Source organism: Micromonospora sp. NBC_00860 (assembly GCF_045207375.1).
Taxonomy (GTDB): Bacteria; Actinomycetota; Actinomycetes; order Mycobacteriales; family Micromonosporaceae; genus Micromonospora; species Micromonospora vinacea.
The window spans coordinates 2,469,031-2,522,951 of record NZ_CP108825.1; the positions used below are offsets into that span (position 1 = coordinate 2,469,031).

Consider the following 53,921-nt stretch of genomic DNA (forward strand, 5'->3'; position numbering starts at 1 on the left):
GATGAAGAGTCGGCAAATTACAAAACTTTGCTCGAATCTTGCAGGGCGCTGTTCGTGTTCGTAAACTGCCGTGGTGAGCGAGCACTCTTTGGTTCAGGCGAGCAATCTGACAAAGGTCTATCCAGCACGTGGTTCCACTGCGGAGTTCCGCGCGGTCGACGGCATCGACTTCGCGCTTGAGCGAGGGGAGTCGTTCGGGCTTCTCGGCCCCAACGGCGCCGGCAAGTCGACCACCATGCGGATGATCGCCGCCACGTCGCCGATCAGCGGCGGCAGCCTGCGCGTGCTGGGCATGGACCCGATGACACAGGGGCCGGAGATCCGCGCCCGGCTCGGCGTCGTCACCCAGGACGACCACCTGGACAACGAGCTCACCGTGCGGGAGAACCTGCACATCTACGGGCGATACTTCGGCCTGCCGCGGGCCGTCATCCGGGACCGCGCGACCCGGCTGCTCGACTTCGCCCAGCTCCAGGAGAAGGCCGGCGACCAGGTCGAGACGCTGTCCGGCGGCATGCGACGGCGGCTCACCATCGCCCGCTCCCTGATCAACGAACCGGACATCCTGCTACTCGACGAGCCGACCACCGGCCTCGACCCGCAGGCCCGACACATCCTGTGGGACCGGCTCTTCCAGCTCAAACAGCAGGGCGTCACGCTCATCCTCACCACGCACTACATGGACGAGGCCGAGCAGCTCTGCGACCGGCTCATCGTGGTGGACCACGGTCGCATCGTCGCGCAGGGCTCACCCCGGGAACTGATCACCAGGTACGCCACCCGGGAGGTTCTGGAACTCCGCTTCCGCCTCGACGAACGCGACACCGCTGCGGAGAAACTGCGCACGTCGGCGCTGGCCACCGGCGGCACCGACGCCGACGGCCGCGTCGAACTGCTCCCCGACCGGGTGCTCGTCTACACCGCCGACGGCGAGGCCGCCCTCACCACTGTGCACGCCATGTCGCTCACGCCGCTCACCGCACTGGTCCGCCGCGCGACGTTGGAGGACGTGTTCCTCAAGCTCACCGGCCGATCGCTCATCGAGTAACAGGGAGAGAGCACCGGTGTTTCGTGTATTCGGCTACTGGGTCACGCTCTACCGGCGTACCTGGCGTGGCTCGATCGTGCTCAACGTGCTGAACCCGTTGCTGTTCCTCATCGGTATCGGGGCCGGGCTGGGCGCCCTCGTCGACGACAATGCGCCGGCCCAGATCGCCGGCGTCTCCTACGCGGCGTTCTTCGCCCCGGGCATGCTGGCCGCCGCCGCCATGCAGAACGCCTTCCTGGAAGGGTCCGCGGGCGTCGCCCGAGCTGCGGGCTTCGGGGCGTACCGCAGCGCCACACCGACGCCGCTGACGCCGCAGCAGCTCGCCGCTGGGCACCTGCTCTTCATCACCTTCCGGGTGCTCATCGCCAGCGGCGCCTTCATCGTGGTGATGGCCGCGTTCGGGTTGATCGGGGGATGGTGGGCCCTCGGCGCCCTACTCGGCGCGACGCTGACCGGGGTCGCGTTCGCGGCACCCGCCGCCGCGTGGGCGGTCGGCGTCCGCAAGCTGCGCCAGATCGACACGGTGTTCCGCTTCGTCATCATGCCGCTCTACATGTTCTCCGGCACGTTCTTCGCGGTCTCGCAGCTACCCGAGTGGATCCGACCGGTGTCCTACCTGCTGCCGCTCTGGCACGGGGTGGAGCTGTGCCGCACGCTCAGCCTCGGCACAGCGACCATCACCGGCAGCTCCGTCCACATCGGCTACCTGCTGGTGCTCGCCATCGGCGGTTTCCTGGTCGCCCGGGTCACCTACCGCCGACGGCTGCACCCGTGACGGCCCACGCCCAACGCCTCGGGGAGACACCATGACCACAGTCGCCGTACCCGACTGGACCAGCCGCCGGGCCCTGGCGCTCATCGAACGCAACTTCATGATCTACCGCCGGTCGGTCACACCGCTGCTCAACGCGCTCGTCGAACCGATCCTGTACCTGCTGTCGATCGGCGTCGGCGTCGGAATGCTCGTCGGCACGGTCCCCGGTGTCGACGTCCCGTACGCCGCCTACGTGGCCCCGGCGATCCTGGCGACCACGGCGATGAACACGGCGTTCAACCAGACGAGCTTCGGTGTGTTCATCCGCATGAGGGTCGAGAGGACCTACGAGGCGATCCTGCCGACACCGCTCTCCGTCACCGACATCGCCGTCGGCGAGGTGATCAGCGCGATGATCAACGGGCTGCTGACGTCGATCGGATTCCTCACCCTCATGGCCGTCGGCGGGCTGGTCACGTCGGCTTGGGTGCTGCTGGCCCTACCGGCGTCGGTGCTGATCTCGTACGCGTTCGCGGCCGGCGGACTGGCCGTCACGACGTACCTGCGCGACTTCCCCGACTTCCAGTACATCCAGCTCTTCATGCTGCCGATGTACCTGTTCGCGACGACGTTCTATCCCCTGTCGGTCTACCCGGAGGCGGTGCGGCCCCTGATCCAGGCGCTGCCGCTCTACCACAGCATCGAGCTGGTCAGGGAACCCGCGTTGGGCCATCTCGGCTGGGAGTTACTGATCCCGGTGGCCTACCTCGTCGCGTTCGGCTCGATCGCGATGTACGTCGCCACCCGTCGGATGACCCGGGCGATGCTGCGCTGACACCACAGTGTGTGGCCGGACGCCGCTGATCTCGTCTTACAGCGCGGTGCGGGTGCCCCCCGGATGGCGTCGCCGATGCGTGGGACTCGACCCGGTCGAGGGTCACCTCGCCGTGGCGGGTACGGCGGCGGCAAGCCCGACGAGGTGTCCTTCCGGGTCGGTGAAGAAGCCGACCTGCAACGTACCGTCGGGGTTGGGGTGTGGCCCCGACACCCGGGCGCCGCCGAGGCGTTCGGCCTGCCGCAACGCCGCCTCCACATCGGGTACGCCGACGTAGAACAGCGTCCGGTGGGGATAGTCGGCGCCGCCACCGACGCCGCCTGGGATTCCGCCGCCGTCGGGCTGGACGAACCCGTAGTGCCCCGGCGCCGAAACCGCCTCGGCGGCGTCGCTGGTGACATCGAACCGCCAGTCGAAGAGGTCGCCGTAGTAGCTGCGCAACCGCTGCGGGTCGGTGCCGATGATCTCGAAGTGCACCACTGGCATTCCCATGACCGTGCTCCCTCCGGCGTCAACCTGTCTGCCGAGACGGTAACCCCCGTGGTTGTTTATAACAACCACGGGAAGGTGATTAACATGTAACTGAGCAGTGGGGAGGGAGCGCCGACATGCCGACCAGTCGTACCTACGGCGACGCCTGCGGGATCGCCCGAGCCCTCGACGTCGTCGGGGAACGCTGGGCGCTGCTCGTCGTCCGCGAACTCCTCCTCGGCCCGCAGCGCTTCTCCGACCTGCGCCGGGCACTGCCCGGGGTCAGCTCCAACCTGCTCACCGACCGGCTGCGCGAACTGGAAGGCCACGGGGTGCTGCGCCAACGCCGGCTGCCACCCCCCGCAGCCTCGGTGGTGTACGACCTCACCGAGGGCGGACGTGAGCTGGAACCGATCGTGCTGGCTCTTGGCGGCTGGGGTCTTCGTGTACCCCTGCCGTCGGCTCCCGTCCACCTCAGCGTGACCTCGGTGCTGCTGTTTCTGCGCGGTTCACTACGGCCGAGCCCACAGGAGCCGCCGGCCACCTACCGGTTTGAGCTCGCCGACCAGGTGTGGACCATCCGCACCCAGGACGGTCGGGTGCACATCGAACCTGGCGAGCCAGCCCATTCGCACGCCGGCCTGCGCAGCGACCCCGCGACGCTCAACGCCCTGCTGAACGGCTCGACCTCGCTGGCCGCCGCTCGCGCCACCGGTGCGACCGTCGTCACCGGGGACGAGGCCGCGTTGCGCCGCCTCCTGGATTCCGGCCGACGGCGAGAATCCTGAGGTCGCCGCGCTGTCGACGAGCACGGCTCATCGGGCGGCGACGATGGCCTCGAGCACCGAGCGGGCGGAGGTCGGGCGGCGACCGATGAGGGCCTGCAACGTCGGGTCGGTGACGGCGAACTCTCCGCGTCGCGCCGCGCGGTACAGGCCGAGGGTGAAGTCGGCGGCTGCTGCGGGCATGCCACCCGCGACGGCTTCGGCCTTCCACTCCTCGTCGCCGACTACCACTCGGGTAACGGTGCGGCCCGTGATGTCGGCGAGAATCCCGGCCACCGCTTCGAGGTCGAGTGCCTCCGCTGCGGTCAACGCCGGCGTGATGCCATCGAGCAGGCCCTCCTCGGTCAGGGCGACGGCTGCGGCCTCGGCCAGGTCGGCGTGCGCGGTCCAGGACACCGGGCCGTCCGCCGGTGCGACGAGTCGACCGGTCTCCAGCGCCGTACCGATGGAGAAGCTGAGCGTGCTCGCGTAGAACCCGTTGCGCAGGGCGGTGAAGGGAACCCCCAGCCCGGCGAGGTGCTCCTCGGTGACGGCGTGCGTGGGCTGGGCGGCGAAGAGCGAGTCCCGGGAGGCGGCCTGGTGGCTGGTGTACAGGATCCGCTTGGCTCCCACGGCGCGGGCGGCGTCGATGGCGGCGCGGTTGGCGACGAGCGCGCCGGGGCCGCGGATGGCGGCGGAGACGACGAGGACCTTGTCGGCACCCTCGAAGGCGTGCCCCAGCGTCGCCGGGTCGGTGAAGTCTCCGGCGCGTACCCGCACCCCACGCTCGGCGAGGCCCGCGGCCCTGTCGACGTCGCGCACGCTCACCCCGACGGCGTCGGGTGGCAGCCGGTCGAGCAGCCGGTCGACGATCTGGGACCCCAGCTGGCCGGTGGCACCGGTGACGACGATCATGATGAACACTCCTTGTTATCGGCGTTACGTCGCGAACGTTAACACCGATAATTCACAGATAACAAGGCGCTGTTAGCATCGGTTCATGGTGACGACGCAGGACGCCCGTGACGACGTCCGTGCGGGCATCGTCGCGGCAGCGACCCAACTGCTGCGGGAGAAGGGCGCGAACGCGGTGACCACGCGCGCCGTCGCCCAGGCCGCGGGCGTACAGGCACCGACCATCTATCGCCTGTTCGGCGACAAGGACGGCCTCATCGACGCGGTCGCCGAACACGTCATGGCCACCTACGTCAGCGGCAAATCGGCCGCAGCGGACGTCGCGACGGGCGACCCCGTCGCGGACCTGCGCTCCGGATGGCGCGCGCACGTGGAGTTCGGCCTGACAAACCCCGAGCTGTACGCGCTGCTCGCCGCACGGGGGAGCGCAGCGCCCTCGCCGGCAACGGTCGCCGGCCTCGACGTGCTCCGTCGCCGCGCCCGGCGACTCGCCGAAGCCGGCCTCCTCCGGGTCGACGAGCAGCGTGCGCTCCTGATGATCCACTCTGCGGGCAACGGAACCATCCTCACCCTGCTGGGAATGCCCGCCGACCAGCGCGACATCGGCCTGGGCGAGGCCATGCTCGAGGCCGTGCTCACCAGCATTCTGGCGACAGCTCCGGCGACACCCGACACGACCACGAACGCGGTCGCGGTGACCTTCGCGACGGTGCTGCCCGACCTCCCGGGGCTCACCGATGCCGAACGCGCGCTGATGGCCGAGTGGCTGCACCGATCCCTGGCCCACCCGACGCCGTGATCACCTGACCGGGAAACCAGTCGACGGGAGCAGGCCGGGGGAGATAGCTTGCAGCTGACCGCGACACCGCCCGAGGAGGTGAGACCCATGAACGTTGTAGCGATGTGGGTGCTCCCCCTGCCGTCACGGTCGGGCGATTGACGTAGGTGTCGCCGGGAGCGCCTTGCCAACACGGCACTCCCGAGAGGCAACACCTATGCACCCTCCGCAATTCACCGCCGAGCCGCCGTCGACCGACCCGGTCGAGACCGATTCCACCGTCAGCGGCCGCCCATCGTCGTCGACTTCCGGCACCGACAGCGCGTCCCCCGCGTACGACGTGATCATCGCCGGGTGCGGGCCGACCGGCGCGATGCTCGCCGCCGAGCTGCGGCTGCACGATGTCCGGGTACTCGTTCTGGAGAAGGAGACCGAGCCGCCGTCGGCCGCCCGCATCGTCGGCCTGCACATTCGCAGTCTGGAGCTGATGGCGATGCGTGGGCTGCTGGAACGCATCCTCCCGCACGGGCGGCAGCGTCCGGCCAGCGCCTTCTTCGCCGCCATCCCCAAGCCCGCGCCCAAGGGCCTGGACTCCCGGTACGCCTACCTCTTGGGTGTCCGGCAGCCGGTCATCGAACGTCTACTCGAACAACACGCCACCGAACTGGGCGCGCAGGTCCGGCGCGGCCGTGCGGTCGCCGGTTTCGAGCAGGACGACGAGGGTGTGACAGTCGAGCTGGCCGACGGGGAACGGCTGCGGTCGCGCTACCTCGTCGGCTGCGACGGCGGGCGCAGCACGGTGCGCAAACTCCTCGGTGTCGGCTTCCCCGGCGAGGCCGCGCGGACCGAGAGCCTGATGGGCGAGATGGAAGTGGGCGTGCCCCAGGAGGAGATCGCCGTCAAGGTGGCCGAGATCCGCGAGACCCATCAGCGATTCTGGCTCCGGCCGGTTGGCGTTGGGGTCTACAGCGTCCTCGTGCCCGCCGCCGGCATCAGTGACCGCGCCGAACCGCCCACCCTCGAGGATTTCAAGCGCCAGTTGCGCGCCATCGCCGGGACCGACTTCGGTGTGCACTCCCCGCGCTGGTTGTCCCGCTTCGGCGATGCCATGCGGCTGGCCGACCGTTATCGGGTCGGGCGGGTGCTGCTGGCCGGCGACGCAGCGCACATCCATCCGCCCATCGGCGGACAGGGCCTCAACCTCGGCGTTCAGGACGCATTCAACCTCGGCTGGAAACTGGCCGCGCGGATCCGCGGCTGGGCGCCGGAGACGCTGCTGGACACCTACCAGGCCGAACGGCGCCCGGTCGCCGAGGAGGTGCTGGACAACACCCGAGCCCAGACGGAACTGCTGTCCACCGAGCCAGGCCCGCAGGCGGTGCGGAGACTGCTCATCGAGTTGATGGACTTCGACGAGGTGAACCTCCATCTGCTTGAGAAGATCACCGCCATCGGTATCCGCTACGACTTCGGCGCGGGCCCCGACCTGCTCGGTCGCCGCCTGCGCGACATCGACGTGAAACAGGGCCACCTGTACGGTCTGCTGCACCAGGGCCGCGGCCTGCTGTTGGACCGCACCGAGCGCCTGACCGTCGGCGGCTGGTCAGACCGGGTCGATCACCTGGCGGATCCCACCGCGGAGCTGGACGTCCCCTGTGTCCTGCTGCGTCCCGACGGGCACGTCGCCTGGATCGGTGACGATCAGCAGGACCTGGACGAGCACCTCTCCCGCTGGTTCGGTGAGCCCGCCCACTGATCTCAGGCCGGCGTCGAGGTCGAGGAGTGCGAGCAACCATCAGTGACCGCTCGGGACGACGCTCCGGGTCGCTCCGAGCGGTCACTGATGGTGTGAGGCTGGACGCGAGTGTCAATCAGTCAGGTGCTGTTGAACCGCCAACGGGTCGCGGTCAGCCCGTCCGGGCCGTAGCCGAAAGCCCGGACGGGGGAGACCACGTAGAAGGCGTACTGGGGCGATCCCGGCAGACTTTCGTCCCAGACTCGGTCGTCCCTGATGGTGAACGTCCAGTCGTACTTTGTCGCGAAGGCGGCGGCCACCTGGCGTAGCGCGGCGCCGCCCGACACCTGGTGAGCGTCAGCGCTCACCACCAGGTCGAGGTCGTCGCCGCTCACTGTGATGACAGCGCGGGGGTTGCGGGCCAGGTTTCGGCTCTTGCGGGAGTTCGGGCGGCTCGCAATGCACGGCGCCCCGTCCACCAGCACCACCATCACCGGCGCGGCATGTGGACGGCCGTCCGGTGCCACAGTGGACAGCCAACACTTGGGGGCCGACTCCAGACAGGCCAGTGCCTGGATCCAGGTCTTGAGGGTCGCCACGTCGGTGTTGAAGGGTGTCGCATCTTCCTCGTGGAAGAGGAGCTCGGCGACTGGCGTGTCGACTCTCATGACGGATCCTTGGTCGTCTCGTACTCGTCGTGCAGCCGCCACCACTGGTAGGGCTGGGTCTGCGGCCAGCCTTCCGGCGAGTCCTCCCAGGTCTCCTGCCGGCCGTATGGCGTCAGGTCGAGGAAGGACCAGTTACTGCCGAGCCGTTCCACGCCCCGGGCGGTGGTGGTGTACGTGCGGAAGATCCGGTCGTCGGCACGGAGGAACACGTTCAGCGCGAATCCGTCACCGGTTCCCATGTCGGCGTTGAAGCTGTTGTTCAGTGACGAGTACCAGGGCAGTGCCCAACCCATTCGCCGCCGCAGCGCCAGCAGGTCGTCCAGTGGGCCCTGGGACGTCAACGCCAGGGTGACGTCGCGAGCGTTGAGGTGGGCCGGGTGTCCGACGTTGTCGGTGAACATCGAGCAGCCGGAGCAGACAGCGTCGACGCCGTGCCACATGAAGGTGTACACGATGAGCTGGCGGCGGCCTTGGAACAAGTCGGACAGACTGGCAGGCCCGGACGGGCCCTCGAACACGTAGTCCTGCTCGACCGGCGTCATCGGCAGTCGGCGACGTGCCGCGGCCACTGCGTCGAGCTGACGGGTGAGTGCCTTTTCGTGGACGCGCAAGGTGTTCACTGCGTCTTGCCAGTCCTCGGTCGGCACGATCGGCGGAGGGGTCATAGGGGCCTCTTTCGGCTTCCATGAGCGCGTGGAGGGGCACAGACTGGTCCGTTCCTTGAGGAGACGGACTGATGTGACGCTAACAGAGTCGGTTCCTTGAAGGAACCACCTTGCGTATCGTGGCGTCATGCAGCGAACGCAATTCGGCGCCATGGCGTGTTCGATCGCCCGCACCCTCGACGTCATCGGCGAGCCGTGGTCGCCGCTGATCTTGCGGGACGTCTACGCCGGCACGCACCGCTTCGAGCAACTCCAGCGGGGACTCGGCATGTCCCGCAAGGTGCTCGCCGAGCGGCTGAACTGGCTGGTCGAACAGGGCGTCCTGGCCCGGAGTGAGTATTCCGCCCGGCCGGTCCGGCACGAATACCTGCTCACCGAAAAGGGCAGGGAGCTATGTGATCTGCTGCTTGTCATGGTGCGGTGGGGTGACCGGTGGACGGCGGGCGAGGCCGGCCCGCCGGTGCTCTACCGCCACCACGCCTGCGGCAAGGTCAGTCATGTGGAACTACGGTGCTCGGAGTGCGAACAGCCCATGCGGGCTACGGACATCGACCTGTTGCCCGGGCCTGGCGCCCACCCAAGATCTTGACCATCGGCGCCGCGACCCGCGTGCGGAGCGGGACGACGAGTCACGTCCCATCGACGGCGGCCACCATCCCACCACCGAACGGCCGCGCCAGGCGGATGTCGGCGTGAGGCGTCGATGAACACGGCGTTGGCGGCTCGGTAGCAGTCCGGGGCGCATGCGGTGCTGGCTGCGGTGTCGCACTGCGGGGGACAGGCAAGGCCGGGGTCTCAGTGTTTCTGAGGCAACTCGGCCTGCGGCTCGCTGGTTTGCGGCGGCCCAACGATCGCGGCAAGGTCGGTGAGAATCGGGCGTAGCCGAGCGGCCAGGGTCAGGTCCGTGCGAGTGAGTTCCGCGGTCAGGGCCGCTGCGGCGGCCGAGAGCGCACGGCGTAACTCGGGCTCGTCAATGGAGCGGACCAGTGTCGGTTCGAGCGGTCCGGTGATCTCGCCGGGCAGTAGGTGCGCGCCTTTGGCGTAGCTGGTGGAGTGGCCCAGTCGTTGGCAGGCGAGGGCGATTGTCTGGGTGCGCAGGGCGCTGATCCAGTGCTCCGCTTGCCAGTATCTGCCTCGTTCGATGCTGATCCTCGCGTGTAGCGCGTGGTGCCATGCCAGGCCGGCCATCTCGTCGTGGCCGCTCGGCGCGGGAGCTGGGGGTGCAGTGGATCGCCCGAATATGAGTCGCCAACTCGGGCCGCGCGCCCCGAACTCGGCCTCCGGGCTGAACGAGAGGTCGACTTCCAGGCAGCGAGGCAGCAGGAACACCCGGTAGATCGCAGACCCGGACCTCAGATCCCAGTGGTGGACCGCCGTGAAGTCCTGATACATCTGTTGGGTCCAGCGTTGCAGGACGGCGTCGAGGGGACCGCTGATCCCGAAGGCCAGATCGATGTCCGACCAGCGATCCTCATCGTTTGTGGCGTGCGAGCCGGTGATCGCGGCGGCGACGACAGCGGGATCTTGTTCCGCCAGGTGCAGCAGCCGCCGCTGGATCAGGTCGCGTTCCTCTACGGAGAACATCAGGTCACGCTCTACTTGCCCCGGCTGCGGAAGACACGCGGCTCAGGCGGCGACGAGCCGTTCTCGCTCGCGCCATGGCTGGCGGACGCGTCCATGAGGACATCATGCCTCGCCACTCGCAACGGGAACTCGCCGGTGCGTCGATCCGGCAGCGGAGGGATCGCATGGCGTTCTGTGGATGCTGGCAGACTCACCGCATGACGGGTTTGACCGCCGAGCTCGTGGTCGATGGTTGCGCTCCACAGGCCCCAGCGCTCGCACCGAACGGGCGCCTGCTCTGCTACGTCCTCGCTCCCAGCAGCCGCACCGGTGACCACAGCGACACCGAACTCTGGCTCGTCGACACCGACGCCGCCGTCGCGCCGCGTCGCGCGACCACCGACACCGCAACCGAATCCCGGCCACGCTGGTCGGCCGACTCGGAGACGCTGTTCTTCCTCTCCGACCGCGCCGACCGCGGCATTCCGCAACTACACCGGCTCACCCCCACCGACGGCACGACGGCCACGTTGACCGGCTGGCGCGGCGGCGTCATCGACTACCTGCCGCTCACCGACCCCGACCTGGTGGCCCTGCTCGCCGAGGACGAACCCACCGAGCAGGACGCGCGTCGCGCCCGGGACCGCGACGACGCCATCGTCGTCGGCGAGCGCGAACCGCGTGCACGGTTGCGCCTGCTCGACCTGCGCACCGGCCGGGTCACCACCCCGAAGGTGTTCGGTGGCCGGCATGTCGTGGAACTGCGGCAACGCCCCGACGGCGGTCCACTCGCCGTGCTGACCTGGGCCACCGCCGACAACGACCACGGTCCGCGCACCGGCCAACTGCACCTGTACGACCCGACGACCAGGACCGCGGAGAATCTCGCACCGGTCGAGGCCGACGCACGATCTCTGGCCTGGTGGCCCGGCGAGGACGGTTGGCACCTCGCTTACATCGCGCTCACCCCACCGGTTCTGCAGGCCGGCACCGCCGTGTTCGACCTGGCCGTGGACAGCCGCGTCCTGCGCAACCGCACCGCTGATCGCACGATGTGCCCCACCGAACTTCGCCAGACCGACGCCGCCCCGCTGGTGGTGTTCGCCGACGGCCTGAACACGACGCTGGCCCGGCTCGACCCCACCGACCTCACGACCCTGTCGCATCACCCTGGACGCCTCGACAACCTCACCACCACCCCTACCGGCGACACAATCGCGGTGCTCACCGGCACCCGCCATCAGCTCCCGAACGTTCAGATCGGAGCGCCAACCGGGCCGCTGCGAAGAATCACCAACACCCGGCCGGAACTGGACGGCATCACACTCGGCACGCAACAACCGCTGGCCTACCGCGCCACCGACGGCCTGGACCTGGACGGCCTGCTCGTACTGCCGGTCGGAAGAACCGCGTCGGAGGGCCCGTTCCCGCTGGTCACGATCGTGCACGGGGGCCCGTACGACCGCTACGCCGACCGTTGCCAGTTGTTCTGGTTCCCCAGCGCGCAGTGGTTGGCCGCCGCCGGCTACGCCGTGTTGCTCCCCAACCCGCGCGGCGGCCAGGGCCGGGGCCACCAGTTCGCGGCCAGCGTCGCCGGCCAGGTCGGCCAGCAGGAGTGGACCGACATCCTGACCGGCATCGACCTGCTCATCGCCGAAGGCATCGCCGACCCCGACCGCTTGGGCATTGCCGGCTGGAGCCACGGCGGCTTCATGTCCGCCTGGGCCGTCGGCCAGACCGACCGCTTCCGCGCCGCGCTGGTCGGCGCCGGCATCATCGACTGGGGCATGCTCGCCGCGACCGGGGAGAACGGCCAGTTCGAAGCCGCGCTCGGCGGCAGCACCGGCTGGTCCGGTATCGGCCCGCACCCCCATGACGCGGTCAGCCCGATCTCCTTCGCCAGCCGAATCCGCACTCCGGTGCTCATCCTGCACGGCGCCGAGGACACCAACGTCCCCCTCGGACAGGCCGTGTACCTCCACCGGGCGCTGCGCCACTTCGACGTCGAGCAAGAGTTCGTGATCTACCCGAGAGAGGGCCACTCGATCCGGGAACGCAACCACCAACTCGACGTCCTGCGCCGAACCCGCGCCTGGTTCGATCGCTGGCTCCGCCCCTGAGCGGGCGCGTGAGTCACGCCGGCGGTCGGGTGAGTTTGGCGGCCACGGCGTCGAGGACCCAGTCCAGACCGGTCGCAAAGGACGTCTCGGCGTCCACCTCCGTGCCGTCGTGCACGGCCTTGGTCAGCGCCGGGAAGCGGCCCGTGGCCAACATTCTCGTCACGTGGGGGCCGGAGGCGCGCTGCCAGTCGCGCTTGGACAGGCCCGTGGCGCGCTCGGCCCGTAGGTTCGCGATCTCGCGCCTGATCGCACCGGTGCAGTAGGCGCTGACAGTCTCCACGGCGCGCAGGACGGTGTCGATATCGGCGAGGCCGTCGAGGGCTGCCAGCTTGGCCTCGGTCACGGCGAAGCCGTTCGGGCCCAGGGTCGGGCGGCCGCCGAGCAGGTCAGCCAGCCATTCGTGACGCAGAGCGGCCTGCCTGGTCCGGTGGGCGAGGATGCGCAGCGCCTCCCGCCAGTCACCGGGTTGCTCCCCGGGGAGAATCTCGGCGTAGACCTCGTCGGCCATGAGGTCGAACAACTCGTCCTTCGTGGAGATGTATCCGTACAGCCGCATCGGGCCGGCGTTCAGCCGGGCGGCGACCTTGCGCAACGACACCGCCTCCAGCCCGCCCTCGTCGGCCAGCGCGATGGAGGCGGCGATGACCTGCTCCCGGTCGAGCGGCACGGGGGGATTCGGCGGCTCCGGCCGGTCCCACACAGTCATGGTCACTCCCTACCGTGGCGATGCGTCGTCAGAGCGCGATACGCTGTATCGCCATGAGACATCGTATCGCTGTGGTCGGCGGCGGCCCGGGGGGACTCACCCTTGCCCGTGTCCTGCACCGCCACGGCTACCCCGTCGCCGTCCTTGAACGCGATCCCGCGCCCGACTCCCGCCCCCCAGGCGGCACGCTGGACCTGCACGAAGGGATGGGCCAGCTGGCACTGGACAAGGCGGGGCTGTTGGCAGAGTTCCAGGCGCTGTCCCGTCCCGAGGGGCAGGCCATGCGCATCCTGGACGCTGCTGGGACCGTCCTGCGGGACTGGCAGCCTGGTCCGGATGAGCGGACCAACCCGGAGATCGACCGCGGGCAACTCCGTGACCTACTGCTCGACCCTCTCGACGTGCAGTGGGGGCGAGAGGTGGTGCAGGTGGTGCCGGGGGCCGGGGATGGCGTACTTGTTCATTTCGCGGACGGGCGGCAGGAGACGTTCGATCTCGTGGTGGGCGCGGACGGTGCCTGGTCCCGGGTCCGCCCGGCAGTCTCGTCGGTGACGCCGCACTACACCGGCGTCACCTCGGTCGAGACCTCCCTCGACGACATCGACACCCGCCACCCTGACCTCGCACAGGTGATCGGCGACGGTTCGGTGGCCGTGTACGGCGCGAACCGATCTCTCGTCGCCCAGCGCAACAGCGGCGGTCACGTCAAGGTGTACGCCAAGTTCCGCGCGCCGCTGGACTGGCACGCGGGCCTGGACCTGGCCGACGCCGAGGCAGTGCGATCGGGCCTTCTGGCTCTGTTCGACGGCTGGGCCGCTCCCGTCCTAGACCTGGTCGGCCACGGCACCGCTTTCGTCCACCGCCCCTTCTACGTCCTGCCCGAATCCCACACCTGGGCCCACGTCCGCGGGGTGACGCTGCTGGGCGACGCCGCCCACCTGATGCCACCGTTGGGGGCAGGCGCGAACCTCGCAATGCTGGACGGTGCCGAGCTCGCGGAGTCCATCGCTGCCGACCCGGAAGATCTGGACGCCGCCGTCTGTGCCTTCGAGGAACGGATGTGTGAACGGGCCGGCAGGTGGGCGAAAATCACGACGGCCGGTCTGGAACGCCTCGTGAGCCCGGACCCTGCCGAAGCCCTCGCCCTCTTCGACCACGTCCAGCCGTCCTGACCGGCAGCAGCACCCGCACGACCAGCTCTCACGGCTTCCCAGGTCAGTAGGGCGCCCGTAGCGCCTTCCGTCGAACCACCCGTTGGAGGAACGCGCGGGTGCTGCTGCCGGGCCTCGCGCGCAGTTGAGGCAGGGACCTCGGCGCCGTTCTCGCTCGAGTCCGGCTCCTTCAACGGATTACTACATTGTCATTATCAATAATCCAGTAAATACCTGCCACAAAAGGTGCGAAACGTGCACGCACCATAATGACAGTTCTTGTGCGTAACGACTGAGGATGGTGTAGACGGGGCGAACGTCCGGCCGGTCATCGACCCGCAGGCCCAGGGGCGGCGAAGTGCGGCCGGGTTCAGGCGTTGGCGGGGGCGGCGTCGCCCGCGGGTTGGAAAAGTTCGATGAGGTTACCGGCGGGGTCGGCGAGCAGGATCTGACGGCCGCCAGGCCCGGAGACCAGTTCGCTGCGGAACGCCAGGCCGGCGTCGCGGAGTCGGTCGATCTCGGTGTCCAGGTCGTCGACGATGAGGTGGATGCGGTTGCGCCCGGGGCTGGTGGCGTCGTCCGGAGTGGCGCGGGCGCCGGAGCTGGCGGGTCCGGACAGCAGCAGTCGTAGCGGGCCGCGGACCACGTCGGCGAAGGCGGGGGCGGCGCTGGTCTTGAGGTGAAAACCGAGGTGGGCGGTGTAGAAGTCGACGGCGGCGTGCACGTCGTCGACGAGGTAACGGACGCTGACGTACTGCTCGGCTGTGCTCATGGTGTGGTCTCCTCGGGTTCGGTGGCGAGGACGGGCAGCAGATGCCGCACGCGGGTGTCGATGTCGGCCGCAACCTGCAGGAAGGCGGGATAGTCGTCCCGGGTGCCGGCTGCGGCGGGGTCGGGGATGCTCCAGTGCAGTTGGCCGGCCGGGTTTCCGAAGTCGGGGCAGACCTCTCGGGCCTTGTCGCACAGGGTGATCACGTAGTCGAAGCGGTGGCCGGTGAGCGTGTCCAGGTGCCGCGGGCGACGGTCCGCGACGTCGACGCCGGCGTGGTCGCGCAGCACCCGCACGGCATGGGGGTGTAGCTGCGCTCGGGGGCGGGTTCCTGCGCTGGTCACCTGCACGTGACCGGCGGTGTGGCGTCGGAGCTGGGCTTCGGCGATGGGGGAACGTGCGCTGTTGCCCGTGCACACGAACAGCACGGTTCGCGGCGGCGGGACCGGCGGGGCAGGTGGAGGGCCGCCCAACTGCAGGGCGGGGTGCAGAGCGGTACCGGTGCCCGCCAGCGCGTGGGCACAGCTGTCGAGGTCGAGGTGGTAGTAGCTGTCGCGGCCGTCGAAGCTGCTGCGGGTGACGGTGACCAGGCCGCCGTCGCGCAGCAGCCGTAGGTGGTAGGAGACCAGGTTCTGCGGCTGGGCCAGGAGACTGGCCAGTTCGCGGACCCGCAGGTCACTGCGGGCGAGTTCGGTCAGCATCTGCCAGCGCAGCGGGTGTGCGGCCAGCCGGACGAACGGCGGCGCGGTGCGACTCGGTGGCCCCATGACCACGAAGATACATCAAATCAGATTGATTGGTCTGGACCGAGCGCGAGCGCTGCCACTGTCGAGTTCGCCGACGGCCGAGTCGAGCAGACGGGTGCACTGCCAGGAGAAGGGCTGAGATTACGAGCGGCCGTACGCGGCGCGGGCCTGGGCCACCTCGGCCGCCTCGCGTTCACGCCAACGGCGCTGGGCCTCCCGGTTGCACGTCCGGCAGACCCGACGGTACCGGCCGGTCGCCGGGTCGAGCTCACGGTCGTGACCGTTGCGGCACTGTGCCGGCTGGGTCCGGCTGCGGCAGGCCTCGGCCCGGCTGAGCTGGCGCAGATGTGTCGGCTCGATACAGTCGGCGACGCCGCAGGTCTGGTCGACGTCGAGGGCGGGGTCGTACCCACCGACGAGAACGACGTACGCGGCGATGTGTGCCCACGCGCGACCGGCGACCTTCTGGTGCACCCCGCGTCGCCGCCCGTAACCTTCGACGATCAGGCAGCCGTCCTCGGTGCGGTGTGAGCGCTCCAGCAGGTGGGCGCGTAGCGATTCCTCGGTGTGGTACCGGGACAGACCCTTCACGACCGAGAGCACGGTGCCACCGTACCCACGTCCCTCAGCCTCGTCGAACGACGTCGGCGGGCCCGCTCGGTGGCCCGGTCGGCGTCACCGACACACCTCCGGGTCGGTGACGCCGATGACCGTCTCAGGTGCTGACGCGGTAGTGCAGGTACGCCACCCCGTTGCTGAATCGGCGGGTGCTCAGTAGCTCCAGGCCGAGGCGGGTGCCGCTGGGCAGCCCGGGCTTGCCTCCGCCGGTGAGGATGGGATGGATCAGCAGGTGGCACTCGTCGATCAGCCCGGCTTGGAATGCCTGCGCCGCGAGGTGTGCGCCCCCGATGGTGAGGTCACTGGTGGCCGAGGCTTTGATGGCGCGTACCGAAGTGGGGTCGAAGCTCCGATCGAGCCGGGTCCTGGCGGTCAAGGTCGTGTCCAGCGTGGTGGAGTAGACGATCTTGGCCGCCGTTTGCCAGACGTCGGCGAAGTCGGCAGTGAGCTTCGATCGCGCGGCGAGGGCGGGCTCGGTCTCCCAGACGGCCATCGACTCGTACAGGCGCCGGCCGTAGAGGTAGGTGCCCATGGGCCGGACCAGGTCGGTGACGAACGCGAAGTAATCGTCGTCGGGTGGGGTCCAGTCGAATCTGCCGTGTTCGTCCTCGATGTAACCGTCGAGGGACACGTTCGTCACGTAGATCAGCTTGGCCATGGCGCGCTATACCTCCACGTCGACTGCGATGGGGTGGGCATTCGTCAGTGCCGCGTCCAGCTTGCTGAATGCCTCGTTCCAACCCTGGTCAGCAGGGCCAACCAGCCGTTCCGGGAGCCACTGACGGATCTCGAGTCGCGTCCGTCCATCGGCCTCGTCGTGGAACTCGACCCGCATCCTTGTCTCGTGCGGCTCAATGCCCTCCGGCAGTTGCCCGGTGACGTGTGCGACGCCGTCGAGCAGTTCGCCGTCGGCGACGTCGGTGAGGTCGATGTGGACGTCGACTCGAAGGCCGGGTTGGGTCGGAAAGAGTTCGGTCCACCGCTGGTGGCCGCCGGGCCGGATGTCGAAGTCCATCTCGTCGCGGGGCAGCGAGTTGCCGATCGGCCCCCACCATGCCGCCAGGTGGTCGGGGTCGGTGAAAGCTCGGTAGACCAGGTCCCGTGGCGCGTCCACCACGCGTGAGATGACGATTTGCGGGTCGTCCCTGTCCATCAATTCTCCTTGTCGTGAGACTTGCCCGGGGATTCGCTGTCGGGCAACGCCGGGCCGTGGGCCGTTCGGTCCGTTGGGCGACCGGCGGCCTGCACGGCCGCGAGGTGGGCGTCGAGGCGGGTGAGGGACGTGTCCCAGAACCGCCGGTAGCGCTCGATCCACTCGGCCGCTTCGCGCAGCGGGGCGGCCTCGATGCGACTCATCCGCAACTTCCCGGACCGGGTACGTGAGATGAGGCCCGCGCGCTCGAGCGCCTTCAGGTGCCGCGACACCGCCGGCATCGAGATCGGGAGGGGAGCGGTGAGCTCGGTGACTGTGGCGTCGCGGTCGGCCAACTCGGCGAGAATCGCCCGTCGAGTCGGGTCGGCGAGGGCCGAGAACACCGCGCTGAGTTGATCGCTGCCCGACACCAGAGCCTCCAGTCACTTAACCAACACGTTAAATGTAGTGCCGGATGAACGCGTGTCAACACGCCGAGCCATCGCGCGGCTATCCCCAGGGCGGCAGCCAGACCTCCATGTCGGGTGCCTGTGCTCGCCGGGAGTCGAGGTAGTGACGCAGTGCGCGCAGCGCGGGATGCCTGTTGTCCTCGCGCCAGATGAGCGACATGGGATAGATCGGCGCGGGGTCGCGCACCGGTACGCGCCGCAGGTCGTAGCTGTCCGGCCACAGGTACCGGGTGCGCTCGCCGGCGAGGGTCGCCAGCTCCGCGGAGTCGGCGATCTCGGCCAGCAGAGCCTCGTTGCCGAAGACCGGCCCGACCAGGTCGATGGTGAGACCGAACGCGGCGGCGAACTCGTCGTAGTAGTCGGCCCACTCGGTGCCGGGGGCCATGCCGGGCATCCAGATGCGATGCTCGGCGAGTTGCGCGGGCGTGACGGTGCGGGCGTTGGCCAGGGCGTGGCGGGGGCCGACGAGCAACTCGTGGTACTCGTCGATCACGCGGGTGGTTCGGATCGCGGCGGGCAGGTGTCGCGCGGCGACGGTGACGGCGTGGAAGGTGGCGTCGACCGTCCCCGCCTCGACGGCAGCCATCGCGGCGTGCACGTCGGCGTCGAGGGTGACGACGTCCAGCTCGATGCGGGGATGCGCGCGGTGGAAGTCCTGGAGCAGCACCGCTGGGGCGATCCGTCGACTATGCACGTCGACGCGTAGCGCCCGCCGACCGGGGCGTACGGAGGCGTCGGCGCGCGCCTCGGCCCGGAGCAGTTCGCGGGCGTGCGGCAGGAAGGTCTGACCATCGACGGTGAGGTGGGTGCCGCGCGCGGTGCGGGTGAACAGCCGTACCCCGAGGTCCTTCTCCAGTGCGGCGATGCGCTTGGAGACGGCCTGCTGGGTGATCGACAGCGCGGCGGCGGCGTCCTGGAACTGGCCGGCGTCGGCAACGGCGACGAAGGTGCGAACGGCGTCGAGGTTCACCCGACGAACCCTACTGACACAACCTCTGGTTGTGCCGCGCCGCTCAACCGGTTGTTTGATCCATGGGCACTGACCTTGCTTTGATCGCGGCGGTCAACGACGAGTTGTCGGGAGCGGGAGGTGTGGGGTTGTCCGCGAGGCGATCGCTGGGTCGGCGGTTCGGATGGTTGTGGGCGTCGTACGCGGTCAGCGCCTACGGCTCGGGACTGGGCTTCGGCGCGTTGCCGCTGATCGCCGTGCTGGTGTTGCAGGCCAGCCCCGCTCAGGTGTCAGTGTTGGCCGCGCTGGGGCCGGCGGTGGGCGCGCTGATCGCGTTGCCGCTCGGGCCGTGGGTGGAGTTCCACCGCAAGCGCCAGGTGATGATCGCGATGGACCTGGCCCGGTTCGCGGTCCTGCTGACGATTCCCGTCGCGTACGCGCTGGGCCGGCTCAGCTTCGGGCAGTTGCTTGTCGTCTCGGCCGTGGTCGCCACCGCCAGGATCGCCTTCAACGCGGCCAGCGGCGCCTTCCTCAAGGCCCTCGTGCGGCCGGACGACCTGCTGGTGGCGAACGCGCGGTTCGAGTCGACCACCTGGAGCTCGATCGCGCTCGGGCCACCGCTGGGCGGCGCCGCGGTCGGCCTGTTCGGGCCGGTCGTCACCATCGTGGCCGACGCGCTCAGCTACCTGCTCTCGGCGCTGGGCCTCGCGGCCATTCGCGGCCACGAGGAGGACCACCCCCGGCGCACCGGCGCGGCCCGGGTCCGGGCCGGTGAGCTGCTCGACGGCTGGCGGCACCTGTTCACCCACCCCGGCCTGCGGGCGCTCTACCTCAACCAGTTGCTCGTCGCGGGACTGATCATGGCCACCGAGCCGCTGCTGGCCGTACTCCTGCTCGGTGAGTTGGGTTTTCCGCCCTGGCAGTACGGCCTCGCCTTCGCCGTGCCCTGCGTCGGCGGTCTCATCGGGTCACGTCTGGCCCGTCGGGTGGTGGCGCGCTACGGCCAACACCGGATCATCCGCGCCGTGGGCACGCTGCGCGCGATCTGGCTGATCGGCCTCGCCGTCGTCCAACCCGGCGTGATCGGTCTTGCCACCGTGATCGCCGTCGAGTTCGCGATCATCATCAGCATGAGCCTGTACAACCCGGTGCTCGCCACGTACCGCCTGGAACAGACTCCGAAGGACCGCATCGTCCGAACCCTGTCGGCCTGGTCGATCGGCAGCAGCGCGGCCATCGCCATCCTCAGCGCGCTCGGTGGGCTGCTCGCGCAGGCCACCAGCCCCCGCACGGCGATCACGGTCGCCGGGCTGCTGATCCTCGCGAGCCCGCTGCTGCTGCCCCGACGCCAGGACACCGATCGGCCGGCACCGGAGCGCCCCGCGCGGGTCTCTACGATCGCGTGATGTTCCAGCCGACCTACCCGATCCGCACCGCACGGCTCGTCCTGCGCCCGGTCACGATCGACGACCTCGACGACGTGTACGCGTTTCAGCGCCGACCCGACGTGGTGCGCTGGATGCTCGGGGCGGAGCCGCGTACCCGTGAGCAGTCGCGGGCGTCGGTGCTCGCCATGGCGGGCGAGGACGCGTGGCGCGCCGAGGGTGACTGCCTGACGGTGGCCGCGGTCACCGACGCCGGGGTGATCGGAATCGTGGAGTTGGTGTGGCGCGGCCAACTGGACCGTACCGCCGAACTCGGGTTCGTCTTCCACCCCGACCACGGCGGTCGCGGGTTGGCGACGGAGGCCGCCACGGCGTTGCTGGACTGGGGGTTCGCCGAGGTCGGGCTGCACCGGGTCTACGGTCGGTGCCACGCGCGCAACGCCGCGTCGGCCCGGATGATGACGCGACTCGGCATGCGCCAGGAGGCCCGCCATGTCGAGAGTTACCTGTTCCAGGGGGAGTGGGCCGACCAGCTCGTCTTCGCGATCCTGGCGAGCGAATGGCGGGCCGGGATCAGCACGATGCGCCAGTAACCGGCCCTGCGCCGGCTGACGCCCCGCTCAGAGACGCAACCCGGGGATACGGCCGAGAGCACGGTATCGCCGTACCCGCGCGTCGCGGCGGCGGTCGATCGCCGCCGCGAGACGCGGGGGGTGTGCCTGCTCAGGCCCGGCGCGCGAGCCACTCCCGGTAGGCGGTGGGTGCGATGACGGCGTCGTCGGAGCCGGTGAGGACATCACCGGACACGGCGGCGAACATGCCGGCGGTGTTGTCGGTGGTGACGGTGCGCTGGTCACCGCTTGCGGCGAGGGTGATCCGCCCCAGCTCGTCGAGCGCGAAGACGTCGGGCCCGGCGACGTTGCGGATGCCCTGCAACGGCGCGCCCATGGTGACCTCGGCGACGGCCTGCGCCACGTCGGCGGCGGCCATCGGCTGCACCGGCGTGCTGGGCAGTCGGACGGTGGTGTCGTCGGCCGTCCAGGACAGGATCGCCTCGACGAACTCGAAGAACTGGGTGGCGCGGACGATCGAGTACGGAATGGGACCGGCCGTGAGGATCTCCTCCTGGAGGGTCTTGGCGCGGTAGTAGTCCAGGTCGGGCACCTGGTCGACGCCGACGATGGAGAGGATCACCGCGTGGCCGACGCCCGCGCGGGCGGCGGCGGCCAGCAGGTTGTCCATGGTCGTCTGGAAGAAGGCGGGCGAGGCCTCGTCGAAGGTCGGCGAGTTCGTCAGGTTGACGACGACCTCGGCGCCGGCGAGCCCGTCGGACAGTCCCTGCCCGGTGAGCAGGTCCACCCCGGTGGACGGCGAGAGCGGCACCGCCTCGTGACCCGCGGCCTGCAGGATCTTGACGACCTGCGACCCGATGAGGCCGGTCCCGCCCAGTACGGCGATCTTCATAACCATGCACCTTCCCGTGACTGTGAGGTCCGACCGCTGAGGTTCAGCCGATACTCGGACCTCTCTTGTCCGAGAACTATACTCGGACACAATGAGTCCGAGTAACGGGGTGACTAGGGTGACGTCATGAAGATGTCCGGCGGGGTCGAGTGGGCGCTGCACTGCTGCGTGGTGCTCACCGCCAGCAACACGCCCGTCCCGGCGGCCAAGCTGGCGGAACTGCACGACGTCTCCAGCAGCTACCTCGCCAAGCAGCTCCAGTCACTGGCCCGCGCCGGCCTGATCCACTCCGTGCAGGGCAAGTCGGGCGGCTACGTGTTGACCCGCGCACCGGAGAGCATCACCCTGCTCGACGTGGTCCGGGCCGTCGACGGGCCCGGCCCCACCTTCGTCTGCACCGAGATCCGCCAGCGCGGCCCGTTCGCGACCCCGGCCGACGCCTGCACCACGCCGTGCCCGGTCGCTCGCGCGATGTGGGCGGCCGAGGACGCGTGGCGTCAGGCGCTCGCCGCCGTCACGATCGCCGATCTCGCCCGCGACGTCGACGCCACCTCCGGCCCCGAGGCCCTGGTCGGCATCCAGGCCTGGCTGACCAGCGGAGCCGGCTGAACCACTGTCAGCCGGTGTGGCGTACCTCGGTGTCCCAGATCTGCGCCCACGGACGCCGCAGCCCCCGGCACACGTGGATCGGGCCGCCGTTCTCGTCGTTCTCCACCTCGACCCGCTGATCCACCCGCCCGGCGAGCGTGCACTGCTCGAACCAGGTGTTCAGCTGGTCGGGGCGCTCCCAGCCGACGGCGATGACCACGTCCGCGTCGGCGGGCGGCCGACCGAAGTCGACCATGCTGTTGTGCCCGGAGTACGCCCGGGGCAGACCACGGGCCGGCCCGTAGCGGGCCACCGCGCCGGCCTCGCCGTAGTTGCCGGTCAGGACGACCACCCGCGAACGCTCCTGCGGCGGCAATCCACTGTGGACGGTAGCGAGGGAGTCGGCGAACTCGGGCCAGCCGATCGTCTCGCCGGCGTCGTAGTTGACGTCGACCACGAAAGCGGGCAGCCGGTCGGCCGGCAGCACCGGCAGCAGCAGCACGACGTTGGGCAGCAGGAACGGCACCACGCCCAGCGCGAGCAACCCTCGACGCCACCAGAGCGACCCGCGCGACGCCCACGCCACGGTGACCAGCGCCCCGGCGGCGGTGAGGACCAGCAACAGCGGCGCGTCGTAGTAACCCTTGCCGCCGGCGATCAGCACGATGCCGACCACCACCAGCCAGGCCCAGCCCACCGCCCGGTAGGCCCGCCACGCCGGCCGGCGCAGCAGCGCGACGAGGCCGGCGATCCAGATCGGTACGGCGTACGGGCTGATGATGACGAAGTGGAGGGTGAACGCCTCCCGACGGCCACTGTAGGAGCTGTCGCCGTCGGAGATGGATGCGGCCACGCCGAGCTGCGGAAAGCCGTTGGCCGCCTGCCAGATCAGGTTCGGCGCGGCCAGCAGCACGGTGATCCCGGCGGCGGCCAGCACCCACCGGTCGCGCAGCAGCCGACGCGGCCCGGCGATCAGCACCCCGGCGACCAGGCCCACGGCCAGCAACGCCGGCAGCAGCTTGCTGAGCATGCCCACACCGAGAGCCAGCCCGATGCCCAGCGCCCAGCGGCTGTCACCGGTGCGCAGCAGCCGCACCGCACACCACGCCGCGACCAACCAGAGCAGCAGGTCGACGGTGGTGGTGCTGAGCAGGTGACCACTGGCGAGCACGATGCCGGACAGCGCGGTGAGCACCGCCGCGACGAGCTGCGCGCCCCGGCCGGCGCCCAACTCGCGGGCGATGGCGGCGACCAGCAGCACCGCGCCGCCGGCCGCCACCGCCGACGGGGTACGCAGCACCACCAGGTTGCCCGGGGCGATCGTGTCCAGCAGCCGGGCCAGCGCCGGGACCAGCGGCCCCTGGTCGACGTAGCCCCAGTCGAGGTGTCGGCCGGCGAGCAGGAAGTACAGCTCGTCGCGGTGATAGCCGTAGCGGCCGGCGAGGAGCAACAGCGTCACTGTGGTGGCGGCGGCCACCAGCCACGGGCCGCGCGTGCGCGCGCCCGGCTCCGGCGGACGCCCCGGCGGTGGCGACTGGGCCGGCCGGTGAGGCCGGTCGATCTCGATCGCGGGCTCGCTCACCCGCTCATGATGACCGGCGAGGTGGCCTCGCGGGTGCCCGTGCCGGCGCCCGGCGGCCTCCGTGTGCAGGTGGCCCAACCGAGTGCGAAGATCGGCTTTGTCACTCGGACCGAAAGGACGATATGCGCTATCGCACTCTGGGCAGCACTGGAACCGTGGTGTCGACCCTGTGTCTGGGCACGATGACCTTCGGCGCGGAGACCGACGAGGCCGGCAGCTTCGCCCAACTGGACCGGTTCGTCGAGGCCGGTGGCACCTTCATCGACACCGCTGACGTCTACTCCGCCGGCATCTCCGAGGACATCGTCGGGCGTTGGCTACGCAGCCGACCCGACCTGCGTGACCGCCTGGTGATCGCCACCAAGGGGCGGTTCCCGATGGGCCCGGGGGCGAACGACGCCGGCCTGTCCCGGGTGCACCTCACCCGCGCCCTGGACGCCAGCCTGCGACGGCTCGGCGTCGAGGCCGTCGACCTGTACCAGGCGCACGCCTGGGACCCGCTGACCCCGTTGCCGGAGACGCTGCGGTTCTTCGACGACGCGGTCAGCGCCGGCAAGATCCGCTACGCGGGGGTCAGCAACTTCACGGGCTGGCAGTTGCAGAAGGCCGCCCTGCTCACCCAGCACCTCAACCTCACCCCGATCGTGACCCTGCAACCGCAGTACAACCTGCTGGCCCGGGAGATCGAGTTCGAGTTGGTGCCGGTCTGTGAGAACGAGGGCATCGGCATCCTGCCGTGGTCACCGCTCGGCGGCGGTTGGCTGACCGGCAAGTACCAGCGCGACAGCACGCCCACCGGGGCGACGCGGCTCGGCGAGAACCCGCAGCGCGGCGTCGAGGCGTACGCGGGTCGCAACGCCGAGGAGCACACCTGGCGGGTGCTCGACGCGGTCCGCCAGATCGCCGAGGACCGCGACGCGTCCATGTCGGCGGTGTCGTTGGCCTGGCTGGCGGCCCGACCGGCGGTCACCTCCGTGATCCTCGGCGCGCGTACCACCGAGCAGCTCGACGACAACCTGACCGCCGCCGACCTGGTCCTCGACGCCGAGCAGATGCGGGTGCTGGACGAGGCGAGCGCCCCGCTCGTCGGCGACTACCCGTACGGCGGCGCGGGTGTGCGCCAGCGCGCCCGTGACCTGCCGGCCGGGTCATGACGTCGTTCCCCGAGCCCACCAGCCCGGCCGGCAGCCGCACCGAGGTCTTCCTGCGCTACCTGGACTACTTCCGGGAGTCCGTGGTGGCCAAGGTGTCGGCGCTGGCCGAGCCGGAGCTGCGGCGCAGCCGGCTGCCATCCGGGTGGACCCCGCTGGAGTTGCTCACCCACCTGCGCCACGTCGAGCTGCGCTGGATCGAGTGGGGTTTCCAGGGTCGCGACGTGGCCGAGCCGTGGGGCGACCGGCGAGACGACCGCTGGTACGTCGGCCCCGACGAGACCCGCGCGGATCTGGTGGCAGCACTGCGGGCGCAGGGCGCGCACACCACGGCCGTGGTGACGGCACACGACCTGGCCGAGATCGGCGCGCCGGGCCCGCGGTGGAACGGCGCGGACCCGGCGTCGCTGGAGCGGGTCCTGTTCCACCTGGTGCAGGAGTACGCCCGGCACCTGGGCCACCTCGACGTGGTCGCCGAACTCGCCGGCGGCCCGACCGGAGAATGAGACCGTCGGCTAGCGGCACCACCAAATCTTGGACAGTTTCCGTTACGTTCTAACGGAAACTGTCCAAGATTTGCGTGGAGAGGCGGCTGGTCCGGATGGTGCGTCGGCATGCTGGTTCTCAGGGGCAACATGATCGCGGTCATGCGGTGGCTTCAGGAGAGCGGATTCCATGAAGTTCCTTCTCACGTCGTCGGGCATCTGTAACCCGAGCATCTCCCACGCGCTCGTCGAGCTGCTGGGCAAGCCGATCGCCGAGTCCACGGCCCTGTTCATCCCCACTGGTGTCTACCCCTTTCCCGGCGGAGCCGAGAGGGCGTGGAAGGCGGTCCACGGCCGGGCTTCGATCCCGTTGTCCCAGCTCGGTTGGAAATCCTTGGGGATATTGGAACTCACCGCGCTGCCGACCATTCGAGAAGAGAACTGGGTTCCGGCGGTCCGGGAGGCCGATGCCCTCCTCGTCTGGGGCGGCGATGTGCTGTACCTGACGTACTGGCTGCGCCAGTCGGGCCTGGCCGACCTCCTGCCGTCGCTGAGTGACACGGTTTATGTGGGGGTCAGCGCCGGGAGCATCGCGGTCACCCCGTACAACTGCGACGCCGAATTCGACAGTGGATTCGTCCCTGACGGAAGCGACATGGCGCAGGACGCCGACCGGGCGCTGGGGCTTGTGGATTTCACGCTGTACCCCCACCTCAACCACCCCGACATGGAGGACACCGGGCTGTCCGACATCCAGAAATGGGCGTCCGGAATCCCGGTCCCGACCTACGCCATCGACGACAACACCGCCATCAAGGTGGTCGATGGCACCGTTGACGTCATCTCCGAAGGCGACTGGAGACTGATCAACCCCTGACCGGGACGTCCCTTCAGCCGAGCCAGCCCTGGACAGGGCGGGTCCGCAACGCGCGAGGCCGTCGGCTCGATAATGGGCGAATGCCGCTGCTCGTCGCACCCGCCCTGCCCGCCGGTAGCCTCGCCGCCCACGAGCAACCCCACCTTCCGGTACGCCCCGGGCTGGCGCTGCGACCGTGGCGTGACGACGACGCCCCGGCCGTCCGGGCCGCCTTCGACTGTCCGGTGATCCAACGCTGGCACGTGCGTCGCCTCGACAGCGACAACGAGGCACTGTCGTGGACAGCGCAGTGGGCCGGCCGTTGGCGTGACGAGAGCGCCGCCAGTTGGGCGGTCGTCGACGCCGACGACCGGCCCGTCGGTCAGGTGGGGTTGCGCGACGTGCTGCTGACCGAGGCGTCGGCGCAGGTGTCGTACTGGGTGGTGCCCACTGCGCGCGGCCGGGGGATCGCCACCGAGGCGCTGCTCGCCCTGACCCGGTGGAGCTTCACCCGGGGCGGGTTTCACCGGCTGGCGCTGGAGCACTCGACCGGCAACGCGGCGTCCTGCCGGGTGGCCGGGCGGGCCGGTTTCGCCGAAGAGGGCGTGGCCCGCCTGTCGGTGCGTCACGCCGACGGCTGGCACGACATGCACCGGCACGCACGGTTGGCGACCTTGATGGAGTCAGGGGCCGACCGGGACGGTGGTGGTCGTTCCGTTGGTGTCGGTGACCCGGACCTCGGTGGCGGTCGCGGGCAGCATCAGTAGGGGCAGGTACGCCCGTCGCGCACCATCTGCGCGTACTCGGCGCCGGTGATGCGCAGCCGGTCGGTCCTGGTGCCGTCCTTGGCCCGACAGCCGTTCAGCGAATTGAGGTAGATCCAGGTGTGGGCCGCGTCGTCCGCGCGCCCGGTCACCTCGAACGGCTTGTCGCCGGGTGCCGAGATCACCATCGTCTGGCGTCGTCCGTCGGCGAGGTAGTCCAATTCCAGTCGCCATCGGCAGTGCTGCTTGGCGCTGAGCGCTCGTACCTGAATGACGTTCTTCTCACCCCTGGGCAAGGTGATCTTGTGGGTGGCGAAGAACGGGGCACCGGCATCCTCGCCCTCCGGGTCCTCGACGAGCATCCGGGGATTCGGTCGATCCACATGTGTCACGAGGATGACCTTCTCGGAGGCGCCCTGGGAGTCGTTGGGCTCCCGGATCCCGGTGAGCGGAGGGCGGCAGGGCTCGACGAGGACGGGCCGGAGGTCGACGGCCTCCACGGCCTCGTCCCGGGTGCCGACGAGGGTGATCTCCCAGGTGCTCCGTTCGATGTCGACAGCGCCGGCCTCGACGGTCGGATCGTACGGGCCCCCAGCGTACGGGCGCGCAGCGTCCAAGCGCGCCAGGTCGGCGCCGGCGGGGTAGACGTAGCCGAGCGCGCCCTCCTCCGGGTAGGGGACGTGCTTCAGGTCGAGGACGACGAGTGGTCCCCGGCCGGCCAACTCCTCAGCCAGCTCGTTCGCCGGTTTCCACTGGTTGATCATGCCGAGAACGACGGCGCCGAGCCAGGTGGCGACCGCACCGACCACGATCGTCAGCAGCCAGGTGACGGGACGTTTCCACCAGGCGACCGGTGCCGGCGCGGGGGCCGACACCGGGGCCAGCGCGGCGACCTTACGGCGGCGCGGACGCTTGTTACGTGGACTCATGGACCGGAGTCTCCCGCGAATCAGTGGACGTGTCGGTGGACGTGTCGGTGTCGAGGAGCCGACGGGCCAGCAGCACGGGCAGCGCGACGAGCCAACCCCAGGCCGCGCCGAAGCGCAGCGCGGAGGTCAATTGCAGGCCCAGGGACTGCCAGGGCGCGCAGCCGGTGGGGGAGTCCGCAACCGCACAGTCGGCCAGGACGTCGGACGTCGCAGTCAGCGCGGACGCCGCGATCGTGGCACCCCAGCAGACGACCACGAGCCCGAGGCGATGCCCGGAGTTCGGCAGGCCGGAGAGCAGCGCCCAGAGCAGGAGCCACAACGCCAGAAGCAGGGCGACGGCGAGCACCGACCTGTGCGCCCACACGTCCATCGACAGCGGATTCAGCTCGGCCTCGTGAGTCAGCCGGTACTCCACGTCATCGCGTCCGCGTGGCGGCGCGGACAGGGCGGGGCGATACAGGAACACCCTGAGCAGCGTCAGAAATCCTCTTTCGGAATAGCTGTCCCAGACCGCCTGGGTGCCGTTGACCAGCATGAGCACCAGCACCGGAAGGACACCGGCCAGGGCAAGGTTCGCGCTGCGTCCCCGCACGTCGCCGATCAGCGGAACCCACGCTGCCGGCTCGATGTCGTCAACCGATCCCTGAGCCTCGTCGTCGACCGCGTCCTGGGCCTCGTCTTGACCTTCTTCGGTGTCTTTGTTCAGCCGGTCCAGCAGCAGTATCGCCAAGCTGGTGCAACCCACCAGGGATGCGTTCATGCCCGCGAACAGACAGCCGAAGAAGAGGGCGTCGGACGTCCAGCCGGTCAGCGTCAGGTGCGCGCTGGCGAGAAGCGTGGAGTGGTCCAGTGCCTCGTTGGCGTACCAGCCGGTGGGGGAGGTGTGGACACGGAGCACGAAGGTGGCCCACCAGAGCAGGTCCCCGATCGCCGTGGCGGTGAGGGCGGCGGCCGCGCCGGTCATCGCCGCGACGAACGGGTGCGTCCGTCGGGTGACGAGGCCGCAGGCCAGGTACGTCGACACCCCGATCAGCAGGATCACGACCCAACGGATCAGCGGCGCCACCGCGTCCATCATCGGGGCGGTCGTGGGGTCGAGGGGGGCGAAGAAGACGTACCCCTTCGCGACGAGGGTCGGGAAGTCAACGGCGGTGCGCGTGAAGGTGATCGGCTCCGCCATCGAGCGGACCTTGACGGTGACGCTCAGGTACAGCAGCGCGGCGGCCACCGTGGCGAGCACGGCGACGACAATCCTGAATGGGCGGCTCATCTGGCCGGCCTCATCCCGGGGCGGGTCGTCACGCCGTCAGTCTCTCGCATCGCGCTGCCTCGCACAGACCCGTCCGTGCCCCGCTCGGGGGTCTGACGCTGGGTCAGCGGGTTTCCGCCCAGCCGACGAAACGCGGGGTCAGGTCGGGCAGCGCGACGTCCGGGTTGAGCTTGGCGAGGTCGACCTCGGCTGTCTCCTGGACCTTCGCCAGGTGGATCAACAGGCCCGGCCGATCCCTGCGGTACTCGCCGAGCAGGCGCAGCTTCGCGGCCGAGCACGGCCACAGGATGCCGCAGACCGGGCAGCGCCACGACGGTCGCAACGGGGAGTGCTTCGGACGCTCGGGCATCAGCTCACCGCCACGATTGCGCGACGCCGGTCCGCTGTGGACGTGGGGGGCACGACCTGCACGCTGTCGCGCCTCACGAACAACTCGTTCTGCACAGCTTCTCCTCCTCGTTGCAGCGCCGTCTACACCGCACTTTGCCGGGGGTTGCTGGACAAACACACAGCGTTAACTAATCTTCTCGGTGCAGCGGATTTGTTCCAGGGGAGGGACGGCATGAACCACGCCTTTGTCGCGGCGCTGGCTGCGGCGGGTCACACCGCCGAGAGCCTCGCAGGTCAGCTCGGCGTGCACCCGAAGACCGTCGCCCGGTGGGCAAACCCGGGGCACATTCCCCAGAGCCGACACCGTGCGACAGTGGCGGGGCTGCTGGCGAAGGACGCCGACGCGCTGTGGCCGGACGTGGTCCGTCGCCGCGAGCCGGTGTGGTTCCGGCCGTGGGTCGACCTCGAACGCGAGGCCGTGACGCTGCGGTCGTTCCAACTCGCGTGGGTGCCCGGGCTGCTGCAGACCGAGGCGTACGCCCGGGCGACCCTGGCCGGCGGGGTGCTGACGCCGGAGGCGGTCGCCGAGTTCGCCGAGGCGCGGATCAACCGGCAGGCGATCATCGGCCGGGGCGGCGGCCCGTTGCTGATCGCCGTGCTGGACGAGGGGGTGCTGAGGCGGCGCGTCGGTGACGACAGCGCGTTGATGGCGGTGCAACTGGCGCGCCTGCTCGGGCACGCCGAGGCGGGCTCCGTGCAACTGCACATCGTCCCGGCGGACGCGCCCAGCTACCCGGGGCTCGACGGACCGTTCACCATCGCCGACATGCCGGACGGGTCGCGGGTCGCGCACGTCGACAGCGCGGCACGGGCGCAGATCCTCGATCAAACGTCGGATCTTGTTAGCCTGGAACGACGGTGGGAACGTATTCGCGGCGAAGCCCTGCCCCGAGGGCGCTCGTTGGACCTTCTCAGAGAAGCGGCAGCATCATGGACATGACCGGTGCGCGGTGGCGGAAGAGCACGAAGAGCGGCGGCAACGGCGGTGACTGTGTCGAGGTTGCCGCCAACCTTCCGGGCGTGGTCCTGGTCCGTGACACGAAGGACCGCGACGGCGGCACGCTGACCTTCAGCCCGCAGTCGTGGCGTAACTTCGTCGCGATGACCCGCGACGCCGGCTGACCGACCACATCGCGACGGAGGCTCCCGGCATCGGCCGGGAGCCTCCGTCGTGGGTGGGCCGGACGTCGGCCGTCGCGCACCGACGATCGATCGGATCAACGGACGACGGTGGGTTCGGCCGGTTGCGGTTGCGGGGTCGCCGGCCAGGTGAGTCGGCGTACGCCGGGCACGAGCGCGGTTCCCGCGCAGGAGGCGAGGACCAGCAGGCCCGCCACGGCCAGCGGCACCGGTGCGCCGAACGCGTCGGCGGCCAACGGCGCCAGCGCGTAACCCAGCGGCATGGCGCCCAACGACACCAGCCAGTCGTACGAGGTGACCCGGGCCAGGACCTCCGGCGGGAAGTGGTGCTGCACGACGGTTTCCCACACCGGGTTGAGGTAACCGAGGGCGGTCAGCGCCACCGCGTAGGCGGCGATCACCGCGGGGGCGGGCGCGGCGACGGCGAGCAGGAACAGCGGCGCGGCGTAGCAGGCCAGCCCGAGGTTGGCCAGCAGCACCGGCCGGTGCAGTCGGACCCGCCCGGCCAGCAGTGATCCGGTGAGCATCCCGATCGCGCCGGCCTGCAACAGCAGCACCCAGGTCGTCTCGCCGCCCAGGCGCTCGATGGCGACGGCCGGCCCGAGGGTCATCAGCACGGCGGCGGCGCCGTTCCACACGCCGTGCCCGAGCAGGCTGGTCCAGAACCAGTCGCGGGCGCGTACCTCGCCGAAGCCGTGCCGCAGGTCGGCGAGGACGGAACGGCGGGGCACCGGCACGTGGCGGACCCGCACCAGCGCGAGCAGCATGGCGCTGAGCGCGAACGACGCGCCGTCCAGGATGAACGCCCAGCCGGGCCCGGCGGCCCAGATCAGCGCGCCGGCCAGCGCCGGCCCGGCGAGGCGGCTGGTGTTGGCGGTGATCCCCATCAGGGCGTTGGCCCGCTGCCGGTCGGCCGGCTCGACGGTGCCGGCGACCAGCGGAGACGCGGTCGGAATGGCGAACGCCGAGGCGGTGCCGCCGAGCACGGACGCCACCACCACTGTGGTCAGCGACGGGTCGCCGCCGAGCAGTTCCACGCCGACCGCGAGTTGCGTCGCGCAGCGGACCAGGTCGGCCAGGAGGGCGACCCGGCGGGCGTCGAACCGGTCGGCAACCACACCGCCGAACGGCAGGAGGAGCAGCCGGGGGACGACCGCCGCGGCGAGGACGACGGCCAGCGCGCTGGTGGAACCGGTGGCTCGCAGGACTGCCAGCGCCAGGGCGGCAGGCACCACCGCGTCGCCGAGAGCGGAGATGGTGCGACCCAGGAAGAGCAGCCGGAAGGAGTGGTCGCGCAGTGGGTGAGCCATGACCAGAAGATACTTCGACATCGAATATTTCGGCAATGAATATTTTGGCGCCGAGTTAAACTGGCGCGGTGACCACCACCCCGGACGCCGTCGACCGGCACATCGAACGCTGGCTGCCCGTGGTGCCCGACCTCGACGCGGACGTCGAGGGGGCGGTGACCAGGATGATCCGGCTGACCCGGCATCTGCGGACCGTCAAGGAGCGGGTTCTGGTCGATCTCGACCTGTCGGCCCACGAGTACGACACGCTGCACGCCCTGGCCGGCCGCGGTGGTCGGGCGGCACCCTCGGACCTCGCCGCGGACCTTGCGATGGCGCCCGCGTCCATCACGGCGCGGGTGGACGCGCTGCTGCGGCGGGATTTCGTACGCCGGATTCCGTCGACAGTCGACCGTCGGCGCGTCGACGTGGCGCTCACCGAGGCGGGTCAGGCCGCCTGGCGCGGGGCGATGGAGGTCCAGGGCGCCGAGGAACACCGCCTGCTCGGCGCGCTCACCGCCACCGAGCGGCGACACCTCTCCGACCTGCTGCGCCGGGTGCTGCTCGTCGCCGAGCAGCCGCAGAGCGCGCCGGAGACCGACTGAGCGGACCGCCGCCGACCGAGCGGGCTGGAAATCGCGTGGCGGTCCGCGTACCGCTGATGGAAGGGTGACCGGCGTGACTGCGCATGCGCTGGCCGGGGCCCTGGCCGACGACGGACGGCGACGGATCTTCGCGGCGATCGTGCTGGGTGCGACCAGCGCGACTGAGGCCGCCGAGCGGACCGGCCTGCCGGCGCGGGTGGTGCTCACCGGGGTTCGCCGGCTCACCGACGCGGGCCTCGTCACCGGCGCGGACGGCGCGCTCGCGGCCGACGAGGCGTCGCTGCGGGCCACCGCGCGCGACGGCCGCCCCACCGACGACGCCGAGCCCGGAGCCGACCCGGTGCTGCGGACCTTCCTGCGCGCGGGCGTCCTGGTGAGTCTGCCGGCGCAGCCGAGCCGGCGGCGGGTCCTGCTCGCCCACATCGCCGAGCGGTCGTTCGAGCCGGGCACCCGCTATCCGGAGCGGGCCGTCGACGACGCGCTCAAGCCGTGGTGCGTCGCGGGAGGGTCGGATCACGTGACACTGCGCCGGTACCTGATCGACGAGCAGTTGCTCACCCGCGAGCGCGGCGTCTACCAGCGGCTCTGATCGTCCGCCGCGCGAACAGTCTCCTTGCGGAGGATCTTGCTAGCCTCGGCGCATGACCTCCTGCACGCCCTCCGATGGCCCGCCGGACCTGTTGTTCCTGCTCTCCTGGGCGAGTCACGCGTTGCAGACCGAGCACGCCGCCGGGCTGGCCGAGCTGGGCATCTCGCCGCGGGCGCACTACGTGCTGGCGCAGGCCCACACCGGTGAGCTGACCCAGCGTGAGATCGGTGAGCGGTGCGGTGTGGACAAGACCACGATGGTCGTGACGCTCGACCAGTTGGAGCGGGCCGGGCTGGCCGAGCGCCGTCCGGCGCCAACCGACCGACGGGCCCGGCTGGTCGCTGTGACTCCGGCGGGGGAGCAGGTGCTGGAGCAGGCGCAACAGGTGGTCCGGCGCATCCAGGACGACCTGCTGGCAACTCTGCCCGAACAGGACCGGGAGGCGTTCCTGCGGGCTCTCCTGGCGCTGGTGGGCGGGCCGCTGGCCAACACCTCCCCGTACGCGCCGGGCGCCCGCTCCGGCTGTTAGTTCCGAGAAAGATAGTTCCGGACAAGACTATCTGCTACGGTCGTACTCGTTCGTTTCCCTGAACGAGGAGCCGTCATGAGCGCTGCCACCGTCACGACCCCCGCGCCCTCACCACTGCGCCGCCGCGCCCTCGGCGTCGCCGCCGCCGTCGTGGCCCCCCTGGCCATCTGGGCAGTCGGCGCGCTGGCCGGCGTCGACTACACCGTCGAGAGCCCGGGCCAGCCCGCCACCGTCATCGGGGCCGGCGCGATCGTCATGATCGCCCTGGGAGCCGCCCTGCTCGGCTGGGCGGCGCTGGCGCTGCTGGAACGGTTCGCCACCCGGGTCGCTCGACCGGTCTGGATCTCGCTGGCCGTCATCGTGACGGTGCTGTCCTTCGTCCCGGTGCTCAGCGTCGAGGCCACCGGCGGCGCCAAGCTCGCCCTCGGCGCGACGCACGTGGCAGTGGCGGTCGCGTTGATCGCCCTCCTGCCCCGCCCTCGCCGATAAGGGGCTGGCATCCCCCGCCCACCTCGTGTCGCGCTGACCACGGGGTGGGCGAAAACCCTCGGGAGTTGACGCGCCGAGGTTGCTAGCATCGCCGTCATGGCACGAGGTATCTGGTCGCAGAAGGTCCGCTCCGCCCGCTGACGGCGGCGCCCTTCCTCTGCTGAATCCGCGCTCGCCGTCCCGGTTCCCGCCGGGCGGCCGTCAGTCGCTGCCCGGCTCCATCGCGAGCTGCGGAGCACCGTTGAACCTCACCCCGAACCCCGAAACCATGTCCCGGCCCGTCGATGCCGGCAGCGCGCACGTGCGCGCCACCGACGTCACAGTGACCCGCGGGTCCCGTCGCGTCCTGACCGACGTCTCGGTCACCGTCTCCGCCCGGTCGCGGGTGGCGGTCGTCGGCGAGAACGGTCGCGGCAAGACGACGCTGCTGCACGTCCTCGCCGGGCTGATCACGCCGGACGACGGCACCGTGCAGCGGGCCGGCACGATCGGCCTGGCCCGCCAGGAGTTGCCCGCCCGCGACGGCGAGACGGTCGGCACCCTCACGTCCGAGGCGCTGGCCGCGTCGCTTGCCGCCCTGGCCGCGCTGGACGAGGCGACCCTCGCCCTGACCGCTGGCGATCCGGGCGCCGAGGACCGCTACGCCGCCGCGCTCGACGCGGCCACCCGGCTCGACGCGTGGGACGCCGAACGCCGCGTCGACGTGGCACTGGAGGCCCTTGACGCCTGTGCCGACCGCGACCGCCCCCTGGCGACGTTGTCGGTGGGGCAGCGCTATCGGGTGCGCCTGGCGTGTCTGCTCGGCGCGCGGCACGACGTGCTGCTGCTCGACGAGCCGACCAACCACCTCGACGCCGACGGCCTGGACTTCCTGACCCGCCGGCTCCACGAGCACGACGGCGGTCTCGCGATCGTCAGCCACGACCGGGCCCTGCTGCGCGACGTCGCCGACCGGTTCCTCGACCTCGACCCTACCCACGACGCGAAGGCGCGGCTCTACGCCGGCGGATATGACGCCTGGCAGGAGGCGCGGCGTCGCGAGCGGGAGCAATGGCAGCAGGAGTACGAGCAGCAGCAGGCCGAGCACCGACGGCTGCAGGACGCGGTGTCGAAGGCCCGCGATCGGCTCTCCACCGGCTGGCGGCCGGACAAGGGGACCGGCAAGCACCAGCGTCAGTCCCGCGCGCCGGGCGTCGTGCAGGCCCTGAACCGGCAGCAGGACGCGCTCCAGGCGCATCGGATCGACGTACCGAAACCACCGCCGACGCTACGGCTGCCGGACCTTGGCGTACGGCCGGGCGCGCCGCAGGTACGCGCGCAGGGCGTCGCCGTCGACGGGCGCCTCGCCGGCCCGGTCGACCTCACCATCGACGGCGGTGACCGACTGCTCGTCACCGGGCCCAACGGCGCCGGGAAGTCCACACTGCTCGCGGTACTCGCCGCAGCGCTCGAACCCACCGACGGGCACGCCTGGACGGCGAGGGAGGCCCGGGTCGCCCGACTCACCCAGGAGACCGCCGGTCAGGCCCCCGACCTCACCGCCGACGAGGTGTACGCCCGCCAGGTGGGACGACTGGTGTCGCGTGGTGTGCTTCCCGCCGCCGAGGCCGTGCCGCTCGGGTCGCTCGGGCTGCTGGACTCCGCCGCGATGCGGACGCCGGTCGGGCGGATGTCGCAGGGCCAGCAGCGCCGCCTCGACCTGGCGCTGGTGCTGGCCGGGCGGCCCACGCTGATCCTGCTCGACGAGCCGACCAACCACCTGTCGTCGACAGTGGCCGACGAGCTGACCGCCGCGATCCGCGACACGAGCGCCGCCGTCGTCGTCGCCACCCACGACCGGCAGTTGCTGCGGGACCTGGCCGACTGGCCGCTGCTGCGCATCGGTGAGCCCCTGACACCGGGTGCACGGACCCGGGCGACCGGATAAAGCCGTTGACCGGGCGGTGATGATCAACAGGTGACCGTTACCGCCCGGCCCACCTGGACGACCAGCACCAGTCGGCCCGACCACCCCGACGCTGTGCTCCTGCTCCGCGAGTACATGAGCGAGATGGTGGTTCGCTATCACCGTCGCCCGGCCCTGCCCGGCGAGGTCGACGCGGCCCTCGCCGAGATGCCCAGCGACGACCTGGCCGAACCGTCCGGGCTGCTCCTGCTCAGCCACCACGGCCCCGACCTGGCCGGTTGCGCGGGGCTTCGCTGGCAACCCGGCTGGGCCGAGCTGACCCGGGTGTTCATCCGCCCCGAGCACCGCGGCGCGGGTGGGGGCGCCGCCCTGTTGGCCGCCGTCGAGAAACAGGCCCGTGCGGCCGGGGCGGACCGGATCCGGCTCGACACCCGGCACGACCTGGTCGAGGCCCGCGCCCTGTACGCCCGGCACGGCTACGCCGAGATCCCGGCGTACTCGCACGGCCCCTACGCCGACCACTGGTTCGAGAAGCGGCTGAGCAGTTGACGTCGGCACGCGGACGCGCTAAATAAGAAGAGGAAGTTGAGTCACCCCGGCTCAACTCATCACCTTCGGCCAGGAGAACCGAGGAGGCATGACGATGTTGATGCGTACCGACCCGTTCCGCGAGATCGACCGGCTCGCCGAGCAGTTCTTCGGTACGGCGGCCCGCCCCGCGACGATGCACCTGGACGCCTACCGCGACGGCGACCACTTCTACGCGGCGTTCGACCTGCCCGGCGTCGATCCGGACACCATCGACTGCACCGTCGAGCGCAACGTGCTCACCGTCCGCGCCGAGCGTCGCCGGCCCGCCGGCGACGGCGTCGAACTGGTCGCCGCCGAACGCCCGATGGGCACCTTCACCCGGCAACTGTTCCTCGGCGACACACTGGACACCGACAAGCTGGAGGCCGGCTACGAGAACGGGGTGCTGACGCTGCGCATCCCGGTCGCCGAGCGCGCCAAGCCCCGCCGGGTGACCATCCAGTCCAACGGCGCCGCCCGCCGAGAGATCAACGCCTGACCCGACACGGTGACGGGTGGGACCGGCGCGCCTGCACGCCGATCCCACCCGAGGCTGAGAGCCTTTTTCACATGGTGTTCTCCGACGCTCCGGTGCTCGCCCGCCCGTCCGCGCCACCGGCGCTGCCGAGCGGGCCGGTCGAGGTCACCGAGGCGTGGCTGCGCAACCGGCGGCTGTCCGAGCACACCCGCGACGCCTACCGGCGTGACGTCACCGGCTGGCTCACCTGGTGCGCCGGCCGCGACCTGGACCCGCTGCGAGCCACGTTCCTGCACGTCAACGAGTACGCCCGCGCGCTGGAGAGCAGCGTCGGCGCCCGCAGCGGCCGCCCACTGACCCCGGCGACCGTCGCACGCCGACTCTCGGCGCTGTCCAGTTGGTACGACTTCCTGGTCAAACTGGGCGCAGTCCCGGCCAACCCGGTCTCCGGCGCCGACCGCCCCCGCGTCGACCGGGACCACTCCGCCACCGTCGGGCTCACCCCCGAGGAGGTGGACGCCCTGCTCAGCGCCGCCGACGCGGACACCGGCGCGACCGCCGTACGCAACCGGGCGGCGCTCGCGCTCCTCGCCGACCTGGGTCTGCGGGTCGGGGAGCTGATCTCGCTGGACCTGACCGACCTCGGCACCGAACGCGGCCACCGCAGCGTGCGCTTCGTCGGCAAGGGCGGCAAACAACGTCGCCGCGCCCTCACCCCCGGCACCGGGCACGCCCTGGACGCCTACCTGGCCCAGCGGGCCGCCGCCACGGGCGTGCCGGTGCCGCAGCTCACCGGCCCGCTGCTGGTCACCGCCAGCGGTGCCCGGCTGGACCGGCACTCGGTGTTCCGGATGGTCCGTCGGCTGGCCCGCGCCGCCGGCATCCCGGCCTGGGCGAAGCTGTCCCCGCACTCGCTGCGGCACGCCTTCGCCACCACGGCCCGCTCGGAGGGCGTGCCGTTGGAGGACGTGCAGGACGCCATGGGGCACGCCGACCCGCGCACCACCCGCCGCTACGACCGGGACCGGCACAACCTCGACCGCGACCCCGCCTACGCGGTGTGGGCCGCCCGGTCTCGTCGTCGCGGCTGAGTGCTACGCGCCCGACGCCGGGTGTCGATCAGTCGAGAACCGCAGTGGCTTCGACCTCGACGAGGAGATCAGGCTCGCCCAGAGCACTGACACCCAGCAGCGTGATGGGCTTGACCAGGTCAACTCCCAGCTTCGCACCCGCCCGAGCGACGCCTTCGCCCAACAGGGGCATCTTGTCGGGTGACCAGTCGACGACGTAGATGGTCAGTTTCGCCACGTCGCCGAAGGACCCACCGATCTCGGCCAGGGCGGTGCCAATGTTGAGATAGCACTGCTCGACCTGGGTGGCGAGGTCTCCCTCGCCGACTTTTCGCCCTTCGGCATCGCGGGCCACCTGACCGGCGAGGAAGACCAGCCGGGACCCGGTTGCGATCGACAACTGACGGTAGACGTCCGGCTTCGGCAACCCGTCCGGATTGACGAGAGTGATGGCCATGCTGACTCCTTCTGTCGTTGCGCCGGGCCGTCTCAGCCCTGTGGGCGGGGGCAGATGCAGAACGGCTGCCCGATCGGGTCGAGCAGCACCACCCACCGCTCGCCGCCGGGCTGGAAGGCCGGCTTCGACGCGCCCGCGGCGACGAACTTCTCCTCCGCCGCCGCCAGATCGTCGACGTAAAGGTCCAGGTGGTAGCGCTTGTCGCCGGTCTCGTCCGGCCACGAGGGCGGTCGGTAGCCCTCGACCAGCCCGAAGCCGATGGAGACGCCACCGGAGCTGATCATCGCGTACTCCGGTTGGCTGTGGGTGACCTCCCAGCCCAGCGCCTCGTGGTAGAACGCGGCGTGGCCGGCGGGATCGGAACTGTCGAGGTTGACCATCGCGAGGTCGGCAGAAGCTGTCACGCCGGCAGTATGCCGCCGGGGCCCGACAACCATGGATCGCGACACCCGGCCTGAGTGGTGGTCAGCGGGCGTCGAGGGGCCAGAACGTCACCTGAGCCGTGCCGTCGCGGCAGACCAACCCGGCCCCGACCCGCCGGCAGTCGGTCACACCCGCCGGAAGCACCGCTGACACCCGATGACCGTCGCGTCCCACAGTGGCGACCAGGGAGCGCCTGCCGTCCGCCGCCATCCCCAGCACCACCAGGGGTCCCGCGGTGACCCGTGGGCCCGCCACCGTGCGCCAGCGCACCCCGGCCGGCCACGTCCACACCCGCACCCCGGTGCCCGCGTCGATCGCCCAGCGTGCCTGCTCGTCCTGCCCGCAGATCAGGCCCTGGCAGGGCCGCAGGGTCAGCTCACCCGCCTGCACCGGCGCCTGCCAGCGCGGCGCCAGCCCGGGCAGGTCGTACCCGGTCAGCGCCACCGCGCTGCCACTCGGGTGGCGCAGCACCAGGTGCGCGCCGACGACCTGGGGGTTGTCCGGCCCGTAGTCGGCCGGCGGCAGCCGACCCCGCCCGCGTTCGGTGCCGTCGCGGGCGTCGAGCAGCCGGGCCAGCCCGTCGTCCTGCAACAGCAGCAACTGCCCCGGCAGCGCCCGCAGCACCGCAGTGGAGGGCACCGGCACCGACCACCGGGTCGCGCCGGTCGCCGGCTCGACGAAGTGCACAGTGCCCTCGACCCGACGTCCCGGCTCGGAGGCGCTGCGCACCTCGCTCACCGCGACCACAGCGTCCCCGACCGCGTACACCCGCTCGGGTCGCCGCCACACCGGCTGGCCGGTCCGCATCGACCGCCCGGTGGTCGCCCGCGCCCCGCGCGCCTGGTCGCGTTCGACAAGCAGCAGCAGGTCACCGGCGACCTCGGCGGACCATCCGGCGGCCGGCGGCACTGTGACCCGCCACCGCGGCGGCCCGTCCGGCGCGGCCCAGTCGTAGGCGCTCAGCGTCGGTGGGTTCGGGTCGGGGTCGACGACCAGCAGCAGCGGCCCCGCGCCGAGCACTGTCGCCCGGGCCGGCACCGCCGGACCGACCTGGGGCGTCAGGCGCGCGGCCGGGGCCGCACCGCCGAGCAGCGCACAGACCGCCACCAGCGCCGCCAACCGCCAACCGGGGGACACCGGCGGCGGTGCCCGGCGCTCGTCCAGGGGCGCGCCCCGGTCGTCACCCAGCTCGATCAACACCGACATGAGCGCCCACCCGTCCGCTCGCGCCGGCCGGTCAGCAGAGCAGGTCGAGGTGGTGGTGGGCGTCCTCGGCGATCTCCTCGTGCCGCAGCCAGCGGCGCGCCCACAGCCGGGCGGCCAACTCCGCCTGCTCGTCCCCCCACGCGGCGTGCTCGACGAGCAACGCCGCGGTCAGCGCGTACGCCAGGCGCAACGCCAGACCACGGGCGCCCGCGAGCACCGCCGACGCGGTCGGGTCGACGGTCACCGCGGTGATGGTCTCCTCCAACTGCGCGGCGACGGTCGCCAGGGTGTCGGCCAGCACCGGTGACAGCGGCCGAGCGAGGTCGACGGCGGCGGCGAGCCGGCGCAGCAGCGGTGCCCCGGCGTCCTCCCGGGTCAACGCGCGCAGCACGTCCAGGGCCAGGACGTTTGTGGTGCCCTCCCAGATCGGCAGCACCTGGGCGTCGCGCAGCAGCCGGGGCACGCCGGTGTCCTCCACGTAGCCGGCCCCGCCGAAGCTCTCCACGTACTCGCTGGCGGAGCTGACGGCGAGTCGGCCGGTGGCCAGCTTCGCCAACGGCGCCACGATGCGCAGCTCCGCAGCTGCCTCCGGGTCGGCGCCCACCTCGACCCGACCGAGCAGGGCGAAGGCGTGCCCCGCCAGGGCGAACGCGCCCGCCGCGTCGACCGCGAGGGTGCCCAGGGTGGCCCGGTGCAGGGGCGAGGACGCCAGCGGACCACCGGCGACGTGGCGCACCTCGGCGTACGCGCGGGCGTAGTCGAGACCCCGTCGCATCCCGCCGGCCGCCGCCGCGGCGTTGTGCACCCGGGTTACCACCACCAGGGTCATCGCCCGGACCAGACCGGGCACCGCCGGGTCACCCAGTGGCAGGGCGTACGCGTCGCGCAGGCCGATCTCGGCGGTGGGCAGCGCCCGGGTGCCGAGCTTGTCCTTGAGGCGGTGCACTGTGACACCCGGAGCGGGTGCGCCCGGCGCCGCGCCGTCGGCCAGTGGTGAGTCGACCGCGTACCGAGGAACGAGGAACGGGGCGAGCACCCGGCTGCCCCGCCCGGCGCCCTCCGGTCGGGCCAACGCCACCGCCATCGCCGCATCGGCGGCGGAGCAGAACCACTTCTCGCCGGTCAGCCGCCACGAACCGTCCGCCGCCGGTCGGCCGAGCGTGCTGGAGCGACCCAGGTCGGAGCCGCCCTGCGACTCGGTCATCCACTGGCCGCTGGTGATCGCCGTGGCCGGGTCCGTGGAGATCAGCCGGGGCAGCCACGCGTCGCGGACCGTGGCGTCGACGTCGGGCATGCTGAGTAGCGCCGCCGCCCCGTCGGCCATCGCCACCGGGCAGGAGAACGTCGCCGACTCCGGCCCGTACAGGTGCAGCAGGGCGTGCTGCACCACCCGCGCGGCGGCACCCCAGGTGCCCCGGGCGTCCGGCAGGTAGGGCAGCGCTACCACTGCGTGTCGGGCGGCGGCGGCGCGCTGCGCCTGCCAACCGGCGGAGGTGTCGATGCGGTCGACCCGGGCGCCCCACGGGTCGTAGCGGACCAGCGTCGGCGGGTGCGCCTCCGCGTCGGCGTGCGCCACGCGCAGTGGCCCGGTGACGTCGGCGGCCAGGTCCTCGAGACGGCCCTTCGCGGCGGCGTGCCCGCCCGGGCCGAGGTGACGCTCCAGCCAGGACCGCAGCAGGCCATCACCGGCGTACGGGTCGACGGGGGGTGGTACCGGCTGCACGAAGCGGCTCATCGATCGACTCCTGGCACTGCTCGGGGGTGTGCGCCGACGGTAGACGATGCGGGGCCGCCGCGAACAGGGCGCACCCGCCCATCGGGTGCACCCAGTTTCCGGCTTGTCGCCCGTCAGCGTGACGGTCTTCTCTACGGTCGGTAGTCATGGGTGCGGGCCAGTCGTGGAGCCGACCGGCCCGGCGTCACCGCCCGATGCGCACCGGGTTGGCGTTCGCCGGGTTCGGCGTGGCGCTGTGCTGCGTGGGGGTCGCCGGCTTGGGCGCCTGGAACCTGCAGACCGTCCGGCAGGCCGCCGGCCCGATCCGGGAGACCGCCGACAGCTTCCTCAGCGAGGTGGCCCTCGGCGACAGCGACCGGGCGTACGAGCGGCTCTGCGAGGACGCGCGCAGCCGCTGGAGCGCGATCGGCTTCACCAGTTGGGTGCGGACACCGCCGATGGTCACCGACTACGAGATCACCGACGTGTCGGTCGCCACCCGCAGCGGACGACCGCACGGCACGGTGACCGTGAAGGTGACCCGCGACGGTGGGCTCAGCGAGGAACGTCGCCTGCCGGTGGTCCGTGAGGACGGGAACTGGCGGGTGTGCGGTGACCCCTTCTAGGCCCCCGGTCGCCGCTCCGACACGCCCACAGTTGCTGCGACCACGCGAGGGGGTGCAGCCGACCACCTCGACGGAACTCTTCTTCGACCTCGTCTTCATCTTCAGCATCACCCAGCTGTCGCACTACCTGCTGGCGCACCTGGACTGGCGGGGCGCGGGGCGTACGGGCCTGTTGCTGGCGCTGGTGTGGCTCGTCTGGGTCTACACCACCTGGCTGACCAACTGGCTGCAACCGGACCAGGGGCCGGTGCGGACGATGCTGATCGGGGTGGGGCTGGGCAGCCTGCTGTTGTCAGCGACGATCCCGGAGGCGTTCGGCTCGACCGGCCTGCTCTTCGCGCTGGTCTACGTCATCGTGCAGGTGGGCCGCACCCTGTTCGCGTTGTGGGCGGTGCAGGGCAGTCCGTGGTTGGTGGCCGGATTTCAGCAGTCGCTGCCGTGGATCACCGGGACGTCGGTGCTCGTGGTCCTCGGCGGGCTGGTCGGGGGTGCCGCCCGGGACGCGGTGTGGGCGGCGGTGATCGTGATCGAGGTGATCGGCCTGTCGATCGGCTATCCGCTGCCGCGACGGGGACGCAGCCGACCCGAGCGGTGGATGGTGGAGGGTGGGCACCTGGCCGAACGGTGCGCCGCGTTCGTCCTGATCGCGCTGGGAGAGTCGATCCTGGTCACCGGCAGCACCCTCACGTCGCACGTGGACCTGGTGACGTCCGGGGCGTTCCTGCTGGCGTTCGGCGGTTCGGTGGCGCTGTGGTGGGTGTACTTCGCCCGCTCGGCCCCGGCCGCCACGGAGGTCTTCGCCCAGGCCGGGGAGCGCACCGGCGCGTTGAGCCGAGTCGCGTTCAACTTCCTGCACCCGGTGATCGTCGCCGGTGTCGTCGTCACGTCGGCGGCCGACGAGCGGTTGCTGCGGGAGCCCGGCGCGCCGGCCACCGCTGTCGACGTGCTGCTCACCCTCGGTGGTCCCGCCCTCTTCCTGGCCGGGCACGCCGCCTACAAGGCGCTGCTGTGGCGGACCCTGCCGACCAGCCGGCTCACCGCTGTGGTGGTCCTGCTGGCGTTGATGCCGGTCGGTGTGTGGTTGGAGGTGCCCGTCGCGGTGTGCGCCGCGGTGGCGTTGGCGGTGACGGTCGCCGTGATCCTGACCGACCGGTTCCGGTCACTGGCGGCCGCGCGGTGACCGGCGGTCCACTTCATCCGCAGTTGTTGCGCCCGCGCCGGGGCGTGGAGCGGACCACCTCCACCGAGCTCTTCTTCGACCTGGTCTACGTCTTCACGATCACTCAGCTGTCGCACTACCTGGCCAAGAACCTCAGCTGGCAGGGTGTCGGACGGACCGCGGTGCTGTTGGGTCTGATCTGGCTGGTCTGGATCTACACGGTGTGGGCGGGCAACTGGCTCCACCCGGACCGCGCACCGGTGCGGACCACGCTGCTGGTGGTGACCCTGGGCAGTCTGCTGCTCGCCGCCGCGCTGCCCACCGCGTTCGGCGCCAACGGTCTGCTCTTCGCTGCGGCGTACGCGGCGGTGCAGGTGGGCCGCACGGCCTTCTCCATGTGGGCGATCCGCGGCGAGCCCTGGCTCGGCGACAGTTTCCGGCAGTGCGTCGTCTGGGTCACCGGCACCTCGGCCCTGGCGATCATCGGTGGGCTGGTGGACGCCCCGGCCCGGGAGCTGATCTGGATCGCGGTGATCGTCGTCGACTCGGTCGGGCTGGCGACCGGGTTTCCGGTGCCCGGGATGGGTCGCAGCACGCCGGAGCACTGGCGGGTGGAGGGCGGGCACCTGGCCGAACGCTGTCAGGCGTTCATCCTCATCGCGCTGGGCGAGTCGATCCTGATCACCGGTGGGACGCTGACGCAGCGGCTGGACCGGGTGACGATCGCCGCGTTCCTCCTCGCCTTCGCGGGTTCGGTGGCCCTGTGGTGGGTGTACTTCGACCGGGCGCAGGCCAGCACGGCGGCGTTGGCGGCAGCGGGTGAGCGGGCCGGGCGGCTCTCCCGGCTGGTGTTCAACTATCTGCACCCGGTGATGGTGGGCGGCATCGTCGTCACGGCCGTCGGTGACGAGCGGCTGCTGCACGACCCCGGGGAACCGGTCGGCTGGGCGAGCGCGCTGGTCGTCCTGGGCGGTCCCGCGCTGTTCCTGGCCGGGCACGCCGCGTACCAGATGGCGCTCGGCGAGGCCGGGGTGGTCGCCCGGGTCGCGGCGACGCTGCTGTTGCTCGCGCTGTCCCCGGCGGCGGTGGCGTTGCGGGCACCGGTCGCGTTGGTCGCCGGGGTGGCGCTGCTGATCACGGTCGGGGTGATCGTGGCCGACCGGGTGTCGGCGCGCCGGGCCGCTCAGTCGCGGGGGCCGAGGTCGCCGCTGCGGTAGTGCCGGCGGCAGAGCACCTGGTAGCGCACCTCGGCGGTGTCGACGGTGTCGCCGATGACGACCTGGGCGCCCTCGCGGACGACCCGCCCGTCGACGACGCGGGCGTTGAGCAGGCCCTCTCTGCCGCACCAGCAGAGCACCTCGACCTGGATGCGGGCCACCTCGTCGGCCAGCTCGAACAGACGTTGCGCGGCGGGGAACATCCGCGAGCGGAAGTCGGTGGCCAGGCCGAACGCGAACACGTCGACGTCGTAGCTGTCGACCAGCTCGGCCATCTGCTCGACGTGCTCGACTGTGTAGAAGCACGCCTCGTCGCAGATCAGGTAGTCGACGCGTACCCCGTCGGCCCACCGGCCGCGCACCAGGGCCCGCAGGTCCAGGTCGTCGGTGACCTCGATGGCCTCGTGGGCCAGGCCGATGCGGGTGGTGACCTGCGGTCCCAGCGACCGGTCGATGCGGGTGGTGACCAGCCCGCGGCGGCCCTGCCGGGCGTGGTTGTAGTTCATCTGCAACGCCATCGTGGACTTGCCGCAGTCCATCGGCCCCCAGAAGAACTTCAACGCGGCCGCGTGCACCGGACGCCCGTCGAGCCCGCGCGCGGCCGCGCACCCGGCCGGGGCGTGTGGCTGGCCGGGGAACGGGTGGGCCAGGCAGGTCGGGGCGGTGGCGGCGTCGTCGGTCACGGTCGGGCAGCCTAGCCCATTGACCGGCCCGGATCGGTTGGGCGCGGGACCAGTGCTCAGAGCACCCGGGGTGGGGTGTTGCCCGCGGCGACGATGGCACGACGGATCGGCACGGCGGCGAGGAGCAGGAACCCGACCACGAAGAAGATCAGCAGTGAGACCAGGCCCACCCGGTATGAGGCGGTGAGTTGGAACACCAGGCCGAAGGCGAGCGGGCCGAGCCAGCTGGTGCCCTTGTCGCTGATCTCGTAGAAGCCGTAGTACTCGCCTTCCTTTCCGGCCGGGATGAGCTGGCTGAACAGCGACCGGCTCAGCGCCTGGCTGCCGCCGAGGACCAGGCCGATGGCCGCGCCGAGGACCATGAACGGCACCGGCGCCTCGGCCGGCAGCCGGAACGCGCCGATGATCACACCGGTCCAGAGCACCAGGCTGAGCAGCACGGTCTTCCAGGCGCCGATGCGCCGGGCCAACGCGCCGAGGCTCAACGCGCCCCCGAAGGCGAGGAACTGCACCAGCAGGATGGTGATGATCAGCGTGCTCTGGTCCAGCCGCAGCTCCTCGGTGCCGTATTGGCTGGCCAGGGTAATGACGGTCTGGATGCCGTCGTTGTAGACCAGGAACGCCAGCAGGAAGAACAGCGTCAGCGGGTACGCCTTGATCTCCCGTAGGGTGCGGCCCAGCTGCCGGAACCCGTCGGTGAGCACGTTGCCCTGCCGGGCCAGCGCCGCCGCCGCGCTGGGGCGTTCCCGTAGCCAGCGCAGCGGCACCAGGGTGAACACCGCCCACCACACCCCGGCGGAGACGATCGACCAGCGGGCCAGGTCCAGGGTGCGCTGCGGGTTGTCGTCCTCGCTGAACACTGTGACCGCGACCAGGTTGAACGCCAGCAGCAGGCCGCCGCCCAGGTAGCCCAGCGCCCAGCCGCGGCTGGAGATGCCGTCGCGTTCGTCCGGGCCGCCGAGCTGCGGCAGGAACGAGTTGTAGACCACGAGGGCCGCGCCGAAGGAGATGTTGGCGATCAGGAAGAGCGCCCCGCCGAGCAGGTAGCGGTCACCGGTGACGAAGATCATCGCCACGGTCGCGCCGGCACCGGTGAACGCGGCGCCACCGAGCAGCCGCTTCTTGTGCGCCGACCGGTCGGCGATCGCCCCGATCACCGGCAGCACGAATACGGTGAGGAACACCGACAGCGAGATCAGGTACGGGTAGTAGGACCCGGCCGCCACCCGGATGCCCAGCGGGTACACGTACCCGTCGCAGGTGTCCGCGCCCAACTCGCACCCGGCGGCCAGCTCGGCGACGGTGGTGATGAACGGGCCGAGGAACACCGTGATGACAGTGGTCTGGAACGCGGAGTTGGCCCAGTCGTAGATGTACCAGCCGCGCCGCTCCCGGCGAGTGCTCGCCGGAGGCGGGGTGTCGTCCACCGTGGGGGTCACGGTCTCGGCCATCGGGGGTCCTTCGACGATCAGGCGGCCCAGTGGCCGCGGCTGCGGTAGACGTCGCGCAGCACGCCGACGTGATCGGTCATGATGCCATCCACGCCACGATCCAGTAACTCGTGCATCTGGGCTGGTTCGTCGATCGTCCAGACGTGCACCTGCAGTCCGATGCGGTGGCAGTAGTCGAGGAACCGGCGGTCCACCACCGGCACCCGCCCGTAGCGCGGCGGCACCTGCGCGGCGACCACCGACGGCGGCAGCCGCAGCGGCCGACCGCGCAGGGAGGCGAGCCGCAGCCGGGCGACGCCGCGCATGCCCAGGCTGGTGGCGACCCGGCCCTCGGTGAGCGCGCGCAGCCGGGTCAGCCGGGCGTCGCTGAACGAGGCGAGCAGCACCCGGTCGCCGGCGCCGGCCCGGGTCACGCTCGCGACCGTTGGCTCGACGCCGCCGTCGGCCTTCACGTCGATGTTGAAGCGGACCTGCGGCCACGCCCCCAGCACGTCGTCGAGCCGGGGTACGACGGCGGCGCCGCCGACGCGTACCGAGGCGAGGTCGGCCCAGCTCATCTCGGCGATGCGCCCCGCCTCACCGGTGAGCCGGCGCAGCGTCGGGTCGTGGAAGATCACCGCCACGCCGTCGGCGGTGGCGTGCACGTCGGTCTCCACGTACCGGTAGCCCAGCCCGATGGCCCGGGCGAACGCCTCGGTGGTGTTCTCGTCGCCCTCGGCGGCGCCGCCGCGGTGGGCGAACGCCAGCGGCGCGGGCGCGTCGAGGTAGCCGAATCGGGTCAACACGCGACGCAGTATGCCCCCGGTTGGTGGCCGACGGGTGGCCGGCGGGGAGATTCCCTTGATCACCGGCTGCCCCGCGCGGTCACCTGGGGGCTGAAGGGGTGCACAGGCCCAGGTCGCCCCTTTGCTCTGCACCCCAATATGCGCCGGTCGCAGACCGTAGCCGTCGCGTCCGCGGGTGCAGAGCAAAGGACGGGTCGTCAGCCGACAGGCGTGCCGACAGCGCCGTGCTCCAAGGTGGCGCGCAGCAGTGCCAGCGTTTGACCGAGTTCCACGACCTGAGCCGGGGCGATCGACCGACCGATGTGCGTGGCCAGGTGTTCCTGGAAGGTGCCTTCGGCGGCACTGACGAGTTCCGCGCCCTGCGGGGTCAACTCCAGAAGCAGTGACCGGCCGTCGGCCGGGTTCGGCACGCGCCGAACCCAGGCCCGGGCCTCGAGCCGGCCCACGCCCTTGCTGGTCGCCCCGACCCCGATCGCGAAAAACTCGGCGAGATCGGCGACCCGCGAACCAGGATGGTCACGTAGGTAGATCAAAAATTCGAACTGCGAAGCCACGATGCCGTGCTTCCGCCGCAACGTCTCGTTCACGGCGTTGTAGAGCCGCGTCTCGCAGCGGACCAGATCGCTGAAGACCTGAGCCAGTGTGACGGACCCGGCACCGGAAAAAGATGCCGTGGCAGGTATATTAGCTTCCACGGCAGCTACTTTATCGTCTGTGGGAGGCGTCGGACATGAGCAGGGAACAGCGCGCAGCCATCGGCGCCATGCTGGACGGCGGGCCCAAGGGCTTCGCGCCCGAGCCGGTCGAGACGATGCGGGAGAGCTTCGCCACGCTCATGGCGCCGTTCCCGGTCCCTCCGGTGCGGACCTCGGAGCTGACCCTGGGCGGCCGTCCGGCAGTGCTTGTCGAACCGGAGGGCCAGGCCCGCCCGGGCACCATCCTGTATTTTCACGGCGGCTCGTTCGCGCTTGGATCTCCGCGGACCGCGATGGGCCTGACCGCGAGTCTGGTCACCCGGACAGGAGTGCGGGCCTTCTCCCTCGACTACCGACTGGCCCCGGAGAACCCCTTCCCGGCTGCGATCGAGGATTGTCTCGCGGCGTATCGGTCCCTGCTCGACAGCGGCGTCGCCGCCGAGTCGATCGTGTTCGCGGGCGATTCCGCCGGTGGTGGCCTCACGGTGACCACCACCCTCACCGCCCGAAACGCCGGGCTACCTCTGCCGAGCGCGCTGGTCGCGTTCTCACCCGGCCTGGACCACACCCGCACGGGCGAGTCGATGGACACCAAGGAGGGCGTCGACCCGTTCTTCACCCGGGAGGGCATGGCCCACACGGCAGGGTTCTACCTCGGCGGCCAGGACCCGAACCAGGAGCTCGCCGCGCCCGCCGTGCTCGCCGACCTGACCGGCTTCCCGCCGATCCTGTTGCAGGTCGGCACGAACGAACTGCTGCTCGACGACTCGATCCGGCTGGCGAAACGCGCCCGCGACGCCGAGGTCGACGTCATCCTCGATATCACCGCCGGCGTTCCGCACGTCTTCCAGTCCTTCATCGGTCAGCTCGACGAGGCCGACCACGCCCTGGACCGCGCCGCCCTGTTCATCACGCAGCGACTACAGACCCCCTGAGCGCCCCGCACGAAGGCTGGTTCCCTCGTCGCTCAGCGGGACACCGGCGTCGCGATCCAGCGTGGCGTGCCGATGCTCGGTGCACGCCACGGTCTTCCACCTCGTGCTTGAGAACTACTTCGACTCGACGCGTCCGATGGGTGTGGTGCTGCCGGCGAGCGCAGCGGTGGCCTGCGTCCAGGCCGGGTCTTCGGGGTAGAGCTCGCTGCGCAGGTAGGCCCAAATGAGCGCGCGTACGGCGGCAACTCGGTCGGGGTTTTCGTCGGTGGTCTCGGCCGCGTCGAAGGTGGAGATGCCGCCGAGCCCGTGCTCGGCGTCGAAGATTTCCAGCCGGGTCTTCGGCCCGGGCGCTGCGGTGTAAGGGTCGCTGCGCCAGTCCTGCCGGTCGGAGAAGAAGGGGTGCCAGTCCTTCTCGCCAACGACGATGAGCGCCTTGGGTGTCATGCCGTCGAAGTTGGTGCTGGTGAGTGCGACGTAGGGCTGCGCCGCTGGGCCGTTCAGGTCTTCGCCGCAGCCGGGGGCGGCGATCATGACGCGGGCGCTGAAGCGGTCGTCGACGGCTCCGACCATTGAACCGTCGCTGGTGTCGATGATGGTCTGGCCCGAGATCAGGCCGACGGTGTGACCGCCGGCCGAGTGACCGACAGCGGCGATGCGGCCGTCGTCCAAGCGACCCGCGAGTCCTGGAGCGACGCGTTCGATCTCGCCGAGGTGGTCCACGACCTGGCGGAGATCGTCGGCGCGTGACTTGAGATACAGCGGCGCGTCCGGGTCGTCGGCCTCTCGCAGGCCGAGAAGGGTGGCGTCGAGGTGCGTGGGCTGGATCACGACGAAGCCGTGCGCGGCCCAGAAGTTAACCAGCGGACCGTACCCGTAGAACGAGGAGACAAAGGTCGACGGGCCGTGCCCGTGCGAGAGAACGATGACCGGCAGATCACCGCCGACGGCCGGAGCCGTCACGCGAACCGCCAGCGGAACCGGGCGCCCGGGAACATCGATCAGGACGGGGTGGTACGAGTAGACGGGCCTAGGGTCCGTCACCGGGAGACCGGCAGCGTACGTCGACGGGTCTTTCGCAGAGTCGTTGAGTTCCATGGAGTGCTCCTTGCGAGTCGTTCCCAATGTCCAGGTGGATGTCCCCGCGAGCACCTCGTCTGCCGTGGACGCCGCCGTGCAGCCGGAGCCGAGCTGGAATTCCGAGGAGTGGGTCATGCGTCCAGCGTGAGTGAGATCGGACGAACTTTGAATGCTTGACGGTGCCGATTTTCTTCGCGATAGTTCGAGGCGTGGTGGTTGATCAGTTGTCGGAGGTGTTCGATCTCCTTGAGGTGCGCGGCCAGGTCTCCGGCGCGTTCGCGGTGCGGGGCCGCTGGGTCACGCGGTCGGTGATCGCGAGCCCGCTGAAGTTGACAGTGATGGTGCGTGGCCGGTGCTGGCTGTCGGCCGACGGGCTGGATGCCCCGATCGAGATGGAGGCCGGTGACGTCGCGGTCCTGACCGGCCGCTCGTGGCTGCGTGCCGAGGGCGGAACCAACGACGGCCCGCCCGAGGAGTTCGCGCCCGAGCCGGGACACTATGCCCTGCGCGTCGGCGGCGCGGACTTCGCCGTCGACGACGTCATCCTCGGCGGCCACGTCGAGCTCAACCAGGCCGGCGCGGCGCTGCTGACGCAGGCGCTGCCGCCCGTGGCGCTCATTCGCTCCTGCGACGCCGCCGCGCCCGCCCTACGGGCGTGCGTCGACCGCCTGGTCGAGGAAGTGACGGCCGAGCGGATGGGCGCTGCCTTTGCCGTACGCCAGCATGCCCAACTGCTGATCTTGGAGGTGCTTCGGGCTTACCTGGGCCAGGCCGAACTGCCGCCGGGGTGGCTGCGGGCGCTGACCGACGACCGGCTGCGCCCCGCACTGACCCTCATGCACAGTGAACCGGGCCGGCCCTGGAGGCTGGAGGAACTGGCCCGTGCGGCGGCGATGTCGCGGACGTCGTTCGCGGTGCGGTTCCGCTCCGTGGCCGGTGTCCCTCCTCTGACCTACCTCAACTCCTGGCGGATGCTGCTGGCCCAACGGGCGCTGCGCGACCGCGACGTCCGGATCGGGGCCCTGGCCGTGCAGCTTGGCTACACGTCGGAGAGCGCCTTCAGCACTGCCTTCAAACGAGAGGTGGGAGAGGCGCCCATGCGCTACCGATACCGGGTCCGGCACCCAGGTGCGGGCCTAGATCAACTGCTTGGCGGAGTCAACGTGAGTGGCGGCGGTGCGCCCGGGTGAGGTCGGTCGGGCGGCCGGGGTCGACGTGGCGGGGCAGGTCCGGTTCGTCGGGGCGCAGCGGGGCGAGGGTGTCGGTGAGCGCGTCGATGATCCGGTCGGTGGCCCGCCGGGCCGCGCCGGGGTTGCCGGCCGCCGTTTCACCCAGGTCGACGGGCGTGCCGAAGTGCACCCGGATCACCGGGCGGCGCCACAGGGAGCGGGCGATGCCGCGCAGCATTCCGCGCGGCGCCTGGTAGGGCAGCACCTCGTGCGAGCCCCACTGGGCGACCGGGACGACCGGGGCGCCGCAGGCCAGGGCGAGTCGGGCGGCGCCGGTCTTGCCACGTTCGGGCCACAGGCCGGGGTCCAGGCCGATGCGTCCCTCGGGGTAGATGAGGATCACCGAGCCGCGGGCGACGGCCGTGGCGGCGTCGTCGAGGGCCCGGTGTACGGCGCTGGTGCCCCGGTCGACCCGGATGTGCCCGGCGTGGCGCATGGCGGCGCCGAACACCGGGACGCGGAACAGTCCGGCGGTCGCCATGATCCGCGGGGCGACGCCCCGGGTCTGGCAGGCGGCGGCCATGACCACCGGGTCGAACGGGCTGATGTGATTGGCGGCCAACACCAGGGGGCCGCGACGCAGGTGCGCCGGGACGTCGCCGGTGACCTCGAGGCGGGCGAGCAGGCCGACCAGGCCCCGTGCCAGCAGGAGGGCTGCACGCCAGATCAGCGGCGGCTGCCAGGTGGAGGTGTTCATCAGCGCGCCATCGTCGCACGCGGCGGCGCAGCCGCGAGGGCGGGTCGGGTGATCAGGGTCATTGGTCCCGGGTGTGTTCGGGCCGCCCGGCCCTGCCCAATCCTCTACGACGAGCAGTAGTATTTACTACGTCTTGTAGTACGGATGGTTGGGGGATTTCAGGTGGACGCGTTGGACGTTGCCCGCTGGCAGTTCGGTGTCACCACCGTCTACCACTTCCTTTTCGTGCCGCTGACCATCGGGCTCTCCGTGCTGGTGGCCATCCTGCAGACGATGTGGCACCGCACCGGCAACGAGCGCTACCTCAAGCTCACCAAGTTCTACGGCAAACTGTTCCTGATCAACTTTGCCATGGGCGTGGTCACCGGCATCGTGCAGGAGTTCCAGTTCGGCATGAACTGGAGTGACTACTCCCGCTTCGTCGGCGACATCTTCGGCGCACCCCTGGCCATCGAGGCGCTCGTCGCGTTCTTCCTCGAATCCACCTTCATCGGCCTATGGATCTTCGGCTGGGACCGGCTGCCCAAGCGGGCGCACCTGGCCAGCATCTGGGCCGCCGCGATCGGCACCAACCTCAGCGCGTACTTCATCCTCGCGGCGAACTCGTTCATGCAGAACCCGGTCGGCTACCGGATCAACCCCGACAGCGGACGCGCCGAACTGACCGACTTCCCGGCCGTTCTGACCAACAAGGTCGCCCTGATCACCTTCCCGCACACCCTGGCCGGCTCGTTCCTGGTCGCCGGGTCGCTGATCGTCGCCGTCGGCCTGTGGCACGTCATCCGCAACCGCGACTCCGCCGACACCGGCGCATACCGCTTCGCCACCAAGTTCGGCTCCTGGGTGGTCCTGGTCGCCTCCGCCGCCGTGCTGTTCACCGGCGACATCCAGGGCAAGATCATGACGGACGTGCAGCCGATGAAAATGGCCGCCGCCGAGGGCCTCTACACCACCGAGAGCCCCGCCTCGTTCTCCGTGCTCACCATCGGCAGCCTCGACGGCAGCCGCGAGGTGTTCGCCCTCAAGATCCCGTACCTGCTGTCGTACCTGGGCACCGGCGACCCGAACGGCACCGTGCACGGCATCAACGACCTACAGGCCCAGTACGCCACCCAGTACGGCGCGGGCAGCTACACCCCGATCATCCCGGTCACCTACTGGAGCTTCCGCTTCATGATCGC

61 protein-coding genes (1 of these 61 running past the window's edge) are annotated in these 53,921 nt (G+C 70.8%); 32 read left to right on the top strand and 29 right to left on the bottom strand.

Going from position 1 to position 53,921, the window contains the following annotated elements:
- Nucleotides 1-70: 70 nt before the first annotated feature.
- The 3 genes from OH804_RS11160 to OH804_RS11170 are packed head-to-tail and all read left to right on the top strand — an operon-like array spanning nt 71 to nt 2,637.
- A complete protein-coding gene (locus OH804_RS11160; RefSeq protein ID WP_406064861.1) occupies nt 71-1,048 on the top strand; it encodes an ABC transporter ATP-binding protein in 978 nt (325 codons plus the stop codon).
- Between the two features lie 16 nt (nt 1,049-1,064).
- Complete coding sequence (locus OH804_RS11165; protein ID WP_406064863.1) at nt 1,065-1,823, top strand: ABC transporter permease; 759 nt, start codon at nt 1,065-1,067, stop codon at nt 1,821-1,823.
- 31 nt (nt 1,824-1,854) lie between these two features.
- Nucleotides 1,855-2,637 carry an ABC transporter permease gene (locus tag OH804_RS11170; protein WP_406064865.1) on the top strand — a complete coding sequence of 261 codons (783 nt, stop codon included), beginning with the start codon at nt 1,855-1,857 and terminating at the stop codon, nt 2,635-2,637.
- Between the two features lie 102 nt (nt 2,638-2,739).
- Here OH804_RS11170 and OH804_RS11175 read toward each other — a convergent pair whose 3' ends face one another.
- Entirely contained in the window at nt 2,740-3,129 is a 390-nt protein-coding gene (locus OH804_RS11175; RefSeq protein WP_406064867.1) for a VOC family protein, read from the bottom strand.
- Between the two features lie 116 nt (nt 3,130-3,245).
- Between OH804_RS11175 and OH804_RS11180 the strand changes: the two genes are divergently transcribed.
- Nucleotides 3,246-3,896 (top strand): winged helix-turn-helix transcriptional regulator, encoded by a 651-nt coding sequence (locus OH804_RS11180; RefSeq protein ID WP_406064869.1) that lies wholly within the window; start codon nt 3,246-3,248, stop codon nt 3,894-3,896.
- Between the two features lie 27 nt (nt 3,897-3,923).
- On the opposite strand, the gene OH804_RS11185 is transcribed toward OH804_RS11180, so the two are convergent.
- Nucleotides 3,924-4,787: an NAD(P)H-binding protein gene (locus OH804_RS11185; RefSeq protein WP_406064871.1), complete on the bottom strand. Its 864-nt coding sequence runs from the start codon at nt 4,785-4,787 to the stop codon at nt 3,924-3,926.
- Nucleotides 4,788-4,872: 85 nt separating this feature from the next.
- On the opposite strand from OH804_RS11185, the gene OH804_RS11190 reads away from it, so the two are divergent.
- Nucleotides 4,873-5,586: a TetR/AcrR family transcriptional regulator gene (locus tag OH804_RS11190; protein WP_406064873.1), complete on the top strand. Its 714-nt coding sequence runs from the start codon at nt 4,873-4,875 to the stop codon at nt 5,584-5,586.
- Nucleotides 5,587-5,782: 196 nt separating this feature from the next.
- Nucleotides 5,783-7,321, top strand: a complete 1,539-nt coding sequence (gene rox / locus OH804_RS11195; RefSeq protein WP_406064875.1) for a rifampin monooxygenase — start codon at nt 5,783-5,785, stop codon at nt 7,319-7,321.
- A gap of 119 nt (nt 7,322-7,440) precedes the next feature.
- Here the strand turns inward: rox and OH804_RS11200 are convergent, their stop codons facing one another.
- Nucleotides 7,441-7,968 carry a pyridoxamine 5'-phosphate oxidase family protein gene (locus OH804_RS11200; RefSeq protein ID WP_406064877.1) on the bottom strand — a complete coding sequence of 176 codons (528 nt, stop codon included), beginning with the start codon at nt 7,966-7,968 and terminating at the stop codon, nt 7,441-7,443.
- Nucleotides 7,965-8,633, bottom strand: a complete 669-nt coding sequence (locus tag OH804_RS11205; RefSeq protein ID WP_406064879.1) for a DUF899 domain-containing protein — start codon at nt 8,631-8,633, stop codon at nt 7,965-7,967. The genes OH804_RS11200 and OH804_RS11205 overlap by 4 nt, the downstream gene beginning before the upstream one ends.
- Before the next feature lie 127 nt (nt 8,634-8,760).
- Here OH804_RS11205 and OH804_RS11210 point away from each other — a divergent pair, with 127 nt between their 5' ends.
- Nucleotides 8,761-9,222, top strand: coding sequence for a helix-turn-helix domain-containing protein (locus tag OH804_RS11210; protein WP_196923163.1), 462 nt, complete (start codon nt 8,761-8,763; stop codon nt 9,220-9,222).
- A gap of 206 nt (nt 9,223-9,428) precedes the next feature.
- On the opposite strand, the gene OH804_RS11215 is transcribed toward OH804_RS11210, so the two are convergent.
- The gene (locus OH804_RS11215; RefSeq protein WP_406064881.1) at nt 9,429-10,217 is read right to left on the bottom strand and encodes a hypothetical protein; all 789 of its coding nucleotides are present in this window, start codon (nt 10,215-10,217) and stop codon (nt 9,429-9,431) included.
- A 197-nt stretch (nt 10,218-10,414) separates the two neighbouring features.
- Between OH804_RS11215 and OH804_RS11220 the strand changes: the two genes are divergently transcribed.
- Nucleotides 10,415-12,316, top strand: a complete 1,902-nt coding sequence (locus tag OH804_RS11220; RefSeq protein ID WP_406064883.1) for a S9 family peptidase — start codon at nt 10,415-10,417, stop codon at nt 12,314-12,316.
- 13 nt (nt 12,317-12,329) lie between these two features.
- Here the strand turns inward: OH804_RS11220 and OH804_RS11225 are convergent, their stop codons facing one another.
- A complete protein-coding gene (locus OH804_RS11225) occupies nt 12,330-13,022 on the bottom strand; it encodes a TetR/AcrR family transcriptional regulator (RefSeq protein ID WP_406064885.1) in 693 nt (230 codons plus the stop codon).
- A gap of 53 nt (nt 13,023-13,075) precedes the next feature.
- On the opposite strand from OH804_RS11225, the gene OH804_RS11230 reads away from it, so the two are divergent.
- Entirely contained in the window at nt 13,076-14,194 is a 1,119-nt protein-coding gene (locus OH804_RS11230) for an FAD-dependent oxidoreductase (protein WP_406064887.1), read from the top strand.
- 349 nt (nt 14,195-14,543) lie between these two features.
- Here the strand turns inward: OH804_RS11230 and OH804_RS11235 are convergent, their stop codons facing one another.
- From OH804_RS11235 to OH804_RS11265, 7 genes are all read right to left on the bottom strand, one after another.
- Entirely contained in the window at nt 14,544-14,945 is a 402-nt protein-coding gene (locus OH804_RS11235; RefSeq protein WP_406064889.1) for a VOC family protein, read from the bottom strand.
- Entirely contained in the window at nt 14,942-15,709 is a 768-nt protein-coding gene (locus OH804_RS11240) for an ArsR family transcriptional regulator (RefSeq protein WP_406064891.1), read from the bottom strand. The genes OH804_RS11235 and OH804_RS11240 overlap by 4 nt, the downstream gene beginning before the upstream one ends.
- A gap of 120 nt (nt 15,710-15,829) precedes the next feature.
- Nucleotides 15,830-16,291, bottom strand: a complete 462-nt coding sequence (locus OH804_RS11245; protein WP_406064893.1) for an HNH endonuclease — start codon at nt 16,289-16,291, stop codon at nt 15,830-15,832.
- A 112-nt stretch (nt 16,292-16,403) separates the two neighbouring features.
- Nucleotides 16,404-16,964 carry a dihydrofolate reductase family protein gene (locus OH804_RS11250; RefSeq protein WP_406064895.1) on the bottom strand — a complete coding sequence of 187 codons (561 nt, stop codon included), beginning with the start codon at nt 16,962-16,964 and terminating at the stop codon, nt 16,404-16,406.
- Between the two features lie 6 nt (nt 16,965-16,970).
- Complete coding sequence (locus tag OH804_RS11255) at nt 16,971-17,459, bottom strand: SRPBCC domain-containing protein (RefSeq protein ID WP_406064897.1); 489 nt, start codon at nt 17,457-17,459, stop codon at nt 16,971-16,973.
- Nucleotides 17,459-17,869 carry a helix-turn-helix transcriptional regulator gene (locus OH804_RS11260; RefSeq protein WP_196923153.1) on the bottom strand — a complete coding sequence of 137 codons (411 nt, stop codon included), beginning with the start codon at nt 17,867-17,869 and terminating at the stop codon, nt 17,459-17,461. The genes OH804_RS11255 and OH804_RS11260 overlap by 1 nt, the downstream gene beginning before the upstream one ends.
- A 79-nt stretch (nt 17,870-17,948) precedes the next feature.
- Entirely contained in the window at nt 17,949-18,878 is a 930-nt protein-coding gene (locus OH804_RS11265; protein ID WP_406064899.1) for a LysR family transcriptional regulator, read from the bottom strand.
- Between the two features lie 128 nt (nt 18,879-19,006).
- Between OH804_RS11265 and OH804_RS11270 the strand changes: the two genes are divergently transcribed.
- Together OH804_RS11270 and OH804_RS11275 are read left to right on the top strand one after the other, a co-directional pair.
- On the top strand, nt 19,007-20,263 hold the full coding sequence (locus OH804_RS11270; protein ID WP_406064901.1) for an MFS transporter: 1,257 nt from the start codon (nt 19,007-19,009) through the stop codon (nt 20,261-20,263).
- Nucleotides 20,263-20,835 carry a GNAT family N-acetyltransferase gene (locus OH804_RS11275; RefSeq protein WP_196923146.1) on the top strand — a complete coding sequence of 191 codons (573 nt, stop codon included), beginning with the start codon at nt 20,263-20,265 and terminating at the stop codon, nt 20,833-20,835. The genes OH804_RS11270 and OH804_RS11275 overlap by 1 nt, the downstream gene beginning before the upstream one ends.
- A 130-nt stretch (nt 20,836-20,965) precedes the next feature.
- Here the strand turns inward: OH804_RS11275 and OH804_RS11280 are convergent, their stop codons facing one another.
- On the bottom strand, nt 20,966-21,706 hold the full coding sequence (locus OH804_RS11280) for an SDR family oxidoreductase (RefSeq protein WP_406064903.1): 741 nt from the start codon (nt 21,704-21,706) through the stop codon (nt 20,966-20,968).
- A 126-nt stretch (nt 21,707-21,832) separates the two neighbouring features.
- On the opposite strand from OH804_RS11280, the gene OH804_RS11285 reads away from it, so the two are divergent.
- Complete coding sequence (locus tag OH804_RS11285) at nt 21,833-22,315, top strand: Rrf2 family transcriptional regulator (protein ID WP_196923144.1); 483 nt, start codon at nt 21,833-21,835, stop codon at nt 22,313-22,315.
- A 7-nt stretch (nt 22,316-22,322) separates the two neighbouring features.
- Here OH804_RS11285 and OH804_RS11290 read toward each other — a convergent pair whose 3' ends face one another.
- On the bottom strand, nt 22,323-23,876 hold the full coding sequence (locus OH804_RS11290) for an ArnT family glycosyltransferase (protein WP_406064906.1): 1,554 nt from the start codon (nt 23,874-23,876) through the stop codon (nt 22,323-22,325).
- Between the two features lie 122 nt (nt 23,877-23,998).
- On the opposite strand from OH804_RS11290, the gene OH804_RS11295 reads away from it, so the two are divergent.
- From OH804_RS11295 to OH804_RS11310, 4 genes are all read left to right on the top strand, one after another.
- Entirely contained in the window at nt 23,999-25,030 is a 1,032-nt protein-coding gene (locus tag OH804_RS11295) for an aldo/keto reductase (protein WP_406064908.1), read from the top strand.
- The gene (locus tag OH804_RS11300) at nt 25,027-25,533 is read left to right on the top strand and encodes a DinB family protein (protein WP_406064910.1); all 507 of its coding nucleotides are present in this window, start codon (nt 25,027-25,029) and stop codon (nt 25,531-25,533) included. Before OH804_RS11295 ends, OH804_RS11300 begins: the two co-directional genes overlap by 4 nt.
- A 169-nt stretch (nt 25,534-25,702) precedes the next feature.
- Nucleotides 25,703-26,389: a Type 1 glutamine amidotransferase-like domain-containing protein gene (locus tag OH804_RS11305; RefSeq protein ID WP_406064912.1), complete on the top strand. Its 687-nt coding sequence runs from the start codon at nt 25,703-25,705 to the stop codon at nt 26,387-26,389.
- 80 nt (nt 26,390-26,469) lie between these two features.
- On the top strand, nt 26,470-27,135 hold the full coding sequence (locus OH804_RS11310; RefSeq protein WP_406064914.1) for a GNAT family N-acetyltransferase: 666 nt from the start codon (nt 26,470-26,472) through the stop codon (nt 27,133-27,135).
- On the opposite strand, the gene OH804_RS11315 is transcribed toward OH804_RS11310, so the two are convergent.
- From OH804_RS11315 to OH804_RS11325, 3 genes are all read right to left on the bottom strand, one after another.
- Nucleotides 27,129-28,061 (bottom strand): hypothetical protein, encoded by a 933-nt coding sequence (locus OH804_RS11315; RefSeq protein ID WP_406064916.1) that lies wholly within the window; start codon nt 28,059-28,061, stop codon nt 27,129-27,131. The genes OH804_RS11310 and OH804_RS11315 overlap by 7 nt on opposite strands.
- Entirely contained in the window at nt 28,048-29,331 is a 1,284-nt protein-coding gene (locus OH804_RS11320; RefSeq protein ID WP_406064918.1) for a hypothetical protein, read from the bottom strand. Before OH804_RS11320 ends, OH804_RS11315 begins: the two co-directional genes overlap by 14 nt.
- Before the next feature lie 103 nt (nt 29,332-29,434).
- Entirely contained in the window at nt 29,435-29,680 is a 246-nt protein-coding gene (locus OH804_RS11325; RefSeq protein WP_406064920.1) for a flavin reductase, read from the bottom strand.
- A gap of 213 nt (nt 29,681-29,893) precedes the next feature.
- On the opposite strand from OH804_RS11325, the gene OH804_RS11330 reads away from it, so the two are divergent.
- Both OH804_RS11330 and OH804_RS11335 read left to right on the top strand, forming a co-directional pair.
- Nucleotides 29,894-30,661 (top strand): DUF5753 domain-containing protein, encoded by a 768-nt coding sequence (locus tag OH804_RS11330; protein WP_406064922.1) that lies wholly within the window; start codon nt 29,894-29,896, stop codon nt 30,659-30,661.
- A complete protein-coding gene (locus OH804_RS11335; protein ID WP_406064923.1) occupies nt 30,652-30,843 on the top strand; it encodes a DUF397 domain-containing protein in 192 nt (63 codons plus the stop codon). The genes OH804_RS11330 and OH804_RS11335 overlap by 10 nt, the downstream gene beginning before the upstream one ends.
- Nucleotides 30,844-30,938: 95 nt before the next feature.
- Here the strand turns inward: OH804_RS11335 and OH804_RS11340 are convergent, their stop codons facing one another.
- Entirely contained in the window at nt 30,939-32,171 is a 1,233-nt protein-coding gene (locus OH804_RS11340; protein WP_406064925.1) for an MFS transporter, read from the bottom strand.
- A gap of 68 nt (nt 32,172-32,239) precedes the next feature.
- Here OH804_RS11340 and OH804_RS11345 point away from each other — a divergent pair, with 68 nt between their 5' ends.
- The 8 genes from OH804_RS11345 (at nt 32,240) to OH804_RS11380 (ending at nt 38,407) form a co-directional block, all read left to right on the top strand.
- Nucleotides 32,240-32,755: a MarR family winged helix-turn-helix transcriptional regulator gene (locus tag OH804_RS11345; RefSeq protein ID WP_406064927.1), complete on the top strand. Its 516-nt coding sequence runs from the start codon at nt 32,240-32,242 to the stop codon at nt 32,753-32,755.
- Between the two features lie 73 nt (nt 32,756-32,828).
- On the top strand, nt 32,829-33,344 hold the full coding sequence (locus tag OH804_RS11350) for a DUF2087 domain-containing protein (RefSeq protein WP_406064929.1): 516 nt from the start codon (nt 32,829-32,831) through the stop codon (nt 33,342-33,344).
- Nucleotides 33,345-33,396: 52 nt separating this feature from the next.
- Nucleotides 33,397-33,873, top strand: coding sequence for a MarR family winged helix-turn-helix transcriptional regulator (locus OH804_RS11355; protein WP_196923130.1), 477 nt, complete (start codon nt 33,397-33,399; stop codon nt 33,871-33,873).
- Nucleotides 33,874-33,948: 75 nt separating this feature from the next.
- The gene (locus tag OH804_RS11360) at nt 33,949-34,362 is read left to right on the top strand and encodes a DUF6069 family protein (RefSeq protein ID WP_406064931.1); all 414 of its coding nucleotides are present in this window, start codon (nt 33,949-33,951) and stop codon (nt 34,360-34,362) included.
- A gap of 241 nt (nt 34,363-34,603) precedes the next feature.
- Nucleotides 34,604-36,289: an ATP-binding cassette domain-containing protein gene (locus OH804_RS11365; RefSeq protein WP_406064933.1), complete on the top strand. Its 1,686-nt coding sequence runs from the start codon at nt 34,604-34,606 to the stop codon at nt 36,287-36,289.
- A gap of 30 nt (nt 36,290-36,319) precedes the next feature.
- A complete protein-coding gene (locus tag OH804_RS11370) occupies nt 36,320-36,817 on the top strand; it encodes a GNAT family N-acetyltransferase (protein WP_406064936.1) in 498 nt (165 codons plus the stop codon).
- Nucleotides 36,818-36,911: 94 nt separating this feature from the next.
- On the top strand, nt 36,912-37,337 hold the full coding sequence (locus OH804_RS11375) for an Hsp20/alpha crystallin family protein (RefSeq protein ID WP_406066504.1): 426 nt from the start codon (nt 36,912-36,914) through the stop codon (nt 37,335-37,337).
- Between the two features lie 71 nt (nt 37,338-37,408).
- The gene (locus OH804_RS11380) at nt 37,409-38,407 is read left to right on the top strand and encodes a tyrosine-type recombinase/integrase (protein ID WP_196923127.1); all 999 of its coding nucleotides are present in this window, start codon (nt 37,409-37,411) and stop codon (nt 38,405-38,407) included.
- A 28-nt stretch (nt 38,408-38,435) separates the two neighbouring features.
- On the opposite strand, the gene OH804_RS11385 is transcribed toward OH804_RS11380, so the two are convergent.
- The 4 genes from OH804_RS11385 to OH804_RS11400 all read right to left on the bottom strand — a co-directional run bounded on the left by OH804_RS11385 (nt 38,436) and on the right by OH804_RS11400 (nt 42,207).
- Nucleotides 38,436-38,843 (bottom strand): RidA family protein, encoded by a 408-nt coding sequence (locus tag OH804_RS11385; RefSeq protein WP_196923126.1) that lies wholly within the window; start codon nt 38,841-38,843, stop codon nt 38,436-38,438.
- Nucleotides 38,844-38,875: 32 nt separating this feature from the next.
- Entirely contained in the window at nt 38,876-39,247 is a 372-nt protein-coding gene (locus OH804_RS11390; protein ID WP_196923125.1) for a VOC family protein, read from the bottom strand.
- 61 nt (nt 39,248-39,308) lie between these two features.
- Nucleotides 39,309-40,472, bottom strand: coding sequence for a PQQ-binding-like beta-propeller repeat protein (locus OH804_RS11395; protein ID WP_406064939.1), 1,164 nt, complete (start codon nt 40,470-40,472; stop codon nt 39,309-39,311).
- Nucleotides 40,473-40,503: 31 nt separating this feature from the next.
- Nucleotides 40,504-42,207, bottom strand: coding sequence for an acyl-CoA dehydrogenase family protein (locus tag OH804_RS11400; RefSeq protein ID WP_406064941.1), 1,704 nt, complete (start codon nt 42,205-42,207; stop codon nt 40,504-40,506).
- A gap of 146 nt (nt 42,208-42,353) precedes the next feature.
- Here OH804_RS11400 and OH804_RS11405 point away from each other — a divergent pair, with 146 nt between their 5' ends.
- The 3 genes from OH804_RS11405 to OH804_RS11415 are packed head-to-tail and all read left to right on the top strand — an operon-like array spanning nt 42,354 to nt 45,188.
- On the top strand, nt 42,354-42,812 hold the full coding sequence (locus OH804_RS11405; RefSeq protein WP_196923121.1) for a DUF4878 domain-containing protein: 459 nt from the start codon (nt 42,354-42,356) through the stop codon (nt 42,810-42,812).
- Between the two features lie 31 nt (nt 42,813-42,843).
- A complete protein-coding gene (locus tag OH804_RS11410) occupies nt 42,844-43,992 on the top strand; it encodes a low temperature requirement protein A (protein ID WP_196923120.1) in 1,149 nt (382 codons plus the stop codon).
- A 23-nt stretch (nt 43,993-44,015) separates the two neighbouring features.
- Nucleotides 44,016-45,188: a low temperature requirement protein A gene (locus tag OH804_RS11415; RefSeq protein ID WP_406064944.1), complete on the top strand. Its 1,173-nt coding sequence runs from the start codon at nt 44,016-44,018 to the stop codon at nt 45,186-45,188.
- Here OH804_RS11415 and OH804_RS11420 read toward each other — a convergent pair.
- The 4 genes from OH804_RS11420 to OH804_RS11435 all read right to left on the bottom strand — a co-directional run bounded on the left by OH804_RS11420 (nt 45,155) and on the right by OH804_RS11435 (nt 48,802).
- The gene (locus OH804_RS11420; protein ID WP_124821847.1) at nt 45,155-45,871 is read right to left on the bottom strand and encodes a thymidine kinase; all 717 of its coding nucleotides are present in this window, start codon (nt 45,869-45,871) and stop codon (nt 45,155-45,157) included. The two genes, OH804_RS11415 and OH804_RS11420, sit on opposite strands and share 34 nt — an antisense overlap.
- A 56-nt stretch (nt 45,872-45,927) precedes the next feature.
- Complete coding sequence (locus tag OH804_RS11425; protein ID WP_196923118.1) at nt 45,928-47,322, bottom strand: MFS transporter; 1,395 nt, start codon at nt 47,320-47,322, stop codon at nt 45,928-45,930.
- Nucleotides 47,323-47,339: 17 nt separating this feature from the next.
- Nucleotides 47,340-48,107, bottom strand: a complete 768-nt coding sequence (locus OH804_RS11430; protein ID WP_406064947.1) for a glycerophosphodiester phosphodiesterase — start codon at nt 48,105-48,107, stop codon at nt 47,340-47,342.
- Between the two features lie 197 nt (nt 48,108-48,304).
- Nucleotides 48,305-48,802, bottom strand: a complete 498-nt coding sequence (locus OH804_RS11435; RefSeq protein ID WP_406064949.1) for a MarR family winged helix-turn-helix transcriptional regulator — start codon at nt 48,800-48,802, stop codon at nt 48,305-48,307.
- 35 nt (nt 48,803-48,837) lie between these two features.
- Here OH804_RS11435 and OH804_RS11440 point away from each other — a divergent pair, with 35 nt between their 5' ends.
- Nucleotides 48,838-49,737 carry an alpha/beta hydrolase gene (locus OH804_RS11440; protein WP_406064951.1) on the top strand — a complete coding sequence of 300 codons (900 nt, stop codon included), beginning with the start codon at nt 48,838-48,840 and terminating at the stop codon, nt 49,735-49,737.
- A gap of 114 nt (nt 49,738-49,851) precedes the next feature.
- On the opposite strand, the gene OH804_RS11445 is transcribed toward OH804_RS11440, so the two are convergent.
- Nucleotides 49,852-50,832 carry an alpha/beta hydrolase family protein gene (locus tag OH804_RS11445; protein WP_406064953.1) on the bottom strand — a complete coding sequence of 327 codons (981 nt, stop codon included), beginning with the start codon at nt 50,830-50,832 and terminating at the stop codon, nt 49,852-49,854.
- 191 nt (nt 50,833-51,023) lie between these two features.
- Here OH804_RS11445 and OH804_RS11450 point away from each other — a divergent pair, with 191 nt between their 5' ends.
- Nucleotides 51,024-52,004: an AraC family transcriptional regulator gene (locus tag OH804_RS11450; protein ID WP_406064955.1), complete on the top strand. Its 981-nt coding sequence runs from the start codon at nt 51,024-51,026 to the stop codon at nt 52,002-52,004.
- Here the strand turns inward: OH804_RS11450 and OH804_RS11455 are convergent.
- The gene (locus OH804_RS11455) at nt 51,973-52,740 is read right to left on the bottom strand and encodes a lysophospholipid acyltransferase family protein (RefSeq protein WP_406064957.1); all 768 of its coding nucleotides are present in this window, start codon (nt 52,738-52,740) and stop codon (nt 51,973-51,975) included. The two genes, OH804_RS11450 and OH804_RS11455, sit on opposite strands and share 32 nt — an antisense overlap.
- A 162-nt stretch (nt 52,741-52,902) precedes the next feature.
- Between OH804_RS11455 and OH804_RS11460 the strand changes: the two genes are divergently transcribed.
- On the top strand, nt 52,903-53,921 hold the 5' portion of the coding sequence (locus OH804_RS11460; RefSeq protein WP_196923111.1) for a cytochrome ubiquinol oxidase subunit I. The gene runs 394 nt beyond the window's last position; 1,019 of the gene's 1,413 nt are visible here — the first part of the coding sequence; it begins with the start codon at nt 52,903-52,905; its stop codon lies beyond the right edge, outside the window.

What these genes read in the sequence shown, in the direction of transcription:
- OH804_RS11250 (WP_406064895.1), bottom strand. Translation starts at nt 16,964, where the DNA reads ATGGCCAAGCTGATCTACGTGACGAACGTGTCCCTCGACGGTTACATC.
- OH804_RS11175 (WP_406064867.1), bottom strand. Translation starts at nt 3,129, where the DNA reads ATGGGAATGCCAGTGGTGCACTTCGAGATCATCGGCACCGACCCGCAG.
- OH804_RS11340 (WP_406064925.1), bottom strand. Translation starts at nt 32,171, where the DNA reads ATGGCTCACCCACTGCGCGACCACTCCTTCCGGCTGCTCTTCCTGGGT.
- OH804_RS11215 (WP_406064881.1), bottom strand. Translation starts at nt 10,217, where the DNA reads ATGTTCTCCGTAGAGGAACGCGACCTGATCCAGCGGCGGCTGCTGCAC.
- OH804_RS11400 (WP_406064941.1), bottom strand. Translation starts at nt 42,207, where the DNA reads ATGAGCCGCTTCGTGCAGCCGGTACCACCCCCCGTCGACCCGTACGCC.
- OH804_RS11240 (WP_406064891.1), bottom strand. Translation starts at nt 15,709, where the DNA reads ATGGGGCCACCGAGTCGCACCGCGCCGCCGTTCGTCCGGCTGGCCGCA.
- OH804_RS11375 (WP_406066504.1), top strand. Translation starts at nt 36,912, where the DNA reads ATGTTGATGCGTACCGACCCGTTCCGCGAGATCGACCGGCTCGCCGAG.
- OH804_RS11440 (WP_406064951.1), top strand. Translation starts at nt 48,838, where the DNA reads ATGAGCAGGGAACAGCGCGCAGCCATCGGCGCCATGCTGGACGGCGGG.
- OH804_RS11190 (WP_406064873.1), top strand. Translation starts at nt 4,873, where the DNA reads ATGGTGACGACGCAGGACGCCCGTGACGACGTCCGTGCGGGCATCGTC.
- OH804_RS11275 (WP_196923146.1), top strand. Translation starts at nt 20,263, where the DNA reads ATGTTCCAGCCGACCTACCCGATCCGCACCGCACGGCTCGTCCTGCGC.
- OH804_RS11405 (WP_196923121.1), top strand. Translation starts at nt 42,354, where the DNA reads ATGGGTGCGGGCCAGTCGTGGAGCCGACCGGCCCGGCGTCACCGCCCG.
- OH804_RS11360 (WP_406064931.1), top strand. Translation starts at nt 33,949, where the DNA reads ATGAGCGCTGCCACCGTCACGACCCCCGCGCCCTCACCACTGCGCCGC.
- OH804_RS11455 (WP_406064957.1), bottom strand. Translation starts at nt 52,740, where the DNA reads ATGAACACCTCCACCTGGCAGCCGCCGCTGATCTGGCGTGCAGCCCTC.
- OH804_RS11255 (WP_406064897.1), bottom strand. Translation starts at nt 17,459, where the DNA reads ATGGACAGGGACGACCCGCAAATCGTCATCTCACGCGTGGTGGACGCG.
- OH804_RS11330 (WP_406064922.1), top strand. Translation starts at nt 29,894, where the DNA reads ATGAACCACGCCTTTGTCGCGGCGCTGGCTGCGGCGGGTCACACCGCC.
- OH804_RS11205 (WP_406064879.1), bottom strand. Translation starts at nt 8,633, where the DNA reads ATGACCCCTCCGCCGATCGTGCCGACCGAGGACTGGCAAGACGCAGTG.
- OH804_RS11295 (WP_406064908.1), top strand. Translation starts at nt 23,999, where the DNA reads ATGCGCTATCGCACTCTGGGCAGCACTGGAACCGTGGTGTCGACCCTG.
- OH804_RS11355 (WP_196923130.1), top strand. Translation starts at nt 33,397, where the DNA reads ATGACCTCCTGCACGCCCTCCGATGGCCCGCCGGACCTGTTGTTCCTG.
- OH804_RS11170 (WP_406064865.1), top strand. Translation starts at nt 1,855, where the DNA reads ATGACCACAGTCGCCGTACCCGACTGGACCAGCCGCCGGGCCCTGGCG.
- rox (WP_406064875.1), top strand. Translation starts at nt 5,783, where the DNA reads ATGCACCCTCCGCAATTCACCGCCGAGCCGCCGTCGACCGACCCGGTC.
- OH804_RS11210 (WP_196923163.1), top strand. Translation starts at nt 8,761, where the DNA reads ATGCAGCGAACGCAATTCGGCGCCATGGCGTGTTCGATCGCCCGCACC.
- OH804_RS11235 (WP_406064889.1), bottom strand. Translation starts at nt 14,945, where the DNA reads ATGAGCACAGCCGAGCAGTACGTCAGCGTCCGTTACCTCGTCGACGAC.
- OH804_RS11220 (WP_406064883.1), top strand. Translation starts at nt 10,415, where the DNA reads ATGACGGGTTTGACCGCCGAGCTCGTGGTCGATGGTTGCGCTCCACAG.
- OH804_RS11325 (WP_406064920.1), bottom strand. Translation starts at nt 29,680, where the DNA reads ATGCCCGAGCGTCCGAAGCACTCCCCGTTGCGACCGTCGTGGCGCTGC.
- OH804_RS11445 (WP_406064953.1), bottom strand. Translation starts at nt 50,832, where the DNA reads ATGGAACTCAACGACTCTGCGAAAGACCCGTCGACGTACGCTGCCGGT.
- OH804_RS11315 (WP_406064916.1), bottom strand. Translation starts at nt 28,061, where the DNA reads ATGAGTCCACGTAACAAGCGTCCGCGCCGCCGTAAGGTCGCCGCGCTG.
- OH804_RS11300 (WP_406064910.1), top strand. Translation starts at nt 25,027, where the DNA reads ATGACGTCGTTCCCCGAGCCCACCAGCCCGGCCGGCAGCCGCACCGAG.
- OH804_RS11230 (WP_406064887.1), top strand. Translation starts at nt 13,076, where the DNA reads ATGAGACATCGTATCGCTGTGGTCGGCGGCGGCCCGGGGGGACTCACC.
- OH804_RS11335 (WP_406064923.1), top strand. Translation starts at nt 30,652, where the DNA reads ATGGACATGACCGGTGCGCGGTGGCGGAAGAGCACGAAGAGCGGCGGC.
- OH804_RS11280 (WP_406064903.1), bottom strand. Translation starts at nt 21,706, where the DNA reads ATGAAGATCGCCGTACTGGGCGGGACCGGCCTCATCGGGTCGCAGGTC.
- OH804_RS11310 (WP_406064914.1), top strand. Translation starts at nt 26,470, where the DNA reads ATGCCGCTGCTCGTCGCACCCGCCCTGCCCGCCGGTAGCCTCGCCGCC.
- OH804_RS11225 (WP_406064885.1), bottom strand. Translation starts at nt 13,022, where the DNA reads ATGACTGTGTGGGACCGGCCGGAGCCGCCGAATCCCCCCGTGCCGCTC.
- OH804_RS11320 (WP_406064918.1), bottom strand. Translation starts at nt 29,331, where the DNA reads ATGAGCCGCCCATTCAGGATTGTCGTCGCCGTGCTCGCCACGGTGGCC.
- OH804_RS11305 (WP_406064912.1), top strand. Translation starts at nt 25,703, where the DNA reads ATGAAGTTCCTTCTCACGTCGTCGGGCATCTGTAACCCGAGCATCTCC.
- OH804_RS11285 (WP_196923144.1), top strand. Translation starts at nt 21,833, where the DNA reads ATGAAGATGTCCGGCGGGGTCGAGTGGGCGCTGCACTGCTGCGTGGTG.
- OH804_RS11185 (WP_406064871.1), bottom strand. Translation starts at nt 4,787, where the DNA reads ATGATCGTCGTCACCGGTGCCACCGGCCAGCTGGGGTCCCAGATCGTC.
- OH804_RS11385 (WP_196923126.1), bottom strand. Translation starts at nt 38,843, where the DNA reads ATGGCCATCACTCTCGTCAATCCGGACGGGTTGCCGAAGCCGGACGTC.
- OH804_RS11180 (WP_406064869.1), top strand. Translation starts at nt 3,246, where the DNA reads ATGCCGACCAGTCGTACCTACGGCGACGCCTGCGGGATCGCCCGAGCC.
- OH804_RS11380 (WP_196923127.1), top strand. Translation starts at nt 37,409, where the DNA reads ATGGTGTTCTCCGACGCTCCGGTGCTCGCCCGCCCGTCCGCGCCACCG.
- OH804_RS11425 (WP_196923118.1), bottom strand. Translation starts at nt 47,322, where the DNA reads ATGGCCGAGACCGTGACCCCCACGGTGGACGACACCCCGCCTCCGGCG.
- OH804_RS11200 (WP_406064877.1), bottom strand. Translation starts at nt 7,968, where the DNA reads ATGAGAGTCGACACGCCAGTCGCCGAGCTCCTCTTCCACGAGGAAGAT.
- OH804_RS11395 (WP_406064939.1), bottom strand. Translation starts at nt 40,472, where the DNA reads ATGTCGGTGTTGATCGAGCTGGGTGACGACCGGGGCGCGCCCCTGGAC.